The 57,671-nt window shown below is 69.4% G+C and carries 47 protein-coding genes and 1 pseudogene (1 of these 48 running past the window's edge); 15 read left to right on the forward strand and 33 right to left on the reverse strand.

Annotated elements, in window-relative coordinates:
- Together ASG60_RS23875 and pgeF are read right to left on the reverse strand one after the other, a co-directional pair.
- A pseudogene (locus ASG60_RS23875) lies at positions 1–167 on the reverse strand (porin family protein); the annotation flags it as partial.
- A 262-nt stretch (positions 168–429) separates the two neighbouring features.
- The gene (gene pgeF / locus ASG60_RS19185; protein ID WP_056387222.1) at positions 430–1,197 is read right to left on the reverse strand and encodes a peptidoglycan editing factor PgeF; all 768 of its coding nucleotides are present in this window, start codon (positions 1,195–1,197) and stop codon (positions 430–432) included.
- A gap of 182 nt (positions 1,198–1,379) precedes the next feature.
- On the opposite strand from pgeF, the gene ASG60_RS19190 reads away from it, so the two are divergent.
- From ASG60_RS19190 to ASG60_RS19200, 3 genes are all read left to right on the forward strand, one after another.
- A complete protein-coding gene (locus ASG60_RS19190; protein WP_082531840.1) occupies positions 1,380–1,955 on the forward strand; it encodes a hypothetical protein in 576 nt (191 codons plus the stop codon).
- 419 nt (positions 1,956–2,374) lie between these two features.
- Positions 2,375–3,466, forward strand: coding sequence for an aromatic ring-hydroxylating dioxygenase subunit alpha (locus ASG60_RS19195; RefSeq protein WP_056267601.1), 1,092 nt, complete (start codon positions 2,375–2,377; stop codon positions 3,464–3,466).
- A gap of 50 nt (positions 3,467–3,516) precedes the next feature.
- A complete protein-coding gene (locus ASG60_RS19200) occupies positions 3,517–4,590 on the forward strand; it encodes an MBL fold metallo-hydrolase (protein WP_056387224.1) in 1,074 nt (357 codons plus the stop codon).
- 108 nt (positions 4,591–4,698) lie between these two features.
- Here the strand turns inward: ASG60_RS19200 and hslU are convergent, their stop codons facing one another.
- The 7 genes from hslU to ASG60_RS22965 all read right to left on the reverse strand — a co-directional run bounded on the left by hslU (position 4,699) and on the right by ASG60_RS22965 (position 11,954).
- Positions 4,699–6,012 (reverse strand): ATP-dependent protease ATPase subunit HslU, encoded by a 1,314-nt coding sequence (hslU, locus tag ASG60_RS19205; RefSeq protein ID WP_056387226.1) that lies wholly within the window; start codon positions 6,010–6,012, stop codon positions 4,699–4,701.
- The gene (locus ASG60_RS19210; RefSeq protein WP_244476719.1) at positions 6,012–7,133 is read right to left on the reverse strand and encodes a hypothetical protein; all 1,122 of its coding nucleotides are present in this window, start codon (positions 7,131–7,133) and stop codon (positions 6,012–6,014) included. The genes hslU and ASG60_RS19210 overlap by 1 nt, the downstream gene beginning before the upstream one ends.
- A gap of 91 nt (positions 7,134–7,224) precedes the next feature.
- Positions 7,225–8,895: a methyl-accepting chemotaxis protein gene (locus ASG60_RS19215; protein ID WP_056387228.1), complete on the reverse strand. Its 1,671-nt coding sequence runs from the start codon at positions 8,893–8,895 to the stop codon at positions 7,225–7,227.
- Positions 8,896–8,984: 89 nt separating this feature from the next.
- On the reverse strand, positions 8,985–9,512 hold the full coding sequence (hslV, locus tag ASG60_RS19220; protein WP_056175741.1) for an ATP-dependent protease subunit HslV: 528 nt from the start codon (positions 9,510–9,512) through the stop codon (positions 8,985–8,987).
- Positions 9,513–9,632: 120 nt separating this feature from the next.
- Complete coding sequence (locus tag ASG60_RS19225; protein ID WP_056175746.1) at positions 9,633–10,655, reverse strand: HD domain-containing phosphohydrolase; 1,023 nt, start codon at positions 10,653–10,655, stop codon at positions 9,633–9,635.
- Between the two features lie 172 nt (positions 10,656–10,827).
- On the reverse strand, positions 10,828–11,442 hold the full coding sequence (locus tag ASG60_RS22260) for a TadE/TadG family type IV pilus assembly protein (protein ID WP_056175749.1): 615 nt from the start codon (positions 11,440–11,442) through the stop codon (positions 10,828–10,830).
- A complete protein-coding gene (locus ASG60_RS22965; RefSeq protein ID WP_056175753.1) occupies positions 11,436–11,954 on the reverse strand; it encodes a TadE/TadG family type IV pilus assembly protein in 519 nt (172 codons plus the stop codon). The genes ASG60_RS22260 and ASG60_RS22965 overlap by 7 nt, the downstream gene beginning before the upstream one ends.
- Before the next feature lie 367 nt (positions 11,955–12,321).
- Between ASG60_RS22965 and ASG60_RS19240 the strand changes: the two genes are divergently transcribed.
- Both ASG60_RS19240 and ASG60_RS19245 read left to right on the forward strand, forming a co-directional pair.
- Positions 12,322–13,779, forward strand: coding sequence for a TadE/TadG family type IV pilus assembly protein (locus ASG60_RS19240; RefSeq protein WP_056175756.1), 1,458 nt, complete (start codon positions 12,322–12,324; stop codon positions 13,777–13,779).
- Positions 13,776–16,505 carry an ATP-binding protein gene (locus ASG60_RS19245; protein ID WP_244476720.1) on the forward strand — a complete coding sequence of 910 codons (2,730 nt, stop codon included), beginning with the start codon at positions 13,776–13,778 and terminating at the stop codon, positions 16,503–16,505. The genes ASG60_RS19240 and ASG60_RS19245 overlap by 4 nt, the downstream gene beginning before the upstream one ends.
- 12 nt (positions 16,506–16,517) lie before the next feature.
- Here ASG60_RS19245 and ASG60_RS19250 read toward each other — a convergent pair whose 3' ends face one another.
- The 6 genes from ASG60_RS19250 to ASG60_RS19275 form a co-directional block, all read right to left on the reverse strand.
- A complete protein-coding gene (locus tag ASG60_RS19250) occupies positions 16,518–19,169 on the reverse strand; it encodes an ATP-binding protein (protein ID WP_056387230.1) in 2,652 nt (883 codons plus the stop codon).
- 295 nt (positions 19,170–19,464) lie between these two features.
- Positions 19,465–20,586 (reverse strand): AAA family ATPase, encoded by a 1,122-nt coding sequence (locus ASG60_RS19255; protein ID WP_056267622.1) that lies wholly within the window; start codon positions 20,584–20,586, stop codon positions 19,465–19,467.
- Entirely contained in the window at positions 20,583–21,509 is a 927-nt protein-coding gene (hemF, locus tag ASG60_RS19260) for an oxygen-dependent coproporphyrinogen oxidase (RefSeq protein WP_056387231.1), read from the reverse strand. Before hemF ends, ASG60_RS19255 begins: the two co-directional genes overlap by 4 nt.
- A 55-nt stretch (positions 21,510–21,564) precedes the next feature.
- The gene (locus ASG60_RS19265) at positions 21,565–21,837 is read right to left on the reverse strand and encodes a YiaA/YiaB family inner membrane protein (protein ID WP_056175765.1); all 273 of its coding nucleotides are present in this window, start codon (positions 21,835–21,837) and stop codon (positions 21,565–21,567) included.
- Between the two features lie 48 nt (positions 21,838–21,885).
- Complete coding sequence (locus tag ASG60_RS19270) at positions 21,886–22,563, reverse strand: PspA/IM30 family protein (RefSeq protein ID WP_056387233.1); 678 nt, start codon at positions 22,561–22,563, stop codon at positions 21,886–21,888.
- Between the two features lie 87 nt (positions 22,564–22,650).
- Entirely contained in the window at positions 22,651–23,130 is a 480-nt protein-coding gene (locus tag ASG60_RS19275) for a tRNA (cytidine(34)-2'-O)-methyltransferase (RefSeq protein WP_056267630.1), read from the reverse strand.
- Between the two features lie 154 nt (positions 23,131–23,284).
- On the opposite strand from ASG60_RS19275, the gene ASG60_RS19280 reads away from it, so the two are divergent.
- Entirely contained in the window at positions 23,285–25,150 is a 1,866-nt protein-coding gene (locus tag ASG60_RS19280; protein ID WP_056387236.1) for an ABC transporter ATP-binding protein, read from the forward strand.
- Here the strand turns inward: ASG60_RS19280 and ASG60_RS19285 are convergent.
- The gene (locus tag ASG60_RS19285) at positions 25,129–26,355 is read right to left on the reverse strand and encodes a GGDEF domain-containing protein (protein ID WP_347379661.1); all 1,227 of its coding nucleotides are present in this window, start codon (positions 26,353–26,355) and stop codon (positions 25,129–25,131) included. The genes ASG60_RS19280 and ASG60_RS19285 overlap by 22 nt on opposite strands.
- 375 nt (positions 26,356–26,730) lie before the next feature.
- Here ASG60_RS19285 and ASG60_RS19290 point away from each other — a divergent pair, with 375 nt between their 5' ends.
- The 5 genes from ASG60_RS19290 (at position 26,731) to ASG60_RS19310 (ending at position 34,534) form a co-directional block, all read left to right on the forward strand.
- Positions 26,731–28,206 carry a SulP family inorganic anion transporter gene (locus ASG60_RS19290; protein ID WP_056387238.1) on the forward strand — a complete coding sequence of 492 codons (1,476 nt, stop codon included), beginning with the start codon at positions 26,731–26,733 and terminating at the stop codon, positions 28,204–28,206.
- 89 nt (positions 28,207–28,295) lie between these two features.
- Complete coding sequence (gene edd / locus ASG60_RS19295) at positions 28,296–30,119, forward strand: phosphogluconate dehydratase (protein ID WP_056304389.1); 1,824 nt, start codon at positions 28,296–28,298, stop codon at positions 30,117–30,119.
- A 167-nt stretch (positions 30,120–30,286) separates the two neighbouring features.
- Positions 30,287–30,904: a bifunctional 4-hydroxy-2-oxoglutarate aldolase/2-dehydro-3-deoxy-phosphogluconate aldolase gene (gene eda, locus ASG60_RS19300; RefSeq protein WP_056267642.1), complete on the forward strand. Its 618-nt coding sequence runs from the start codon at positions 30,287–30,289 to the stop codon at positions 30,902–30,904.
- Between the two features lie 773 nt (positions 30,905–31,677).
- Complete coding sequence (locus ASG60_RS19305; protein ID WP_056387240.1) at positions 31,678–33,324, forward strand: porin; 1,647 nt, start codon at positions 31,678–31,680, stop codon at positions 33,322–33,324.
- 280 nt (positions 33,325–33,604) lie between these two features.
- Positions 33,605–34,534, forward strand: a complete 930-nt coding sequence (locus ASG60_RS19310; RefSeq protein ID WP_056387242.1) for an amino acid ABC transporter substrate-binding protein — start codon at positions 33,605–33,607, stop codon at positions 34,532–34,534.
- A 61-nt stretch (positions 34,535–34,595) separates the two neighbouring features.
- Here ASG60_RS19310 and ASG60_RS19315 read toward each other — a convergent pair whose 3' ends face one another.
- On the reverse strand, positions 34,596–35,408 hold the full coding sequence (locus tag ASG60_RS19315; RefSeq protein WP_244474357.1) for an urease accessory protein UreD: 813 nt from the start codon (positions 35,406–35,408) through the stop codon (positions 34,596–34,598).
- Between the two features lie 59 nt (positions 35,409–35,467).
- Positions 35,468–36,313: a 3-mercaptopyruvate sulfurtransferase gene (gene sseA, locus ASG60_RS19320; protein ID WP_056387412.1), complete on the reverse strand. Its 846-nt coding sequence runs from the start codon at positions 36,311–36,313 to the stop codon at positions 35,468–35,470.
- A gap of 246 nt (positions 36,314–36,559) precedes the next feature.
- On the opposite strand from sseA, the gene ASG60_RS19325 reads away from it, so the two are divergent.
- A complete protein-coding gene (locus tag ASG60_RS19325) occupies positions 36,560–36,808 on the forward strand; it encodes a hypothetical protein (RefSeq protein ID WP_056304386.1) in 249 nt (82 codons plus the stop codon).
- A gap of 6 nt (positions 36,809–36,814) precedes the next feature.
- Positions 36,815–37,177 carry a hypothetical protein gene (locus ASG60_RS19330; RefSeq protein ID WP_056267652.1) on the forward strand — a complete coding sequence of 121 codons (363 nt, stop codon included), beginning with the start codon at positions 36,815–36,817 and terminating at the stop codon, positions 37,175–37,177.
- Here ASG60_RS19330 and ASG60_RS19335 read toward each other — a convergent pair.
- Positions 37,158–38,354, reverse strand: coding sequence for a GNAT family N-acetyltransferase (locus tag ASG60_RS19335; protein ID WP_244476721.1), 1,197 nt, complete (start codon positions 38,352–38,354; stop codon positions 37,158–37,160). The two genes, ASG60_RS19330 and ASG60_RS19335, sit on opposite strands and share 20 nt — an antisense overlap.
- Positions 38,355–38,380: 26 nt before the next feature.
- Positions 38,381–39,793, reverse strand: coding sequence for an oligosaccharide flippase family protein (locus tag ASG60_RS19340; protein WP_056387250.1), 1,413 nt, complete (start codon positions 39,791–39,793; stop codon positions 38,381–38,383).
- A 252-nt stretch (positions 39,794–40,045) separates the two neighbouring features.
- Between ASG60_RS19340 and mntR the strand changes: the two genes are divergently transcribed.
- Positions 40,046–40,498, forward strand: a complete 453-nt coding sequence (gene mntR / locus ASG60_RS19345; RefSeq protein ID WP_056267662.1) for a manganese-binding transcriptional regulator MntR — start codon at positions 40,046–40,048, stop codon at positions 40,496–40,498.
- Between the two features lie 6 nt (positions 40,499–40,504).
- Here mntR and ASG60_RS19350 read toward each other — a convergent pair whose 3' ends face one another.
- From ASG60_RS19350 to ASG60_RS19375, 6 genes are all read right to left on the reverse strand, one after another.
- Entirely contained in the window at positions 40,505–41,782 is a 1,278-nt protein-coding gene (locus ASG60_RS19350) for a type III PLP-dependent enzyme (RefSeq protein ID WP_056387252.1), read from the reverse strand.
- Complete coding sequence (locus ASG60_RS19355; RefSeq protein ID WP_056175816.1) at positions 41,775–43,271, reverse strand: AMP-binding protein; 1,497 nt, start codon at positions 43,269–43,271, stop codon at positions 41,775–41,777. The genes ASG60_RS19350 and ASG60_RS19355 overlap by 8 nt, the downstream gene beginning before the upstream one ends.
- 4 nt (positions 43,272–43,275) lie before the next feature.
- Positions 43,276–43,554 carry an acyl carrier protein gene (locus ASG60_RS19360; RefSeq protein ID WP_244473877.1) on the reverse strand — a complete coding sequence of 93 codons (279 nt, stop codon included), beginning with the start codon at positions 43,552–43,554 and terminating at the stop codon, positions 43,276–43,278.
- Between the two features lie 96 nt (positions 43,555–43,650).
- A complete protein-coding gene (locus ASG60_RS19365) occupies positions 43,651–44,568 on the reverse strand; it encodes a transglutaminase family protein (RefSeq protein WP_056362713.1) in 918 nt (305 codons plus the stop codon).
- Entirely contained in the window at positions 44,565–47,084 is a 2,520-nt protein-coding gene (locus ASG60_RS19370; RefSeq protein WP_056387255.1) for a circularly permuted type 2 ATP-grasp protein, read from the reverse strand. The genes ASG60_RS19365 and ASG60_RS19370 overlap by 4 nt, the downstream gene beginning before the upstream one ends.
- Positions 47,081–50,350: a transglutaminase family protein gene (locus ASG60_RS19375; protein ID WP_056387257.1), complete on the reverse strand. Its 3,270-nt coding sequence runs from the start codon at positions 50,348–50,350 to the stop codon at positions 47,081–47,083. The genes ASG60_RS19370 and ASG60_RS19375 overlap by 4 nt, the downstream gene beginning before the upstream one ends.
- Positions 50,351–50,701: 351 nt before the next feature.
- Between ASG60_RS19375 and ASG60_RS19380 the strand changes: the two genes are divergently transcribed.
- Positions 50,702–51,862: a putative zinc-binding peptidase gene (locus tag ASG60_RS19380; RefSeq protein WP_056175832.1), complete on the forward strand. Its 1,161-nt coding sequence runs from the start codon at positions 50,702–50,704 to the stop codon at positions 51,860–51,862.
- Positions 51,863–51,880: 18 nt separating this feature from the next.
- Here ASG60_RS19380 and ASG60_RS19385 read toward each other — a convergent pair whose 3' ends face one another.
- From ASG60_RS19385 to ASG60_RS19410, 7 genes are all read right to left on the reverse strand, one after another.
- On the reverse strand, positions 51,881–53,503 hold the full coding sequence (locus tag ASG60_RS19385; RefSeq protein ID WP_056387258.1) for an ABC-F family ATP-binding cassette domain-containing protein: 1,623 nt from the start codon (positions 53,501–53,503) through the stop codon (positions 51,881–51,883).
- A gap of 72 nt (positions 53,504–53,575) precedes the next feature.
- Positions 53,576–53,986, reverse strand: coding sequence for an acyl-CoA thioesterase (locus ASG60_RS19390; RefSeq protein WP_056175838.1), 411 nt, complete (start codon positions 53,984–53,986; stop codon positions 53,576–53,578).
- Between the two features lie 75 nt (positions 53,987–54,061).
- Positions 54,062–54,190: a hypothetical protein gene (locus ASG60_RS23820; RefSeq protein WP_274533805.1), complete on the reverse strand. Its 129-nt coding sequence runs from the start codon at positions 54,188–54,190 to the stop codon at positions 54,062–54,064.
- Between the two features lie 193 nt (positions 54,191–54,383).
- Positions 54,384–54,659, reverse strand: coding sequence for a hypothetical protein (locus ASG60_RS19395; RefSeq protein WP_056387414.1), 276 nt, complete (start codon positions 54,657–54,659; stop codon positions 54,384–54,386).
- A gap of 150 nt (positions 54,660–54,809) precedes the next feature.
- The gene (locus ASG60_RS19400; protein ID WP_056176194.1) at positions 54,810–54,995 is read right to left on the reverse strand and encodes a DUF1508 domain-containing protein; all 186 of its coding nucleotides are present in this window, start codon (positions 54,993–54,995) and stop codon (positions 54,810–54,812) included.
- Positions 54,996–55,137: 142 nt separating this feature from the next.
- Positions 55,138–56,640, reverse strand: coding sequence for a DEAD/DEAH box helicase (locus ASG60_RS19405; protein WP_056362704.1), 1,503 nt, complete (start codon positions 56,638–56,640; stop codon positions 55,138–55,140).
- Between the two features lie 276 nt (positions 56,641–56,916).
- Positions 56,917–57,671 carry the 3' portion of a LysR substrate-binding domain-containing protein gene (locus ASG60_RS19410; RefSeq protein ID WP_056304578.1) on the reverse strand. The gene runs 139 nt beyond the window's last position, so 755 of the gene's 894 nt are visible here — the last part of the coding sequence; its start codon lies beyond the right edge, outside the window; its stop codon occupies positions 56,917–56,919.

Here is a 57,671-nt window from a genome sequence, read left to right on the forward strand (position 1 = left end):
TCGAAGCCGTAACCGGCGTTGAAACCGGCGTAGAAGCCCGTCCAGGTGAACACCGGCACCGGCACGAACACCGGCGGAGCCGCACGGCGCGGAAGGTCGGCGGCGAAAGAAGAACCGGCGATCAGGATGCCGGCGAGCGCGGTGGCGCCGCGAAGAATGGATTTCATAGTATGGTCCTCTACCAATTCGCCCCGCCGCTCCTTTTGGAGGCATCCGGTGCAGTTCCCCGTCTTTAGTCCAGTCGACCGGAAGAAGCTGTGGCTTTGCGAACACGTCGCTTGCCGGGAAGGCGGCCCCATTGTGGCAGTGCCCGCCTCGATCTTCTGGCAACTCGCCGGGCTAACGCGCGCCAATGGCCAAGGTTCAGCCCTCGACGCGATTCGTTGCATCAAAAGTTCTGCCAGATTGTCGCACCTCGCCCCAAGGTGATCAGACGAGGGTGATGGCCGAGATCAGCCGGCCGTAATCGGCCTCGTGGCGGTGGGTCGCGCGGCGGAAGCTGTAGAAGCGCTCCGCGTCGGCATAGGTGCAGAGCCCGAGACTGGAGGCCTGGACGATGCCGGCCTCGGCCAGGCGGGCGGCGATGAACCCCGGCAGATCGAACTGCGCGTGGTCGGGCCGTTCTCCGGCACCCAGGAACGCTTCGCATCCGGGGGCTTCGACCCGGAAGCGCGCGATGAAGTCGGGGCCGACCTCGTAGGCGGCCTGCGCGATCGTCGGCCCGAGCACGGCGACGATGCCGGACCGGCGCGCGCCCAACCCTTCCATACCCTGGACCGTCGCCTCGATCACGCCCGTGAGAGCGCCTTTCCAGCCGGCATGGGCGGCGCCGACGACGCCATTCTCCGCGTCGGCGAACAGGATCGGTCCGCAATCGGCCGTGGCGATTCCGAGCGCGAGGCCGCGCACCCGCGTCACCATGGCGTCGGCCTGCGGCCGCACCGCGTGGGGAATGGGGGCCTCCACCACCACGGCCTTCGCGGAATGAACCTGATACAGGCTGGCGAGGTTCTCCGGTGCCACGCCGAGGGCCGTACACATCCGGCACCGGTTCTCGGTGACACGCGCCGGATCGTCGGCCGAGCCGAGGCCGCCGTTGAGGGAGGCGTAGAGCCCGTCCGAGACGCCGCCCTCCCGGGTGAAGAAGGCGTGGCGCAGGCCCGGCAGGGCCCGCAATTCTGGGGCTTCGAGGAACATGGTCGTTGGCTCCGGCGACGGGGAGGCCTCGATACCCTGTTCCGGACAGCGCGACGACCATCCCGGCATTCGCCGGGTGCCACCCCAAACATCCGAGCAGCCCGTAACGGTTCGCGCGCCGAATTTCACACTTCGTTAAGCATATTTTGATCGGATGCTCGCGAAAGCCGAGGACACATCCGATGTCGGAACCCGCCCGCCAATTCCCGCCCAACGATCAGCCGGGTCGTCCCCAGCCGGGTCCGCTCCGGGATTGGCTCGCCGCGATGAAGGCGGTGACGGCCACCCACGCGGCGCAGGCCTCGCGCCCCGCCGGCATGCCGCAGCCCGTCGAAGAGGTGGCCGAGCCGCAGGCCGAGACCCCGGCCTGGACCCCCCGCGTCGTCGCACCGAGCGCGGCGACGCCGGCGCCCCTCGTCGATTCCGAAACCGATCTCTCGGACCTGATGGCCGAGAACCTGATGCTGAAGGCCAAGCTGAAGGTCGAGTTTGAGCGCTACGACAGCCTCCAGGCAGTCCTGGCGGACGAGCTGCGGGGCCTGCGTGGCCATGTCGAATCCGAAATGCAGGCCCTCGACGAGGTCCGCGCCGAGCGCGATCAGCTCAAGGCCCTCACGGCCGCCGCCGCCAGCGAAATGCGCGAAATGCGCACCAAGATCAACGCCAACGCCGAGGAGCTCGCTCAGGCCCGCTCGGAGCGGGATCTCTGGATGGCCCGGGCCGAGACCCTGGCCCAGCCCTTGTTCCAGCGTCGCTGAACCGACATCCAAGGCAAAGCCGCAGGCTCGTCTTCAGGCAGGCCGCAGGCGCGCCAGACAGGCCGAAGGCCCGCCCCTTTCGGGGCGGGCCTTCCATTGCCGGACCACTCGTTGTCCGGCCGATCCCTTGTTCTTCCCGCCGAGGCGCTAGTAGGCAGCGCCGGAGGCGACGGTCCAGGTCAGGGTGGCCGGGGAGAGCGGCTGATGACAATGAGACACTGGATCACCTCCTTTCGTTCGTTGCGACTGAGGGCAAGGTAGGGGTCGGATCGGGGTTTGAAAAGGGCCCCGGTTGCGCCCTTCCGCCGCTCCCCTCCAGACCCGGGCGGGCCGAGGTGGACTTGAAGTCGACTGGCCACGGCGAGGCCCCAAGTCTAAGACGCTGGCACCCGCCCGGGAGGGCGTGCCCGGAACCCGCCATGTCCGCCAGCCCCAGCCCGCGCGCTCCGGCGCCCGACGAGGCCGCCCTCGATCCCGATGCCATGCGCCAGCCGCTCGGCGACGCGTGGTACTGCGTCGCCCGCTCCGACGGTCTGAAGCCCGGCAGCCTCAAGGCGGTGGAACTCAACGGCGAGCAGATCGTCCTCGGCCGCGACACCGCCGGAGCCGCCTTCGCACTCCGGGATCGCTGCCCCCACCGCGGCATGGCCCTGTCGAAGGGCCGCTTCGACGGCGGCGCCCTGACCTGCCCGTTCCACGGCTGGCGCTTCGGCACCGACGGGCGCTGCCGCGACGTGCCGACCCTGTCCTCCTCCGACGCCGCCGATTTTTCGAAGATCGCGGTGCAGCGCTTCCCCGTCCGCGAGAGCGCGGGCTTCGCCTGGGTCAATTCGTATCTTGGGAGCCCGTCCGGCACCGACGTGCCGGCCCTGCCCGAACTCGGGTTCGAGGCCGCCGGCCGTGTCGTCATCGAACTCGTGGTCGAGGCCTCGTTCGATCTCACCACCTTGAGTCTCGTCGATCCCGGCCACGTCGCGTTCGTGCACGATTCCTGGTGGTTCCGCCCGTCGAAGGAACTGCGCGAGAAGGTGAAGACCTTCACGCCGACGCCGCACGGCTTCACCATGACGAGCCACGCCACCACCACGAGTTCGCCGGTCTATCGGCTGCTCGGCGGCGCCCCGGCGGTGGAGATCGAGTTCCGCCTGCCCGGCGTGCGGCTGGAGCGGATCGTGGCGGGGGCCAAGCGCGTGGCGAACTACACCTTCGCCACGCCGCTCACCCACAACCGCACCCTGCTGACCAACGCCCTGTACTGGAACATGCCGGCGCTGAACCTGCTGAAGCCCGTGGCCCGCCCGCTGATGCGCCAGTTCCTGACCCAGGACCAGCAGGTGCTCCAGCACGCCCAAGCCGGCCTCGACCGGAAGCCCACCATGGTGCTGTTCGGCCAGGGCGATCTGCCCTCGCAATGGTACTTCCGCCTGAAGCGCGAGGCCCTCGCCGCCGCCCGCGAGGGCCGGCCGTTCCGCAATCCCCTAGCGACGCAGGAACTGCGCTGGCGCTCTTGAACCGCAGCGTGGCCGCTTGAACGGCCGCGTGCACCAGCCATCTCGGGTGGATGAAGCGCAACGATCTGATTACGGCCCTCAGCGCCGCCACGGTGATGACCCTCGGGGGCGTCGGCTATGCGGCGCACAAGCGCACGCGCAACCCGTATTACCGGGGGCCGAAGAGCGATCATTTCGACGGCCTGCGCTTCCACGGGCCGGACCAGCCCGCCGACAAGGATCTCTCGGACATCGCCCGCTGGCGCCGCCGGCGCGGCATCGACAGTCCGGTGCGGGCCCTGTGGCCGAAGCACCATCCGAGCCCGTTCCGAGACCGGCCGCCCGAGCGGTTCGCGGGACTGCGCGTCACCCTCATCGGGCACGCAAGCTACCTGTTCCAGGTGGCGGGGCGCAACATCCTGGTCGACCCGGTCTACGCGAACCGGGCCAGCCCGGTGCGGTTCGCGGGCCCCAAGCGCGTCAACCCGCCCGGCATCGCCTATGCCGATCTCCCGCCCATCGACGTGGTCCTGATCACCCACAACCACTACGACCACCTCGACGGCCCCACCGTCGCGCGCCTGTGGCAGGCGCATCAGCCGCTCATCCTGGCGCCGCTGGGCAACGACGCGATCCTGCGGGCCTACGACGACACCATGCATGTGGAGACCCGCGACTGGGGCGAAGCGACCGACCTCGGCGGCGGCCTCACGGTGCATGTCACGCCGGCCAATCATTGGTCGGCGCGCGGGCTCAACGACAAGCGCATGGCTTTGTGGTGCTCGTTCGTGCTGACGACGCCGGTGGGCGTGCACTACCATTCGGGCGACACCGGATTTCGCGGCGGGGCGATCTTCGCCGAGGCCCGCACCCGGTTCGGGCCGCCGCGCCTCGCCACCCTGCCCATCGGCGCCTACGAGCCGCGCTGGTTCATGCGCGACCAGCACATGGACCCCACCGAGGCGGTGGCGGCCGGCCTGCTCCTCGGCGCCGACCAGATGATCGGCCACCATTGGGGCAGCTTCCAGCTCACCGACGAGGGGATCGAGCAACCCGTCGAGGCCCTGGCGGTGGCGTGCGCCGAGAACGGGATCGCGCCGGAGCGCTTCCGGGCGTTCCGGCCGGGCGAGGTCTGGCAGGGCTGACGCCCTGCCACCTTACAGGACGAACCGGCTGACGCCCTGCCGCCTCACAGGACGAACCGGCTGACGCCCTGCCGCCTCACAGGATGAACCGGCTGACGCCCTACCGCCTCACAGGATAAACCGGCTCAGGTCCGCGTTCGCCGCCAGGCTCTCGACCCGCGCGCGGACGTAGGCGGCGTCGATGGGCACGGTCTCGCCGGACCGGTCGGTGGCGGTGAACGAGATCTCGTCGATGACGCGCTCCAGCACCGTCTGGAGGCGGCGGGCGCCGATGTTCTCCACCGAGTTGTTCACGTCCACCGCGACCTTGGCCAGGGCATCCACCGCGTCGTCGCTGAATTCGAGGGTCACGCCCTCGGTCTGCATCAGCGCCACGGTCTGCTTCAGCAGGCTCGCCTCCGTGGTGGTGAGGATCTGCTTGAAATCCTCCACCGTGAGGGGCTGCAGCTCGACGCGGATCGGCAGGCGCCCTTGCAATTCCGGCAGGAGGTCGGACGGCTTCGAGACGTGGAAGGCGCCGCTGGCGATGAACAGGATGTGGTCGGTCTTCACCGGCCCGTGCTTCGTCGCCACCGTGGTCCCCTCGATCAACGGCAGCAGATCGCGCTGCACGCCCTCGCGGGACACGTCGGCGGACGAGCGACCCTCCTTGGCGCAGATCTTGTCGATCTCGTCGAGGAAGACGATGCCGTTGTCCTCGACCTCGCGGATCGCCTCCTGGGTGAGGGATTCGGTGTCGACGAGCTTGTCGGATTCCTCGGCGAGCAGGGGCGCGTAGGCCTCCTTCACGGTCATCCGCCGGGGCTTGCCCTTCTGGCCGCCGAGCGCCTTTCCGAGCATGTCGCCGAGGTTGACCGCGCCCATGGACGCACCCGGCATGCCCGGGATCTCGAACATCGGCAGGCCGCCGGACGGGTTGCCGCTGAGTTCGATCTCGACCTCCTTGTCGTCGAGTTCGCTCGCCCGCAGCTTCTTGCGGAAGCTGTCGCGGGTGGCCTGACCGGAGGTAGGGCCGACCAGAGCATCAAGGATGCGGGCCTCGGCCGCCGCCTCGGCCTTGGCCTTCACGGCGCGGCGCTTCTCCTCGCGCTTCAGGCCGATGCCGACCTCGACGAGGTCGCGCACGATCTGCTCCACGTCGCGGCCGACATAGCCGACCTCGGTGAACTTCGTGGCCTCGATCTTGAGGAACGGCGCGCCGGCCAGGCGCGCGAGGCGGCGGGCGATCTCGGTCTTGCCGCAGCCGGTGGGGCCGATCATCAGGATGTTCTTCGGCGCGACCTCTTCGCGAAGCGGGCCGGTCAGTTGCTGGCGGCGCCAGCGGTTGCGCAGCGCGATGGCGACGGCGCGCTTGGCGTCGGCCTGGCCGACGATGAAGCGATCGAGTTCCGAAACGATCTCGCGGGGGGAGAAACTGGTCATCACGCTCCGATCGGGTGCGGCAGCCGGGCTGCCCAGGGGCGGGGGAGGGCGCGCAGGATTCGGGCCCGCAGGGGATGCCAGCCGGCGCTCAGAAGAAGGATGAAGGTGCCGAGGGCGAGGAGCGCCAAGGGCAGAACGTTGCCCGTGATTCCGATCTCACGCAGGAGGGCGTCGAACGAAAGGCCGGCATAGACCAGGCTCGACACGAGAATCGCCCGCCGGTCCGTCACAAGGGCAACGCAGGCTAACCCGAGGACGATGGCGAGAATTGGAAAGGCCAAGCCGATCTGCGAGGTGTTCCCATTCGCGACAGCGCTGAGTACCGGATGGACGATCATCGGGGCCGCAAGGAGGTGGAGCCAAAAGGCGATGTCGGTCCGGCGCGTCAACCGCCGGGGATCCGACAGGTCGAAACGCATCGCGAGCGCGAAGGTCCCGAGGCCCGCGGCACTCAGCAGCCAGGGCAGCCGGTCGTAGGCGAAGAACGGATCGACGGCGGCGACGAGACCAAGGAGCAGGCCGATCAGGGCCGCCGTTCCCGCCGCGATGGTGATGGGCACCTTGAAGCGCCAGTAATGCAGCCCCACGAGAAGCAGCGTGACGAGGCCGGCACCAATCAACGGCCGCGCTTCCGGATGACCGCGAAACACGAGATCGAACAACGTCGTCCCCCGTGAGGCCTCCGTATCCGGATCGACCAGTGTGAAGCCGGCGGCGTTATAGGTCGCCAGTGCGAAGACCACGAGTAGGACGATGCTCGGCAAGGCCATGCGTCTGCGTCGCGTGAAGAACTCCGCGAGCACCCAGGCCTCGATGGCGACTAGACCGTAACCGCCGACCGGCCCCAGCCGATCTATCCCGAGATAACCGGTGGTGCCGAAGAACAGTACGAGGCCAAGGGTCACAAAGATATCGGCGAACCCCGTGACGAAGCGCAGGCGCTCGTCGTCGCGGGGCTCGTCCTGGGCGGCGACGTCCTCGCGCGCCAATCGGTCGAGGGCCAAGGCCTGATCGTCGGTGATGATCCCGCGTGCCACCCCGGCGCGCAGGAGCACCGCATGATTCGGCAGCGGGCCGTCGCCCGGGAGGGCGAGGGCGGAGGCGGTCGGGGGCTGTTCCACGCTGCCGACTTAAGCGCGCCGGGGCTGCCTTACCAGGGTGCGGCCGGGCTCACGCCGCCCGGACGCGGGCTCACGCCGCCCGGACGCGGGGTCAGGCCGCCCGGATGGTGCCGACGAAGCCCGTGACCTCGCCGTCGAGGGTGGTGGTCTGGCGCGCGAGTTCGGCCGCCGCGCCGAGGACCCGGGCCGCGCCCGTGCCGACTTCGGCCGCGGCGGCGCGCACCTGCCCCATGGTCCGGGTCACCTCCTGGGTGCCGTGGGCGGCGTCGGAGATGCTGCGGGCGATGGCCTGGGTGGCGGTCTGCTGCTCCTCGACGGCGGCGGCCACCCCCTGGGCGATGCCGTGGACGCTGCCGATGGTGGTCCCGATCTCCGCGATGGCCTCGACGGTCTCGCGGGTCGCGGCCTGGATCGTGGCGATCTGGGCGGTGATCTCCTGTGTCGCCTGGGCGGTCTGGGACGCCAGGTCCTTCACCTCGGCGGCGACCACGGCGAAGCCGCGCCCGGCCTCGCCGGCACGGGCCGCCTCGATGGTGGCGTTGAGGGCGAGAAGATTGGTCTGGCCGGCGATGTTCGAGATCAGGGCGACGACATCGCCGATGCGGGCGGCGCTGCCGGCGAGCACGTCGACCCGCGCATGGGTGCGCCGGGCGCTCTCCACGGCGCCGGCGGCGGCGGCCGAGGTGTGCGCCACCTGCTGGCCGATGGCGTCGGCGGTGGCGGCGAGTTCCTCGGTCGCCGCCGCCACCGCCTGGACGTTGAGGGCGGTGGCATTGGCCGCCTGCATGACGGCGCTCGACTGGGCGTCGGCGTGCTCGGCGTTGCGGGCCATCGTCCGGGCGGTCTCCTCCAGGGCGGCGGCCGCCCCCGACAGGGTGCCGACGAGGCCGCCGACGCTGCCCTGGAACCGATCGGCGAGGTCGACCCGATCGGCCCGGCGCCGCGCGCTCGCATCCGTGGAGGCCCGGTCCCCATCGATCCGCAGGGTCTCGGCCTGCCGCATGGCGGTGGCGAACACCGCCATGCTGCGCTGGATGTCGCCGATCTCGTCGCGGCGCGGCGTCATGGCGGCGAGCTGGTGATCGCCTTCGGACAGGCGCCGGATCGCGGCGGCGACGCCCACCAGGGGGCGGGCGATCTGACTGTTGCCGACGCCGACGCCGATGAGCAGGCAGGCGAGGGGCCCCCCGATCGCGAGGGCGACGAGGAGCACGATGCGCTGATCGTAGAGGCTGTCGGTGGCGCGCTCGATGGTGGTGAGGCGGGACAGGCTGTCGGCCACCAGGGCGTCGATGCTGTCCTGGTAGGCCTGCCGATTGGCGCGGTTCGCTTCCGTGAAGCCCTGGTCGGCGGCGGCCTTCGGCGAGACCTCGGTGCCGAGGCGCGCGGTCTCGAGGCGCAGCGGCGTGAAGGCGGCGGCCCCTTCGGCCACCTTGGCGAACAGCGCCTCCTCGGCCGGCGTGAGGCGGGCCGGCCAGGCCGCCAGGACCGCGTTCATGTCCGTGAGGTTCTGGCGCAGGCGCGCGGCGTATTTCACCGCATCGGCGGTGTCCTTGGCGGCGTAGATCCCGCGGGACTCGAGGGCGATGGTGGTGACGTGGCGGTTGAGCCGGGCGGCGTCGAGGGCGCGCTGGGTCGCGAGACGCCCCTGCTCGATGGCGGTGTCGAACGCCCGCAGGGTGAAGACCCCGACGCCCGCCACGAGAAGCGTCACCGCGCTGCAGGCGATGACGAACGCCAGAATCTTCGCCCTGATCCGCATGATCTACGACTCCCCAGAACAGCTTTTGGCGTCAGTTTGGGGGGAATCTCGGAAAGGTTCGTTAATCGTACGAGACTTCGCTCAGTCCATCATGCATCCAAAGCCTCGATGACGAGACTGTGATTCGTATAGACGCAGATTTCGGCCGCGATCCCCATCGCCCGCCGGACGATGGTTTCTGCGTCGTGCTGTCCATCTTCGAGGGCGCGGGCGGCGGCAAGGGCGTAGTTGCCACCCGAACCGATGGCCATGACGCCGTGCTCCGGCTCGAGGACATCGCCGGACCCCGAGAGCAGCAGGCTGACCTCGCGGTCGGCGACCAGCATCATGGCTTCGAGGCGGCGCAGGTAGCGGTCCGTGCGCCAATCCTTGGTGAGCTCGACGCAGGCGCGGGTGAGCTGGCCCGGATACTGTTCGAGCTTGGCTTCCAGCCGTTCGAACAGCGTGAAGGCGTCGGCCGTGGCGCCGGCGAAGCCGCCGATCACCGCGCCCTTGGCCAGCCGCCGCACCTTGCGGGCGTTGCCCTTCACGATGGTCTGGCCGAGGCTGACCTGACCGTCGCCGCCGATGACGACGCGCCCGCCCTTGCGCACCATCAGGATCGTCGTCGCGTGCATCTGCGGCGGGCCGCCGGATTCGTGTGCCGAGCTCGTCCCGTATGCCAAGTGGTCTCTCCCGTGTGCGTGTCCGGCCGGGAGATAGGTCGTCGGGCCGCCGGGCGCCAACCGGGGACGGGATCAGGCCGGCGTCCCACCCTTCGGCAGCATCCGGGCGAAGGCCGCGACGCAGGCGGGGTCGAAATGCGAGCCCGCGTTGGCCAGGATGTGGTTGAGGGCTTCCCGCTCGCTCCAGGCCTTCTTGTAGGGCCGGTCGGAGGTGAGGGCGTCGAACACGTCGGCCACGGCGACGATGCGGCCCGACAGGGGAATCGCCTCGCCGGCGAGGCCCGCCGGGTAGCCGCTGCCGTCCCAGCGCTCGTGGTGGGTGGCGGCGATCTCGGCGGCGCGCTGCATGAGGAGGGACGACGAACCCTCGAGGATGCGACGGCCGCGCTCGGCGTGGCGCTCCATCTCGGTGCGCTCTTCGGGCGTCAGGGGGCCGGGTTTCAGCAGGATGGTGTCCGGCACGCTGATCTTGCCGACGTCGTGCATGGTCGAGGCGAGGCTGAGCTGCTCGACCTCGGCGTCGGGCAGGTCGAGGCCGCGGGCGATGAGGGCGACGAGCCCGGCCACCCGCGCGACGTGGTTGCCGGTCTCGTTGTCGCGATGCTCGGCGGCCTTCATCAGCATCAGCACGATCTCGCGCTCGCGGGCGGCGATGAGGGCGGTGGCCGCCTTGACCTCGCGGTCGAGCCAGGCGGCGCGCTCCCGTTCTCCGATGCGGGCGCGGTTGAGGGCGAGCAGGTTCGACACCCGCGCGCGGATCTCGATGGGGTCGAAGGGCTTGGCCAGGAAATCCGTGGCGCCGGCCTCCAGGGCCTCCCGGCGCAGGCTGCGCTGGTCGAGGCTCGTCACCATCACCACCGGAACGTGCTCGAAGCCCGGCACGGCGCGGGCGGCGCGGATGAACGCGACGCCGTTCATGCCCGGCATGTCGTAATCCGAGATCGCCAGCCCGATGGCGTCGGCATTGGCGGCGACGAAGGCCAGGGCGTCCGCCGGCCGCGTGAAGTCGCGCACGGTGCAGTCCGGAATCGTCCGGATGGCCTCGGCCATCAGCATGTTGTTCAGGGGGGCGTCGTCGAGGACGAGAACGAACATCGCGTGGCCTTGAGATCCCGGACCGCCATCGTACGCCCGGGGGCCGAGCCCCCGCCGTGCCGTGCGGCCGCGCTCGTTTTCTGGACTATCGGCGCCGTCTTGGCTGCCCGTCGCATGCCACAGGGTGAATGAAATCTTCCGGCCGGCGCCATTTCGCTTCACCGGACGGGCCTCAGGGCGGGCAGGGCAGCCCACCCGGCAGCACGATCTCGGGACTTTCGCTGGCGTAGCGCCGGCCGTAGCGCACGGGCCACAGGGTCTTGCGCACGAGGTCGAGGCCCGACACCGCGTCCCGGAACACGCCCGGCCCCGAGACGGGCCGGTAGGTGCTGGTGATCTCGACGAGGATGAGCCGGGTGCCGGCGGGCTGGGTCGCCTCGGCGTCGCTCACCGGCGCCGGGGCCTCGGGCGCGCGCAGGGGCGAACCGGACGCCGCCGCGCTCGAGCACACCCGCAGGGGCCCGGGCTCGGTGCCGCCGGGGACGCCGACGGCGCTGATGGTGATGCGGACCCCGTCGGCGGCGTAGGGCGCGAGAACGATGGCGGCCGCCCGGAAGATGTCCTCGACCTCCGCCGAGGTCGGACGGGTGCGCTGGGACAGGGTATCGCCGATGGTGCGGGACAGGATGTCGAGCTTGCGCGCGTGGCGCAGGACGTTGGTGATCTCGACGGTGCCGAAGTAGAGCAGCAGCAGGACCGGGATCAGGAGGGCGAACTCGACGATGGCCACGCCGTCGCGTTGCCCGGCGAGGCGACGCGCTGCGCTCCGTGCGGCCCGGCTCAGCATCCGCTCGCGACGGGGGAATTGCCTTCGAGCTGGATCACCGCCGCCGCATTGATGAGGCGGCTGCCGTCTCGGAACTGGCCCGGGGCGATCCCGAAGGGCTGGAACGTGTGCTGGGCCAGCGCCGCCTGGACCACGACGACGCTGCCCTTCAGCAGGCACCCGTGCTGGGTCCCGAAGCCCGGCCGCCAATCCTTCGTGGCGGCATCGACCGGAGAGGCGCGGTCGACGCTGGCGAAGCTGTCGTAGGCAGCGACATCGACCTTGAGGGCGTCGCATTTCACGAAGGGCGCGACCTGCCGGCACAGCTCCGTGCGGACCCCGTCGAGGGGCGAGCCGCCCGAGCCGTCGGCGCGGACGTAGAATTGCCGCATCGCGCTGTCGAGGCCGTTGTCGAGGGACGCCGTGATCCAGTGCACGAGGGCGTTCTCGAGGACGAACAGAATGACCACGAAGAGCGGGACGATCACCACGGCGAACTCGACGGCCGCGGCCCCGCCGGTGTCCCGGCGCAACCGCCCGGCCAGACCCCGGACTCGCCGATGCGCCCCGACGGGACGTGTCTCGCCCGCGTGCCCGGCCTCCGTTGCATCCGGAGCCGCGCAGCTTCGTGTTCGGCGGTGAGCGGCGGGCGGAAACACGGGCGTGAGGGGAACCTGCGCGCGGCGCGACGGCGACACGCTCGCAACGGGATCGCATGGCGGCGGTTAATTCACCGTTCGCGCCAGCATCGATCCGCCGACGATAACGTGTTCGTTATCCGATAACCTTAAAATTTATCAGGTTGGATGTTCGAAGTTGTCTCGTCTCGGCGGCGCAACTTCGCGAGGTTTATTCAATCTCAACCGGTCCGTGCCCATTCCTAGGCATGGGAGCTGAAAGATGAGCCGGTCGTTCGCCGAATTCGCCAGGGACAAGCGCGGCGGCATCGTGTTGATCTTCGCGCTGCTGCTTCCCGTCGTGACGGGGATGAGCGCCGCGGCCGTGGAATACGGGTCCCTGGTCAAGCGCCGGTCCGAGCTCCAGCGCGCGGCCGACAGCGGCGCCATCGCGGGCGTCAACCAGTTCAAGCTCGCCAACACCGACGATGCCAGCGCGGTCCGCACCGCCATCGCCATGGCCCGCGCCCAGGCCGGGAACCAGCGTCCCGTCGCGGCGGCGGCGGAGGTGGTGGGTACGCATTCCGGCGTGCGCGTCACCCTCTCGGAGACCATCGTCCTCACCCTCGGCCGGCTCCTGAACCTGCCGAGCCTGGACGTCCGGGTCCAGTCGACAGCCAAGCTCGCCGGCACCACCCGCCTGTGCCTCCTCGCCCTGGACGGCCTGTCCATGGGCGCGTTCCACCTCGAGAGTGCCGCGCGGATCACCGCCTCGGATTGCTCGCTCTACTCGAACTCGATCAATCCCGCCGGCATCCAGGGCGAGAACGCCGCTGTGGCGCAGGCCATCTCGATCTGCTCGGCCGGCGGCTATGCCGGTCGGGCGAACTTCTCACCCCAGCCCGCCACGGGCTGTCCGGTCATGCGCGACCCCCTCGCGCACCTCCCGGCTCCGAGGATCGAGCCGTGCCTCGACCTCGGGAGCCTGCTCAACCCGAAGAAGTACGTCGAGGACCCCGACAATCCGGCCTACGGCAAGAACATCGTCACCACCGTGGCGACCCTGAATCCGGGAACCTATTGCGGCGGCCTCCACATCACCAAGGGCGCGACGGTGACGCTCCGGCCGGGGGTCTACGTGATGAAGGACGGGCCCCTGGTGGTCGACAAGAAGAGCTCCCTGGAGGGGGTCAACGTCGGCTTCTACTTCACCGGCCCGCGGGCGGGCCTGCTGTTCGACGAGAAGAGCGTCATCAGCCTTACCGCGCCCAAGGAAGAGCCCATGCGCGGATTGCTGTTCTTCGAGGAGCGGAACCTCGTCGCCGAGGCCGTGTCCAGCTCCCTCGTCGGCTCCCTCCTCGGGGGCGTCGGCGGCGTCGTCAACGGCGTCGGCAGTCTCGCCACGGGTGTGGTCGGCCTCGTGGTGGAACTCCCGCCGCCGCTGGGCGGCAAGGGCAAGCCGAAGCCGCCGCCCGGCGGGCCGCTGCCGTTGCGCGAATACCGCATTATCAGCGACGAGGCGCGGACCCTGCTCGGCACAATCTACCTGCCTTCGGGTCGGCTCATCATCGATTCGAAGAGGCCGGTGGCCGATCAATCCGCCTACACGGTGATCATCGCCCGGCTCATCAACCTGTACGACGGCCCCAACCTCGTCCTCAACGCCCGGTACGGCGCCACCGACGTTCCGGTGCCCCGGGGCGTCGGCCCGAGTTCGGCCAACACGGAGCTCTCCCAGTGACCGCGCCGGCCGCGACCGCGCGCCCTCGGCGCCTGCCCGTGTTCCGCTCCCTCGCGGGGCGGCTGGCGCTGGCGGTGTTCGCGTCCGTCGCCCTCGCCCTCGCGGCGGCGGCGGCGTTCAACCTGTGGCAAGAGGTCCATCGCTACGCCGAGGCCAAGCGCGACGCCCTCTCGACCATCGCGCAGGTCTTCGCCGCGTCGAGCGCCCGGGCCGTCTCCGAAGGCGATTCCGCGGAGGCGACGCGCACGCTCAGCGCCATCGCCCGCCGGCCCGACCTCGTCTACGCGGGCATCGAGCGCCCGGACGGCTCGACCCTGGCGGACCAGGGGCTCGCCATCCGCCTCGACAGCGACGTCGACCTCGATGCCGGCGGCTCGCCCCTGTGGCTGCTCGGCAGCCGGACCGCGCAGGTGCGCGTCGCGATCCTGCATGCCGGCCTCACCGTCGGAACCCTCGTGCTCGTCGCCGACACCACCGACCTGATCGACCGGCTCCTCGCGATCCTGAAGGCGTCGGCTCTGGCCTCGGCCCTGGCGCTGGCCCTCGGCCTCGCCGTCTCGTACGGCCTGCACCGCTCCATCACACAGCCCATCGCCGAACTCGCCGCCACCATGGACCGGGTCCGCGCGGCCGAGGATTACGGCGAGGTCGCCCGCATCGTGCGCGACGACGAGGTCGGCGTGCTGGCTCGCACCTTCAACACCCTGCTGGGCACCGTGCGCGAGCGCGGCGACCGCCTCGCCCGCCACATGGAGCGCCTGGAAAGCGACATCGCCGCGCGCACGGCCGACCTGCACGAGGCCAAGGAGGCGGCCGAAGCCGCCAACGGCGCGAAATCGTCCTTCCTCGCCACCATGAGCCACGAGATCCGCACGCCCCTGAACGGCATGCTGGTGATGGCGGAACTGCTCGCCGCCGCCGACCTGCCCGACCGGCAGAAGCGCTACGCCGAGGTCATCGCCCGTTCGGGCCAGAATCTGCTGGCCATCATCAACGACATCCTCGATTTCGCGAAGGTCGAGGCCGGCAAGATCGACCTCGAGCGCATCGCACTCGCGCCCGCCGAGATCGTCGATACGGTGGTGTCGCTGTTCGCCGAGAAGGCCCGCGAAGCGAATCTCGATCTCGCGGCCTTCATCGCGCCCGACGTGCCCCGTCAGATCGTCGGCGATCCCGTGCGCCTGGGGCAGATCCTCTCGAACTTCGTCAACAACGCCCTGAAATTCACGCCGCAAGGCCACGTGCTGGTGCGCCTCGAACGGGCCGGCCCGGACCGCCTGCGCCTCAGCGTGCGCGACACCGGGATCGGCATTCCCGCGTCGAAGGTCGGCACCATCTTCTCGGCCTTCTCGCAGGCCGACCAATCCACCACACGCCGCTTCGGCGGCACCGGCCTCGGCCTCTCCATCGCCCACCGCCTCGCGCTGGCCATGGGCGGCACCATGGGGGTCGACAGCGTCCTGGGCGAGGGCTCGACCTTCTGGGCCGAACTCCCCCTGGAGGCCGTGGACGATGCGGTCAGGGCAGATCGGCGCGCCGACGGCGTCCCGGAATTCGTCGTCGTGGCGCATGCGGGCGCCGCCAGCGTCGCGAGCCTGTGCGAGCGCCTGGTCGCGGCCGGCTTCGTGCCGGTCGCCGCCGATGCGCCGCAGGCCGCGACCGCCCACTGGATCGCCGATGCGGCCGATCTCGTCGCCCTCGGTCGCCGTCCGTCGGCGACGGGCCGGGTGCTCGCCATCGCCCGCATGGGCGATCCGGCCGCCGGCACGGTGCTGGGGGCGGGCTTCGCCGACGACCTCCTGCGCTGGCCCGTGGTCCAGGACGAATGGGACCGGGCCCTCGGCGCCCTGGCCAGCGGCGCCCCCTTCGCCGCAGCGGCGCGGACCGCGCTCGCCGGTGCCGCCCTGGCGCAGTTCCCCGGCGCGCGGGTGCTGGTGGCCGACGACAGCGCCGTCAACCGCGAGGTCGCCTGCGCGGCCCTGGCACGCTGCGGCATCACGCGGATCGTCACGGTGGTCGACGGGCGCGAGGCCGTGGAGGCGTGCCGCGCGCAGGCGTTCGATCTCGTCCTCATGGACGGCAGCATGCCGGTGCTCGACGGCTACGACGCCGCCCGCGCGATCCGGGCCGAAGAGGCTTCGTCCGGCCGGCGCATCCCCATCGTGGCGCTCACCGCCCACGTGATCGGCGCGGCGGCCGAGGCCTGGCGCGACGCCGGCATGGACGGCACGCTGACCAAACCCTTCACCCTGGCGGCGCTCGCCGCGATGCTGTCGCGCGTTCTCGATCCCGAGGCGATGAGTTCCGATGCAATCGCGCCCGATGACCCCGGTGCCGAGCCCGATGGCCTCCTCGACGACGAGGTGGTGAACGGCCTCGTCGAAATGGCACTATCCGCCGGCAGCGGGTTCGCCGAGCGCATCGTCGCCCTCTACGCCGAGCACGCCCCCGTCGCCCTGGTGGAGATCGCGGCGGCTTGCGCGGCGGGCGACGCGCCCGCGCTCGCCAGTGCGGCCCACAGCCTCAAGTCCATGAGTCTGAACATCGGCGGCCGGGCCCTGGCGGCACGCCTCGCCGTCCTGGAGGAGGACGCCCGCTCGGGCGGTGTCCCGCCCGACGCCGAGACCCTGGCGGCCATCGAAATCCTGACCACCGACACCCTGGCGGCGATCACCGAGCGGATGCGGGTGCCGGAGGCGTCGGGACCGGATTCCGTCGCTGCGTGAAGCGCATCGGCGTCAGTTGCGGCGCTCGACACCCGCATGGACCGACGCGTGGCTTGGCGGCTGTGCCGCCACCCGCAAGGCATGCCTCGCCGATCTCCGGGCCAGACCACGGGCTTCGTCCAACAGGTCCTGGAAGACCGCCGATCCTTCGCTGGCGATCCGTTGCTCGCTGCAGAGCTCCACGGCATGGCAGGCATTCGAGAGCGCGAGGAAACCCAGCGTGCCGGCGGACGACACACAGGTATGCGCTTCGAAGCGCAGCTGATCCCGGTCCGCCGCGGTCTCCCCGGCCGTGGTGAAGCGCGCGTCCAGTTCCTCGGCGAGCATCCCCAGGGCGTCGTGGACGGGCCCACGGCCGATCACGCCGATCATGGCGTCGTAGGCGCTTCGGTCGAGCAGGTTCAAATCCTCGCCGCTCCGATCGACGCCCGTGGCAAGCGGGTCGGATTGGGTCGTCCGGGCCGGCGCCCGCGACAGCCACCGATCGATGATGCGATAGAGGTCCGCCCGGGCGAAGGGCTTACCCACGTGATCGTCCATGCCGGCCGCCCGGAACATCCGGATCTGGTCCGGCAGCACGTTGGCGGTCATCGCCAGGATGGGGATCGTGGCCGCTTCGGCCCCGAGCGCACGGATGTGCCGGGTCGCCGTCATGCCATCCATACCCGGCATCTGCACGTCCATCAGGATCAGATCGTAGCACCCTTCGGCCACGGCGCGGATGGCGGAGGCTCCGTCCGCAACGATCTCGACGGCATGGCCCGCGACCTCGAGGACCGCCCGGGCGAGGTCCTGGTTGATCCGGTTGTCCTCCACGAGGAGGATCCGCCCGGGCCGCTGCGCGATGGGGGGGCAACTGGCGCGCGGCGCCGACGGTTCGCCGGTCCCGAGCGGCAGTGTCAGGGCGAACCAGAACCTTGCACCCATGCCCTCCTCGGAGCGGACGCCGATCTCGCCGCCCATGAGGTCGACCAGCTGCTTGCAGATGGCAAGGCCGAGGCCGCTCCCACCGAAGTTCCGCTCGATGGAGCCGTCGATCTGCGAGAAGCGCTGAAACAGTCGATCCTGCTTCGCGCGGGCGATGCCGATGCCCGTATCCTCCACGCTGAAGCGCAGGCGCTCGCCGGTTTCCCCTGTACCCTCGTACTGGGCATTGAGTGTCACGGAGCCGTGCGCCGTGAACTTGATCGCATTGTTCAGGAGGTTCAGCAGGACCTGCCGGAGACGCGCCTGGTCTCCGTTCAGGCTTGGGGGCAAAGCGGAGTCGATCATCGCCCTGACATCCAGGCCCTTCTGGTCCGCGGAGCCTCGAACGATGCTGAGGCAGTTGTCGATCAGCACCCGTGGATCGAAAGCCTGCCGGTCCAGCACGACGGCTCCGGCCTCGACCTTCGAGAAGTCCAGGATGTCGTTGACGATCGTCAGCAACGCCGACCCGGAGGTGCGTACGAGTTCGGCCTGGTGCCGGAGGTCCGGGGGAAGCCGATCCGAGGCGATCATCACGTCGGTGAAGCCGATGATCGCATTCAGGGGCGTCCGGATCTCATGGCTCATGGAGGCCAGGAACTCGGTCTTGGCGAGGCTCGCCCGCTCGGCCTCCCGCTTGGCCGTTTCGGCATCATGCGTCCGGGCGGCGACCCGCTCGCTCAGGGTGGCGTTCAATCCGCGCAGCTCCGTCTCGCTCGCCCGAAGCGCCCGCTCGGCGGCATCGCGCGCGGTGTCGTCCCGAAGCGTCATGACGGCGCCGATCTGCCGTCCGTCACGGGTCAGCAGCGGCCGGGCGCTGCCGATGCCCAGCACTTCGGTGTCGTCCGGCCGCCGGACCCGCCAGCGGGCATCCAGGACCGTCTCGCCCCGGACGGCACGTGCCAGGGGCAGGTTCTGCGAATCGTAGGGCGCACCGTCCTCGGTGAAGACGCGGTAGGCGTCGCTGTACTGATCGGGCGTCACGTCGAGATGGACCGTCCCGAGAATCCTGCCCGCTGCTTCGTTGACGAGGGTGATGCGGCCGTTGCCGTCGGTGACGATGACCCCCTCGACGAGTTGGCCCAGGATGGCATCGTGGGTCGAGTCCAGGGCTTCACGGTAGCGCGCCTCGCTCTCGGCCGCCGCCTGCTCGGCGTTCCTGCGGGCGGCGACATCGAGGGCACGTTGCTCGGCGGCGGCTTCTCCGGCCCGCAAGGCGCCGCGGAGGCGCAGGTGAGCCACGACGACGCGCGCTAGATCCTCGAGTTGGCGTGCCTCCGCATCGGTGAGGGCCCGAGCCTTCGTGCCGATCAGGCACAGGGTGCCGACCCGGACTCCCGGTCGCAGGATCAGTGGGGCGCCCGCGTAGAAACGGATATGCGGCGCGCCCGTGACAAGGGGATTCGAGGCGAATCGAGGGTCGTTCTCCGCGTCTTCGACCACCATGACCGCGTCCGAGAGGATGGCATGACTGCAGAAGGACACCGCGCGCGACGTGCCTTCCAGGGCCAGACCGCACTTGGCCTTGAACCACTGCTCGTGTTCATCGACGAGGGTGACGAGGCAGATCGGAACGCCGAACAGTGCCTGAGCCGTCCGGCAGACGGCATCGAAATGCGGCTCCGGCGGCGTCCCGACGAGGGCGAGTGCACGAAGATCGGCCAGACGGTCGGCTTCGTTCGGCGTGGTTGCAGTCATGGACGGCCATCAACCCAAGGTGATTATTTCGCACAACCATTCGGCATCGGCGATCGGAAGTACAGGAACGTAAATGTGTTCTGCGATACAGCTCGATCATGTGTTGAGTTCCGCGGAGCGTCGGCGTCGATCCGGACGCAAGCGGTCCATGAATTCATTGGTTTATATCCGGTCGTGGCGAGGATTTGATGAGCTGGCCGCTCGTCTTCGGACAGACTTTGGTCGGGCAACAATCCCGCATGTCCGCAACCTTCGCGATTGGCTTCACGAGGCGTTCTTGCCGCGTCGCGCGGTCCTACATCACCACCGTGATCGCCTGCGCCGCCCGGGTCAGGCCGGTGTAGAGCCAGCGCGCCCTGTGCTCGCGGAACGCGAAGGATTCGTCGAACAGGACCACGCTGTCCCATTGCGAGCCCTGCGCTTTATGGACGGTGAGCGCGTAGCCGTAGGTGAACTCGTCGGTCTCACGGCGGAGGAAGGCCGGGATCTCCTCCTCGGAGCCGGACATCACCGCGCGCAGCACCTTGATGTCCACGGGGCGGCGGCGGAGCGCCGGATCGTCGTCCGGCACCACGTCGAGGCGGATCGTGTCGGGGCGCTGGGCCGCGCGCTGGGCCTGCACCGTCCAGGTCGAGCCGTTGAGCAGGCCCTTGGTGCGGTCGTTCCGGAGACAGACGAGCTTCTCGCCCACCGCCGGCATCGGGTCGGTGTGGCCGGCGATCTCGCGCAGGCGATTGTTGTAGAGCCGCCGGGTCTTGTTCATGCCGACGAGCACTTGGTCGGCCGCGATCACTTCGTTGGGGTCGAGGCTGCGCCGGGAGACCACGCGGCTGCGGCCGTACTCGCCGAGGGTGAGGCGGCCGCCCTCGCGGATCGTCATCGCCATGCGGACGATGGGGTCGTCGGCGGCCTGGCGATGGACCTCCGTGAGCATCACGTCGGGCTCGGCCTCGGTGAAGAAGCCGCCGCCGCGCACGGGCGGCAGCTGCGCCGGATCGCCCAGCACCAGCACGGGCTTGTCGAAGGACAGGAGGTCGTTGCCGAGGTCGGAATCCACCATGGAGCACTCGTCGATGATGACGAGTTCGGCCTTGGCGATGGGCCCGGTGCGGTTGAGGGTGAAGGCGGGGCCGCCGTCCTCCGTCTCCTTGGTGCGGTAGATCAGGCTGTGGATCGTCGCCGCGTCGTGGCAGCCCTTCGACCGCATCACCGAGGCCGCCTTGCCCGTGAAGGCGCCGAACACCACGGTACCGTCGACGTCGTCGGCGATGCGGCGGGCCAGCGTGGTCTTGCCGGTGCCCGCATAGCCGAACAGGCGGAACACCTGGGCGCCCCCGCCCTTGCGCCAGTCGGCGATGGCTTTCAGCGCCGCATCCTGCTGCGGCGCGAACCGGGTCGGCAGCGCGGTCTCGCTCACGGCCAGCGCACGGTCGGCGGCAGGGACGACAGGATCGACGCGACGTTGCCGCCGGTCTTGAGGCCGAAGATGGTGCCGCGGTCGTGCAGCAGGTTGAACTCGACGTAGCGCCCGCGCCGGACCTGCTGCTCCAGCCGGTCCGCCTCCGTCCAGGGCGTGCCCATGTTGGCGCGCATGATCGCCGGATAGGCCTCGAGGAAGGCCCCGCCCACGTCGCGGGTGTAGGCGAGATCCGCCGCCGGATCGCCGGTCCAATGATAATCGTAGAAGATCCCGCCGATGCCGCGCGGCTCCTTGCGGTGCGGCAGATAGAAGTACTCCTCGCACCACGCCTTGTAGCGGGCGTAGTCGGCGGCCGGCGCATGGGCGTCGCAGGCCGCCTTCATGGCGGCGTGGAAGGTGAGCGTGTCGGGGTCGTCCTGGTTGCGCCGGCGGTCGAGGACCGGCGTCAGGTCGGCGCCGCCGCCGAACCACGTCCGCGTGGTGGCCACGAACCGGGTGTTCATGTGGACCGTGGGCGCGTTCGGGTTCCACGGATGGGCGATGAGCGAGATGCCGGTGGCGAAGAAGCGCGGATCCTCCGCGGCCCCCGGCATCTGCGCCCGGAACTCCGGCGCGAACTCGCCGTGCACCGCCGAGACGTGGACGCCGGCCTTCTCGAACACCCGCCCCTTGAGGATCGCCATGGTGCCGCCGCCGCCGGGCTTGCCGGTGTGATCCGTGCGCTCCCAGGGCGTCTTCTCGAATCGTCCGGCCTCGGCCGGCGCGTCCTCGTGGAACGGCCCCGTCGCCTCGTTCTCCAGGGTCTCCAGGGCGGCGACGATGCGGTCGCGCAGGGTGGTGAACCACGCCGTCGCCTCGCCCTTGAGGGCCGTCAGCGCGGCTTCGGGCAGGGGCGTGAAGGGCGTGTCGGGGCGCGTCATGGCCCCGATGTCCCATATCGATCCCGGCGGTTCAATCCTCGCCGTCGCCTCGCCCTCAATCCTTGCCGACCGACATCAGCAGACGCTCGGTCTTGGCGTCCTCGATGCGGTTGACCATGCGGCGGCCCTCGTGGACGTCGCGGACCGTCTTGGTGGCGGTGATGCACGACTGGACCAGCATGATCACCCCCATGGCGAAGTAGCCCTTCATCCAGATGTCGATGGGCATGAACAGGATGCCGAGCGCCACCATCAGGGCGGCGCCGAGGAACGACGCGTAGGTGAAGGCGACCCAGGCGCCGGAATGCTGCGTGGTTTCGTTGGTCATGGGATCGGTCCTTTTTGAAGGGGGTATTTCGCAGGGCAAGTGCGTGAATCAGGCTTGGGCGGTCGCGCGCTGGCGTAGGCGTTCGAGCACCGCACTTCCCGTCGGACGCGTCGCTTTCCCAAACCCTTCGCGCTCCAAACGCTCGGCGATGTCGGCGCCGGGCTCGGCTTCGGCCAGGGCCGCTTCGGTGTCCGCGGCATGCGCCTGGAGGCTGCGCAGGCGGGCCAGGGTCGCCTCGGCTTCCCGCAGGGTGGCGCGGTCCTCCGGTGCGGCGGCGACGCCGAGGCGGCGGGCGGATTCGGCCGCCGCCGCGATGCGCCGGCCCCGCTCCAGTTCCGCCTGCCGGCGGGTGGCGTCGCTCACCACGGCGCGGATGCGGGTGAGTTCGCGGGCGAACCGCGTCCGCGCGGTGCGGATGGCCTCGGCTTCGGATTCGAGTTCGGCGATGGCGTCGGCGGCGTCCCGGGCGAGGTCCTCGCGGCCGGCGTCGAGGGCGGCGACGGCCCGGTCTTCGAGGTCCCTGGCGCGGCTCTCCACCTCGGCGAGGCGGCGGGCCTCGGACGTGTCGCCGGCCACCGCCGTCGCCAGGGCCATGCGGCTGCGCTCCAGGGAGACGCGGGTCTCGCGGATCTGCTGGTCGAGGATCAGCAGGGCGTTGCGGTCGATGAGGTCTTCCCGGGCCTGGGCGGCGGCGCCACGGGCGAGGGTTCGAAACAGGTTGAACATGGGGCGGTCTCCCGAGCGACGGGCGCTGCCGTCGAGGAGGAGATTGCCACGGATTGAACGGTGTTCAAGTGCGTTTATGCACGGCGTTCAAATAGGCGCTTGCGCGCCGCCCGGGAAACCGTCCGTCTGGCGCAGGCCCTCGCCGAGGATCATGGCGGCGCAGACGGCGACGTTGAGGGAGCGCAATCCGGGCCGGATCGGCACCACCACCCGGGCATCGGCGGCCGCATGGACGGAATCCGGCACCCCGGCGGATTCCCGGCCCATGAGCAGGCAATCGTCCGAGCCGTAGGCGAAGTCGCCGTACGGCAGGGCGCCCTGCGTCGTCGCCAGGACGAGGCGCAGGCCGGCTTGCCGGCGCCACCCGTCGAACGCGGTCCACGAGCGGTGGCGCGTGATCGTCACGTGGTCGAGGTAGTCCAGCCCCGAGCGGCGCAGGTGCCGGTCCGACACGTCGAACCCGGCCGGCTCGATGATCTCGACGGCGATCCCGAGGCAGGCCGCGAGGCGCAGCAGGGTGCCGGTGTTCTGCGGAATATCTGGCTGGTAGAGGGCGAGGCGGAGCATGGGCGACGTCGCAGTTGGGGAAGGGGTGGCTGGCGTATCGGATGGAAGCACCAAGTAAGGCAGGCGGATTCTCGTGCGGCATCGCCTCCGGTTGGCAGGGGCCCTACGCTGCCTAGCTATAAGGGCGCTGCCGCAACCGCATATCGGACATCTCATGTTTCTCGACTGGCTCGAGCGCCGCATCGAACCGTTCGCGCCGTTCGATGACGGGCGCATGCCGCCCAAGACCGTGCTGGGCTTCGCCGGCTTCTACCTGAAGCCCGTGCGGGCGGCGCTCCTCGCCTTGTTCCTGGTGGCGATCGTCGCCGGCACCGTCGAGGCGTCGCTCTACCTGCTCATGGGCTGGTTCATCGACCTCCTCAACACCGCCGATCGGGCGACGTTCTGGGCCGATCACGGCACCAAGATCCTCCTCGCCGCCGGGTTGGTGCTGGTGGTGCGGCCGATCACGATCTGGCTGCACGAGATCCTGTCGAACCAGCTCATCGTGCCCCAGGTGACGAACCAGATCCGCTGGCGCACGCATCTCTACACGCTCGGCCACTCGCTTTCCTATTTCCAGGCGGATTTCGCCGGGCGGCTCGCCAACCGCGTCGTGCAGGTCGGGCCGGCGGTGCGCGAACTCGCCGTCGTGTTCATCGACACGCTCCTGTACGTGGCGATCTACGCCGTGACGGCGGTGGGCCTGTTCGGGTCCATCTCCCTGTGGCTCGCCCTGCCGGTGGTCCTGTGGGTGCTGGCCTACGGCTTCCTCACCCGCTGGTTCGTGCCCCGCGCCCGCACCCGGTCGCTGGTCACGGCCGACACCCGCTCGGCCCTCATCGGGCGCATCGTCGACAGCTACACCAACATCCTCACCGTGAAGCTGTTCGCCCGCGACCGCGAGGAGCGCGCGGCGGTGCGCGACGCCGTCGACATTCACACACGCGCCTACCTGCACCAGTTCCGCCTCGTCAGCTCCACCACCACGGTGCTGGGCGTCCTCAACAGCGCCCTCATCGTCTCCACGGCGGGCGTCTGTCTCGTCTTGTGGCAGCGTGGCGGCATGACCACGGGCGAAGCGGCGGCCGGGCTCGCCCTGGTGCTGCGCCTCATGGCCATGTCGGGCTGGGTGATGCAGACCGTGCGCGGCATCTTCGAGAATGTCGGGGTGATCCAGGAGAGCATGCAGACCATCGCGCGTCCGCACGCCATCACCGACCGGCCCGAGGCCGCCACCCTGCGGGTCACCGGCGGCGACATCCGCTTCGAGGACGTGAGTTTTCACTATGGGCGCGATGATTCCAGCATCATCGAGCGTCTGAACCTCCACATCCGGGCGGGTGAGAAGGTGGGGCTCGTCGGCGTGAGCGGCGCGGGCAAGACCACCATCACGGCGCTGCTGCTGCGCCTGCACGACCTGGAGAGCGGCCGCATTCTGGTCGACGGTCAGGACATCGCCGAGGTCACGCAAGGGTCCCTGCGCAGCGCCATCGCCATGGTGACCCAGGACACCTCGCTCCTGCACCGCTCGATCCGGGACAACATCGCCTACGGACGCCCCGACGCCACCCTGGCGGAGGTCGAGCGGGCGGCGCGTCTGGCGGAGGCCGATACCTTCATCCGCGCCCTCGTCGATCACAAGGGCCGCACCGGCTACGACGCCCAGGTCGGCGAGCGCGGGGTCAAGCTGTCCGGCGGCCAGCGCCAGCGCATCGCCATCGCGCGGGTGATCCTCAAGGATGCGCCGATCCTGATCCTCGACGAGGCGACCTCGGCCCTCGACAGCCAAGTCGAGGCGGCGATCCAGGACAGCCTCGACACCCTGATGCAGGGCAAGACCGTGCTGGCCATCGCCCACCGCCTCTCGACCATCGCGGCGCTGGACCGTCTCCTCGTCATCGATGCCGGGCGCATCGTCGAGGAGGGGACCCATGCGGCCCTCATCCGCTCGGGCGGTCTCTACGCCCGTCTGTGGCAGCGCCAGTCCGGCGGCTTCCTCGGCGAGGCGGCGGCGCCCTACGAGAACGCGGCCGAATAGGCGCCGGACCCGGTATCGGAGTACGCGCCAGAGATCCCGTCTCGCGGTCCGGCATCGCGGTTGGCGGCGTCAGGCAGGACGGGTCGGGCCTCGACGCGGTTCCGGCCCCGGCTCTTGGCGTCGTAGAGCGCGAGATCGGCAACCTTGAGCAGACCGGAGGGCCGAACGCCGCAGGCCCGCGTCGCACCATGTGCGGCGGTGATCCCGACACTGACGGTGACCGTCCGGTCGCGGCCGTTCTTGCGATAGCGGAAGCCGATGGTCTCCACGGCCGCTCGCAGGCGCTCGCCGAAATCGAGGGCGTCTTCCGGAGTGCAGGCGGGAACGAAGGCCATGAACTCCTCGCCGCCGTAGCGGGCGAGGAGGCCCCCCGCCGCCCGCGTCGGCCCGTCGAGGGCGGCCGCGATGGCGGCGAGACAGCGGTCGCCTTCGGGGTGGCCCGCCGTGTCGTTCAGGTCCTTGAAGCGGTCGATGTCGATGGCGACCACGCAGCACCAATCCTCGGCCCCGTCCCACGCCGCAGCCAGGGTCGCGTCGAAGACGCGCCGGTTGGCGAGGCCCGTGAGGGCGTCGATCTCCGACAGGACCTTGAGGCGGGCATTGGCCTGCGTCAGTTCGGCGGCCTGCGCTTCCACGGAGAGCCGCAGGAGGAACGCCTGCTTCTCCTGCCGCTCCCGCGAGAAACTCACCTTGATCGGAACCAGGATCAGGCTCGCCACGAGGAGCGGCAGGCCGTTCCCGGCGAGGTCACCCTCGTGCAGGGCCACCACCCAGCCGAGGTAGAGCGCGAACGAGAGGCCGCAGAACACGAGGCTGTGCCGGAACGACAGGGCGGCGATGAGGCCGACCACGAGGGGCACGATCACCGCGAGGACCATGTAGACGTCGGCATGCCCGTCCGGCACCGTCCGGGCGCCGTTGAGGACGATGGCCATGTCGAGCAGGCTCGTCACCGTCGCCGCCACGGTTCGGCGCAGGGGTGAGGGGCGGTCGTTCAGGGACAGGATCGCCAGGCAGGCGACCGGCGTGAACACCCCGAGGGTGAGGAAGGCCGGAACGGCGAACGCGTCCGGTCCGAACACCTCGTAGTCGAGCTTCAGCGACAGGATGTTGAACAGGATGAAGACGAGGAGCCAGGAGCGGATGTAGGTGCCCGAGCCCGCATCGTCCCCGGCCCGAAACCGCGCTTCGAGGTCGGGCGGCAACGAAAGTCTGTACCAGGGACGAAACCGGTTCGCATCGATTTCGCTCTGTAACATCGGGGCGACACGTCTCTTCCGGCAGTACGACTCGGTTTAATTTCGTACATTTCGCTTGCAGGACCGTAAACGCCGCGCGGCCTTGCATCACGCGATGGTTTTCGGCCGTTCTTTCCCTTCGCGAGAGGCGCGTGTTATGGGGCGGACATGCTGAAGGACCGCGCAAGACTCTACTGCCGTCTCGGGCCGCCATAGGGCGTCCGCACCGGACCGCGTTTCCGCGCGGATGCCCGCATGGGCGCCGCGCCTCCTCCTGGCATCCCCCGACGCCGCAGCCCCGAACGGGCCGGCCCGCGCACGGGGCGAACGGACTGATCTTCCATGACCCGACGCAACCTGCGGAGCGAGTGGGCTCCCGATGTCACGCGCGAACTCCTGGCCGGGACGGTGGTGGCCCTCGCGCTCATTCCCGAGGCCATCGCGTTCTCCCTCATCGCCGGGGTCGACCCCAAGGTCGGCCTCTACGCCTCGTTCTGCATCGCCGTGGTCTCGGCCTTCGCGGGCGGGCGCCCGGCCATGATCTCGGCCGCCACCGGCGCCATGGCGCTCGTGATGGTGACCCTCGTGAAGGAGCACGGCCTCGGCTACCTCTTCGCCGCCACCATCCTGACGGGATTCCTGCAGATCGGCGCAGGGGCGCTGAAGCTCGGCAACCTCATGCGGTTCGTCTCGCGCTCCGTCGTCACCGGCTTCGTCAATGCGCTCGCGATCCTCATCTTCCTCGCGCAGATGCCGGAACTCTTAGGCCAGGGCGCGACGGTCTACGCCATGACGGCCGCCGGCCTCGCCCTGATCTACGGCCTGCCGTACCTCACGAGGGCCGTGCCCTCGCCGCTGGTGACCATCGTGCTGCTCACGATCGTCGCCGTCGCGTTCGGCCTGCCGATCCACCGCGTCGGCGACATGGGGGCCCTGCCGACGGAACTGCCGTTCTTCGCCCTGCCGCAGGTGCCGTTCACGTGGGAGACCCTGCGGATCGTCCTGCCCTACGCGCTCACCCTCACCATGGTGGGCCTGCTCGAGAGCCTGATGACGGCCGCCATCCTCGACGAGATGACCGACACCGGTTCGAACAAGAACCGCGAATGCGCCGGCCAGGGTCTCGCCAACATCACCGCCGGGTGCTTCGGCGGCATGGCCGGATGCGCCATGATCGGCCAGTCGGTGATCAACGTCTCGTCGGGCGGGCGCGGCCGGCTCTCGACCATGTGGGCGGGCGCGTTCCTGCTGTTCCTCATCGTGGTGCTCGGGCCCTACGTCGCCCAGATCCCCATGGCGGCTTTGGTCGCCGTGATGATCATGGTGTCGATCAACACCTTCCAATGGGGCTCCGTCCGCACCCTGCTCACCCACCCCAAGAGTTCGAGCGTCGTGATGCTCGGCACCGTCGCGGTGGTGGTGGCGACCCACGACCTCGCCCGGGGCGTGCTGTTCGGCGTGGTGCTCAGCGGCCTGTTCTTCGCCCACAAGGTGACGCGGTTCTTCGCCGTCGCCTCGGAGCGCACCGGCGGCACGCGCACCTATCGGGTGACGGGGCAGATCTTCTTCGCCACGGGGCAAGCCTTCCACGACGCCTTCGACTTTCGCGAGGACGGCCTCGAGCGCCTGGTTATCGACCTCACGGCGGCCCATTTCTGGGACATCACCGGCGTCAACGCCCTCGACCGGGTGGTGCTGAAGTTCCGCCACCACGGCGTAACCGTCGAGATCGTCGGCATGAACGCCGCGACCGCCACCCTGGTCGAGCGTCTCGCCACCCACGACAAGCCCGGCGCGACCCTTGCCTCAGGGCACTGACCGGACGCCCCGGTAGCCACGGCGGTGCCGCCGTGGTCTGAAGGCGTTCCAGACTTCGCGCCAGACTTCGCACCACGCGAGGACCAGACATGACCGAGCTTCACCCCGAGATCGCCGCCGTCACCGCGCGGGTGACCGAGCGCTCCAGGCCGACGCGAACGGCGTATCTCGATCTCGTCGCCCGCGAGCGGGACCACGGCGTCCACCGGCCGATGCTCAATTGCGGCAACCTCGCCCACGGCTTCGCGGCCTCCGGCGAGGACAAGCCGGCGATCCGCGCCGGCCGCACCATGAATATGGCCATCGTCACGGCCTACAACGACATGCTCTCGGCCCATCAGCCCTACGGCCGCTACCCCGAGCAGATGAAGATCTTCGCCCGCGAGGTCGGCGCGACGGCGCAGGTGGCGGGCGGCGTGCCGGCCATGTGCGACGGGGTCACCCAAGGCCAGCGCGGCATGGAGCTGTCCTTGTTCTCGCGCGACACCATCGCGCTCTCCACCGCCATCGCGCTCAGCCACGGCATGTTCGATTCCGCCGCCCTGCTCGGCATCTGCGACAAGATCGTGCCGGGCCTCATCATCGGGGCCCTGCGCTTCGGCCACCTGCCGATGATCCTGATCCCGGCGGGACCCATGCCGTCCGGAATCGCCAACAAGGAGAAGCAGCGCGTCCGCCAGCTCTACGCCGAGGGCAAGGTCGGGCGCGACGAACTGCTCGAATCCGAATCCGCTTCCTATCACGGGGCCGGCACCTGCACCTTCTACGGCACGGCGAATTCCAACCAGATGATGATGGACGTGATGGGCCTGCACATGCCCGGCGCCTCGTTCATCAATCCGGGCACGAAGCTGCGCCAGGCCGTGACCCGGGCCGCCGTGCACCGCCTCTCCGAGATCGGCGCCACGGGCAACGATTACCGGCCGCTCGGCCACTGCATTGACGAGAAGGCCATCGTCAACGCCGTGGTGGGGCTGCTCGCCACCGGCGGCTCGACGAACCACGCCATCCACCTGCCCGCTATGGCGCGGGCCGCCGGCATCGTCCTCGACTGGGAGGATTTCGACCGGCTCTCGGCGGTGGTGCCCCAGGTTGCCAAGGTCTATCCCAACGGCTCGGGCGACGTGAACCACTTCCACGCCGCCGGCGGCATGAGCTACGTCATCGCCAGCCTGATCGACGCCGGGCTGCTGCACGACGACATCCTGACGGTGGCGGGCACGCGCCTGCGCGATCATGCCCGCGACCCCAAGCTCGTCGACGACGCGCTGGTGTTCGAGGACGCGCCGGAAAAATCCCACGACGAGAGCATCCTGCGCGGCCCCGCCGACCCGTTCCAGACGGATGGCGGCATGCGCCTCGTGAAGGGCAATCTCGGCCGGGCGACGTTCAAGACCAGCGCCGTCGAGCCGTCGCGCTGGACCATCGAGGCGCCCGCCCGCGTCTTCGACGACCAGGACGACGTCCTGGCGGCGTTCAAGGCCGGCGAACTCGAATGCGACGTCGTGGTGGTGGTGCGATTCCAGGGGCCGCGCGCCAACGGGATGCCCGAACTCCACAAGCTCACGCCCCAGCTCGGCGTGCTGCAGGACCGGGGGTTTCGCGTGGCTCTCGTCACCGACGGGCGCATGTCGGGGGCGTCCGGCAAGGTCCCGGCGGCGATCCATCTCAGCCCCGAAGCCCTCGGCGGCGGCCCCCTTGCGAAGATCCGCGACGGCGACAGGGTCCGCCTCAGCGCGGAGGACGGCAGCCTCGAAGTCCTCGTCGATCCCGCCGAATGGGATCGTCGCGATGACGCCGCGGCCCCCGCGCCCGCCTTCGGCACCGGCCGCGAGTTGTTCGCTTTCCTGCGCCACGGCGCCGACGGCGCCGAGCAGGGCGCCTCCGCCATGCTGGCCGCCGCCGGATTGTAGGATGGCCTTTCCGGCCCATCGGTTCGCCGCGTGTCTCCGCGAGGGAGAGGCAAGGCGGGGGCTTCCTCTCCTTCCGGGAGAGGGAGCCCGTTGCGACCGCTCGATCCCAGGCGAGCGCACGCGTTTGGTATGATAGCCTCCGCTTCCCGAACCCCGAGGATCGCCCCATGACCAGCATCGACGCGCTGATGCGCTCCGTTCCCGTCATCCCCGTGCTGGTGGTCGAGGACGTGGCCCATGCCGAGCCCATCGCCCGGGCGCTGGTGGCCGGCGGCCTCACCGCCCTGGAGGTGACCCTGCGCACCCCCGCCGCCCTGGAGGTGATCCGCATCATGTCCGGGGTCGAGGGCGCCGTCGTCGGCGCCGGCACCGTGCTCAACCCGCGCGATCTCGACGCCGCCCTGCAGGCGGGCGCCCGGTTCGTCGTCAGCCCGGGCCTCACCGAGTCCCTCACCCGCGCGGCCATCGACCGGGGCGTGCCCTACCTGCCGGGCATCGCCAATTCGGCCGACATCATGCGCGGCCTCGATCACGGCCTCGATCGGTTCAAGTTCTTCCCGGCCGAGGCCGCCGGCGGCATCAAGGCCCTCAAGGCTCTGGCCGGGCCGTTCCACGCCGTCCGCTTCTGCCCGACCGGCGGCATCACCGAGGCCACCGCGCCCGACTGGCTCGCCCTGAAGCCGGTGCTGTGCGTGGGCGGCTCCTGGGTGGTGCCCGCGGGCTTGCCCGAGGAAGCGGTGATCCGCCGCTCGGCCGAGGCCGCCGCTCGCCTGCGCGCCGCCTGAGGGGGACCGAGCAGTCCCACCCGGCCCATCGGCGCCATGGAACCGCTCGGGGCATGGCCTCGACAGCGCGGGGTCGGGCCTCGGGCCGGGGACCGTCGGTGTTGCGTCACCCGGGACGCCCGGGGGACGAAGCCGCTTGGCCGCCTTCGGATCTCAGGACCCCGATCCCCCGGCGTCGCCCGATTCGCACGGGCTTACCCGGAGCTGGGAGGCCGGGCCCCGCGTCATCCACAGGGGGTGTGGACGCCGCCGGGCCGTGATGGCCGATCCACCGGGATCGCCCGACGGGATCGCTTGGTATGCCAAGCGTCGGCTCCGACTCGGCATCCATCTTGAAAATAATCCCGTGCCTGCCTCAGAAAACGCCATTCAAATCAACGGAAGAATGATTTCAGGCCTTTTTCAATCTAGAAGCGGAATCATAATTCAAGGTTGAGCCGTTATAGGGCAGTTTGTTCTCCCTGGTCCAGGTCTAGGCGCGCGTCGCAGCGGCCCGGAAACCGCCTGTGCGTCATACGCTTAGCCGCCTGTGCAACGTTGCATGGCCGCAACACGGCAGCGGAACCGCTGTGCTGATCACGTTTTCGAGTTGCCCGGCGGAACCGGCTCGCACAGAGTGACTGGGCACTGGGGGCATCGCCAGCGCAACACTTCTGCAAACCAGCGAACATCGCTCGGCTGTTGAAAAATAAGGACGACACGGGTCGTGGTCCGCCGGATCACCATGCCCGAAATCGTTCATCCCTCGGGTCTCGAAGCTTTTGGAGATATCAATGAAGCTCTTGAAGAGCTCGCTTCTTGCCTCTGCTGCTGGTTTTGCAGCCGTCGCTGGAGCACACGCAGCCGACCTTCCGGTCAAGAAGGCTGCCCCCATCGAATACGTTCGCGTCTGCTCCGCCTACGGCGCCGGCTTCTTCTACATCCCCGGCACCGAGACCTGCATCCGTCTCTCCGGCCGCGCCCGCCTCGAAATCGGCTACCAGCAGCAGGACAGCCGCTCGGGCAGCAACGGTGACACCACCGGCTACCGTGGCCTCGCCCGCATCAACGTCGACGCCCGCACCCAGACCGCCTACGGCACCCTGCGCGCCTTCACCCGCCTCGAATTCGCCTCTCGCACCGGTTCGACCCAGGGCCTGCGCTCGGGCACCCAGGAGCGCATCGGCAACGCCTTCGGCGCCAGCGGTCAGGATCAGTTCGGCCGCGTCCAGCAGTTCGTGAGCACCGAGAAGGCCTTCATCCAGTTCGCCGGCCTCACCGCCGGTCGCGCCTCCTCGTTCTTCGACTTCTACGCCCACGACTTCGAGATCAGCTCCGCCACCGGCGGTTCGGACCTCGCCTCCACCAACCTGCTCGCCTACACCACCAAGCTCGGCACCGGCGGCTTCTCCGCCACGGTCTCGCTGGAAGACCCGAGCTTCCGCCGCAACACCATCTACTCGCAGGAAGCCACCACCTCGCCTGCGCCGCAGCGCGTCCTGATCAGCACCGATGCCTTCGGTCGCCCGGTCTTCGGCGCCGTCGACGTGTCCCAGCGCAACCGCGTGCCGGACTTCGTCGGTGTCCTGCGCTACGACGCCGCCTGGGGTTCGGCCCAGCTCTCGGCCGCCGCCAAGGAGCTCAACACCGCCAACTTCATCCAGGGCTACGCCGCGGGCGCTCCCCCGGCCGGCGTGCCGATCGCCAACTTCGCCGGCTTCACCGCCCGTCCCGCCTCCGAGTTCGGCTGGGCCGTGCAGGGCGGCGTGAAGATCAACATGCCGTTCATCGCCCCCGGCGACACCTTCTACCTCCAGGGCGCCTACGGCGAGGGCGCGACCCTCTACACCGGCTACTCCTCGTACAACGGGTCCTACGCCTCCCGCGTCAGCACCATCGCGGGCGCCGCCTTCGACCCCTACATGTCGGATGCGACCCTCAACCCGCTCACGGGTAAGATCGAGCTCTCGACCTCGTTCACCGTCGTCGGTTCGTTCCTGCATTACTGGTCGCCCGAGTGGCGTTCGGCGATCTTCGCCAGCTACGGCGAGCTGAGCTTCGCCCGCGGCGCCCGCTTCAACAACGCCCTGGCCTACGCCACCGCCACCGGCGCCCCCGGCGCCAGCGCCGCCACCGTCAATGCCCTCGCCGGCTCGCAGTTCACCGGCATCATCGGCACGCCGTCCTACAACGTCAGCCCCGTGCTGCGTGACACCTACCAGGTCGTCGCCGGCGCCAGCCTGATCTGGTCGCCCGTCAAGGATCTCGATATCGGCGTCGAGGGCCTCTACACCAAGGTCGGCGTCCAGAGCGGCCGTGTGGTCGATCAGACCCGCTCCAACGGTGCCGTCAACGCGATCAACCTCGCCAACGGCAACGTCAAGACGGTCACGGCCGACGACACCTACCAGATGCGCATGCGCATCCAGCGCGACTTCTAAGCCGCTTTCGACCGGTCGGTGTCGCTGCGACATCCGACCGGTCGGGACCACCACACCTTCGAGAACACGAACTGGCCCGGCTGCGAAGCCGGGCCTTTTTGCGTCTCGGCCTGGCCCAGTCCGGCACGCGAGTTGCGAGTTACAGGTTGCGCCGAACAGTGCGCATTCCTCGAGATCCGTGGAAATCACCGATTGCGTCGGCGGTGGCCGTCGCTAACCTGCTATAAGTGCCTTCAGCGATGGACGTCGTGCCAATCGCCCCCCGGGAGTCAGCCTGACAATGCGTTCGCGCCATTCAAGATCCGCCGTCACGGCGGCTTTCGTTGCTTTTGCGGTCTCGGCCACGGCCGCGGGTTCTGCCCAGGCCGACGATCTGACCGGCACCTTGAAAAAGATCAAGGAAACCAACGGGATCACCATCGGCTACCGCGATGCATCGGTGCCGTTCTCCTACCTCGACAACGATCAGAAGCCCGTCGGATACGCGTTCGAGATCTGCAAGAAGGTCGCCGATGCGGTGAAGGTCAAGCTCGGCCTGCCGAAGCTCGAGGTGAAGTACAACCCGGTCACTTCGGCGACGCGTATCCCCCTCATCGCCAACGGCACCATCGATCTCGAGTGCGGTTCGACGACGAACAACCCCGACCGCCAGAAGCAGGCGACCTTCACCAACACCCACTTCCTCACGGCCACCCGCTTCGTGTCGAAGAAGACCGCCAAGCTCGACAAGATCGACGATCTCAAGGGCAAGACCGTGGTCTCGACCTCGGGCACGACCAACATCCGTCAGATCAACGAGATCAACACGGCCCGCAACCTCGGCCTGACCATCCTGCCGGCCAAGGACCATGCCGAGGCCTTCCTCATGGTCGAGACCGGCCGCGCCGTTGCCTTCGTGATGGACGACGTGCTGCTCGCCTCGCTCGCCGCCAGCTCTAAGGAGCCGGGCGCCTACAGCATCTCCAGCGAGGCCCTGTCGAAGCCCGAGCCCTACGGCATCATGCTGCGCAAGGACGATGCCCCGTTCAAGGCGGTCGTCGACGAAGCCACGGCCAAGCTCTACAAGAGCCCCGAGGGCAAGGCGCTGTACGACACTTGGTTCACCAAGGCGATCCCGCCGCGGGGCATCAACCTGAACCTGCCCATGAGCGAGGCCATGGTGAAGGCGTTCGCCAACCCGAGCGACAGCCCCGATCCGGCCGCCTACTGATTCGAACCGCCTGATCCGGTTCGTGAGAGGGGCTCCGGCGATGCTGGGGCCCCTTTTTGCATCAGGCCTGCCACACCCGGGGGAGGGGGCCGCCGCGGTAACCGACGAGGATGTGCTGGGCCAGCGCCCGCAGGGCCGCCGGGTCGCTCCCGAGGAACCGCACCACGAGGTTCCCGTTCCAGGCGCTCGCCGCCGCCTCGACGCCATCCCGCGCGCCCGCTCCGTCGAGCAGCGCCCGTATGGCGTCCAGGCGGCCTTCGGCCCCGGGCGCCACGTGAACCAGAGTCGCCATCGCCCGGGCGTCGTCCCCGATGGCCGCCCGTTCCAGGGCGTCCGCGATCGCGCCCTCGAGGCGCACCGAATCGGCGTAGACGAGGCGCCCGTCGCGCCGGATCCGCCAGTGATCGTGGAAGCGGCCCTCGCGGATCCGCTCGCCGCGCGCCACCCGCCCGAACGTCACCGCCTCGAACGCGAGCAGGCCCGCATCGCCATCGAGATCGGCGACGAGGCTGCGCTCCAGACTGGCTCCGTCGAACAGGATCGTCTCCTGCGGCAGGAAGGCGAGGTGGCCGCCGGCACCCACCGCGACCCGCGTCTCGATGATCGTCCTCGGCCCGTCGGAGCGATAGATCTTCTCCGCCGCCGTGGTGGTGAGCACGAGCTCCGCCCCCGGCCCGACGGCGACGGACACGGCGAAACGGTCGCCGCAGGCGATGCCGCCGGCGCTGTTCAGCAGCACCGCCTCGCACGGCCCCGCCGGCCCGCGCGGCAGGCGCACGCGCAAGGGGCCGGCTTCGGCGATGTCGAGGATTCGCGTGTCGGAACCGAGCCGTCCGACGCGCAGGTGCACGCGCCCGTCCGAGCGCTGGCGCATGGGCGGCGTGGAACGGTCGCCGGCCGTCACAACAGGGCGTGCGCCGGCGCGCCGACACCTCATGCGCCGGTGGCGACGGGGCGCTCCGGGTCCGAACCCCATTCCGACCACGACCCGTCGTAGAGGGCCCGTGCCGGCCGTCCGAGGCTCTCCAGGGCGAGCGAGACGATGGCGGCCGTGACGCCGGATCCGCAGGTGGTGATCACCGGCTTGCCCGGATCGACGCCGTTCTCGGCGAACACCACCCTCAGGGCGTCGGGCTCCTTCAGCCGGCCCCCCGCTTGCAGCGCCGAATAATGGACGTTCCGGGCGCCCGGCATATGGCCCGGACGGACCCCGGGCCGGGGCTCCGCTTCCTCGCCGCGAAAGCGCGGCCCGGACCGCGCGTCGACGACCTGGGCCGATCCGGATTCGAGAGCGCGCGCAACGTCTTGCGCATCCGCCACGGCCCCGTTGTCGAGGCGGGCCGTGAAGGGCCGGGGCTCGCGCGCCCGCCCTTCGCCGTCCTCGACGGGCCCACCCGCCGCGACCCAGGCCGGAAATCCACCCTCCAGAATCGCGGCGTCGCGCGCGCCGAACACCTGCAGCATCCACCGCACCCGGGGTGCCGAGAACAACCCCAAGCCGTCATAGACCACGATCTGCGCGCCATCGCCGATGCCGAGCGCCCCCATCCGTGCGGCGAACACCTCCGGCCGCGGCAGCATGTGCGGCAGGCCGGACGTCCCGTCGCTCATGGCATCGATGTCGAAGCGCACGGCGCCGGGGATGTGCCCGGCCCGGTACTCGGCCGCCGCGTCGCGCCCCTGCGCCGGCAGGTACCATGAGCCGTCGAGGACCACGATGTCGGGGGCCGCGATCCGGGCCTTGAGCCATTCGGCGGTCACGAAAGGCGTCGTCGCCATCTTGTCTGAATCCATGCAGTCTCGGGGATGGGCACACTCAACCATATCCCGGCGCGACATGCATCCATCGCCGGAATTCGGGCGCCCGGGCGATCGACATCCCGCGGAACGATGCCGAGCTTTACGCGCGAAGCCGCCCGCCATGGTTTCACGGGCGAAGCCGCCCGCCATGGTTTCACGCGCGACGCCGCCCGCGATGCCCTATGTCATCCGTCGCCCCCTTCGGAAAGCCGGAGCGTTCCACCTTTGACCCCACGCGAGACCTTCCACATCGAGATCTTAAGCCCGGAACCGGTGGCGGACGGCGAGGACCCCGTGCGCCAGCGGGTCTCCGTCCGCGTCGGCAGTCTGGAAAGTGCCACGGAGCGTGCCTTGAGCCTGTTCGCCCGCGCCCGCGCGCCGCAGCGCGGCGGCGGACCCGCCGAAGCCGTACGGGTCATCGACGGGGCCGGGACCGAGGTGTTTCGCCGAAGCCGCTTCGACGAGCCGGGCTGAGGAGTGATGCGACGCCTGTCCCGTCTTCTCCTGATCCCGGCCCTGGTTCTGGCCTTCTGCGCCCTGTTCGTGCGGAGCTACAGCCTGCCGCCGGCGCCCGACCGGCGCGGCGGCACGGTCGTCGTTCTCGACTGGCCGAACCGGCCGTTCTTCGGAAGTCCCCGCGGCGATTGCCTTGGGCAGCCCGCGTCCGATCTCCCCATCGCCTGCCTCATCGCTTCCGTCGCCCGTTCGCGGGAGGCCGTGGTGCTGGCGTCCCTGCCGTTCTGCGTCACCTGCCACGACCTGTCGCAGCGCATCGCCGCTTTCGGCCGCGATCCCGCTTCCGTCTCGGCGGCGCAGGCACGGATCAGTCGCTTCGGCTGGTAGGGGGCGCCGAACGTCTCCACGGCCACACGCTTGCGAGGACCGAAGCCGGGCTTCGGCGAGCGAGGGAACGGCTCAGCCAGGCACGCAAGGCTTCGAGCCGCCGGGCAAGTCCGAACAGCGGGTCGCCCCCCGGCGTCGCAACAAGCACGTGCGCGAGGGGCATCCGTCCCGCCCAGAACGTCTCGGCGAGGCGGAAATCCGGTGGTGCGCAGGAATCGGCCCCGGTGAGACCGGCATCCGCGATGACGCTCAGGGTCATGCGATGGACGAGTTGTGCGCCGGGGGAGTCGCGGGCCTCCGCTTCCGCGAACGAGATCTTCAGGCACCACGCCGTACCTCCGGTGACGTAGGTCACCGCGCTGGCCAGCGTCGTGTCCCCGCGTCGTAGCCGGTCGATCCGGGCCGTGCCGCGCGCCCCGAAGGCTTCCACGGATGCGTGCAGGAACGCGACCTGCTCCGGAGAATCGCCGAGGGCGGTCCCGGCGCGGCCCTTCCAACCCCTTCCTTCGAGGGCGACGTAGTCGTCCAGGGCCGCGCCGAGGTTCGCCGGATCACGCACCGTTTCGAACGTCATGGGCCCGAGGCGTTCGGCCGATTGCCGGAGGCGCCGGCGGCGTCGCGCGGACAGGTGGTCGAGCGCGGCGGCGCGCTCGGGCTCCGTCCGGCCGGAGAGCTCGAGGACGGCGCGGGCATGGGGCCAGAAATCGGCACGCGGCAAACCGTATGCGCGGCACGCCCCCGACAGCAGTTCCGCGAAGGGGCCGCGTGTGGGCACATAGGTCAGCATCAGGCGCCGGCCGGCGAGGTGACCGGCCGCACGCAGAAGAGCATCGAGGGCGTGGGCCGGCCTGTCCGGATCGAGGAGGGGAACACCGAAAACACCGAACCCGTGCATCCAGCCCATGGCGAGCCGCAGGGGAAAGCCCCAGCGTCGCCATCCGCGTCGGCACGGCCACACGGCAATGAGGCGGAGGCCTGGCTCTTCCGGCGGGCGATCTCCCACCAGCAGCACCTCTACGCCGGCCCCGAAGGCCTCCCGGGCGGAGAGGGCGAAATCGGCGTCGTAGAACAGGTTCTCGATGAAGGGACGCCGGCTCAGGGTCCGCCAGGCCGCGATCCACGGCGCCGTCGGATCGAGGGGGCGCAACGCGGCGACCCAGTCATCGGCCCGATGCAAGGGCGGGGTGTCCCTGCGACCGGCCATCAGGTGCCGCGTCTGCGTCGGATCAGGGTCGCGACTCCGAGGATGTCGAAGCGCCACGCCATGGCGCCGGCCCCGAAGAGCAGGATCACGAGTTCGAGGACGACGGCCGGTACCGTCCGCCCGGCGCCCGAAGCCTCGATCCACCCGATGGCGAGCCTGCAGGCGAGGGCGGTCGCTGCGATGATGGAAACGTCGCGCCAGGGCACCGGCATCCGGATGCCGCTCGGGTCGCCGACGATGAAGACGAGGCACGCCAAGGCCTGTCCGACGACGACGGCGATGGCGGCGCCGGTGATCCCATACGGTGGGATCAGCACGGCCGAGAGGCCCGTGATGGTGATCAGGAGTGTGACGGACGCGACGGCGTCGAGGCGGCTCGACGCGGAAAAGTAGATCACCTGCCCGAAATAGTACGAGCGCAGCATCAGGAGGACGCTGGCGGCCACGAGGAGGGGGGCCACGCCGAGGGCGGCGGCGCGATAATCCGGCCCGAGGAGAATGGCGACCACGAGATCGTCGAAGGCGAGGAAGAAGACGCCCCCGAAAGCCGCGATGAGCGTCATGAGCCGCGCGGCGCCCTCCAGAACCGGGCGGGCGGCCTCCATGCCGCCGCTGCGCGCCTCCCGTTTGGCGATGGAGACGAGGGCGAGGGCGATGCTGTCGCCGAACACGACGAAGCTCTGTCGGAGAAAATCGGAGAACGCACCGTAAGCGCCGAGTTCGGCGACACCGACGCTCTGGCCGATGATGAGGCGGTCGATGGTTTGAGCCAGGGCCGCGGCGGCGAAGGACAGGACCAGGGGCCATCCATAACTCAGCAGGCGGCGCGCTTCTGCCCAGCTCCCGCGCCCGCCTAGGAGCGGTCCGATGGCGAACAGCGGGGACAAGGCGGCCAGGATGTTGGCGAGTGCCGTCGCGAGCAGAAGATCGACGGCGTGCCCGGTCCAGAGGAGGACGCCGCTTCCGAGCACGAGAACCAGGATTGCACGCAGGACGATGGCGGCGGCCACGGCACCGACCTCGAGACGGGTACGGGCGATCTCGCAGGCCCCCTCGAACACCATCATGCCGAGGACGGCCGCCACGATGGCGGCGGCCGCGGCGGGCGCGACGATTCCGAGCCAGGCTCCGAGGGCGGCCGCCAGGGCGGCGAGGGCGATCATCGCCCCGAGCAGGCGCACGACGGTACCGACCTGATCCGGCGCGCGTGCCTCTTCGTAGAGAGCGAAGAACGAGAACTTCGGCCACTGGCAGGTGGCGCCGTAGAGGACCAAGGCCCATGACAGCATCAGAAGGTAGCCGCCATAAGCCTCCACCGGTGCGAGCCGGGTGAAGACCGCCAGGGACGCCATGTTGAGGGCCGCTCCAACTCCGCGCGAGCCGACATAGGTGAGGGTGTGGCGGGCGATCATCGACGATCCACGGATCGGGCGGGCGTTGCTGGACGTCGATGGCGTCCCGTCGCTTCCACCGTTCTGTTCCACCCGTCGTCGACGCGGGCTTACCCGCTGGAGCCGCATCGAGCCCTAGCACGCCGGTGTTGCCGAGGTGTCAACGCAGTCGGACGGTGCCGATGGGGGGTCCCTTTCGCGCGCCGCCTTCGCTACACAGCGGAGATCGGACGCCCATCCGGCGCATCCACGGGAAGGGAGACGGCCGGTCACATGCAGGATTCGTCGCGATCCGATCCCGCCACCGCGCTCGTCGATCCCGACGTGCATGTGGAGAGCTTTCGCCAGGCCCGCGAAGCGCGGCGCTTGGAGCTGGTGGAGGATTACGTCGAACTCATCGCCGACCTCATCGGTGACGGCGGCGAGGCGCGCCAGGTCGACATCGCCGCGCGCCTCGGCGTGGCCCAGCCGACCGTCGCGAAGATGCTCAAGCGATTGGTGGAAGACGGCCTCGTCCAGCAGCGGCCGTATCGTGGCGTCTTCCTCACCACGGCCGGGCAGGCGCTTGCGGTGCAGAGCCGGGAGCGCCACCGCATCGTCGAGAAATTCCTGTGCGTCCTCGGCGTCAGCGCCGAGACGGCCCGGCGCGATGCCGAAGGCATCGAGCACCATGTCAGCGCCGAGACCCTGGAAGCCTTCCGGCGCTTCTCGGAGGGCAAGGTCTGAGGGGCGTCACCGCCCGATCGGCACCGCCCGTCCGCCATCGACGAGGATTTCCGCCGGCAGGGGGTGGCTGAGAAAGCCGGTCGGGCTCGCGGTCAGGCCGTAGGCACCCGATTGCAGCACGGCGACGAGGTCCCCGGCGGCGAGATCGGGCAGGAGCGCATTGCGCGCCAGCATGTCGAGGGGCGTGCAGAGGGGGCCGACCACGGTGCAGGGCGTGCGCACGCCACCCTGCGGTTCGACGACCGCGGCGACCGGATAGTCGCGTTTGACGATCTGCCCGAGATTGCCCGACGCAGCCAAATGATGATGCATGCCTCCGTCGGTGATGGCGAAGCGTTGCCCGCGCGAGACCTTCACGGCGCGGACCTCCGCCACGTAGATCCCGGCCGCTCCGACGAGATAGCGTCCCGGTTCGAGGACGATGCGCGCGGTCGCGAGGCCGGAAGTGGCGGCCACCATCGCGCGCAGGTTCGGGATGCCGGCGCCGACGGCGTCGAGGTCGAGGGCTGTATCGCCCGCGAAGTACGGGATACCGAGGCCGCCGCCGAGATCGACGGTCTCGAGGGGGCGCTCGATCCGAGCGGCGACCCGGGCGGCCAGCCGCAGGCCGTAGGCCCATTGGCCGAGGAGGGTCGCGGCGGAAAGCCCCTGCGTCCCGGCGAACAGGTGCAGGCCGACCAGGCGGAGGTCGGGTTCGGCCTCGACCCGATCGACGACGGCGTCCAGTTCCTCCTCGTCGAAGCCGAAGGGCGACGGCTTGCCGCCCATGCGCATGGCCCCACCCTGCGCGTCCGGCCCGGGATTGACCCGGATCGCCACGGCGGTCCTGCATCCGTGCCGGGCGGAGGCCGCCGCGACGCGCTCCATCTCTTCGATATTCTCGAGATGGATCTCGCCGATGCCGCCGGCGACGACCCGATCGATATCGGCCTCGCTCTTTCCCGGTCCGGCAAACAGGACCCGCTCGGATCGCACGCCGGCGGCCAGGGCCGCCTCGTATTCCGCACCCGATGCGATCTCGGCACCCGCTCCCGCCTCGGCGAACACGCGGATGACGGCCGGGCGCGGATTGGCTTTGACGGAATAATCGACCTCGGCGAAGCCCGCGACGGCCTGCGACAGGGCACGGTAGGCCCGTCGCATGAGATCGGCATCGTAGACGAAGAGCGGCGTGCCGTGGGCCCGTGCGAGGGCGGCGAGATCGAGTCCACCGACCTGAATCACCCCATCGTGCCTCGGGAAATCGGCGGCGATCAGGTGTTGGGCGAGACCGTCGTCAGACATCCCGGCGTTCCGCCGCGAGGCGCTTGTAGTCGATCTTGCCATTGGGCGTGACGGCCAGGGACGTCACCGTTTCGATGGTGCGGGGGACCATGTGGGGGGCCACGGTTTCCCGCAGGGCGCGGAGGGCCGCCTCGGGGTCCGGACCGCCCTCGGCGGGGATACCGATGGCATGGATGCGTTGCCCGAGACTCGGATCGGGCAGCCCGATGACCGCCACGGCACGGAAGCCGCCCGTCGCCATCAGCGCCGCCTCGAGCTCGGTCGGGCTGACGCGAAAGCCCGAGGTCTTGATCATCGCATCGTCGCGGCCGACGAAGGTGAAGTAGCCGTCCGTGTCCTCGACGACGATGTCGCCCGAGCGGCACACGGGTGGTCCGCCCGGAACGACGGGATCGGGCACCAGCACGCGCGCGGTGTCCTCGGGCCTGTTCCAGTAGCCGAGGGACACGGTCGGGCCGCGATGCATGAGGATTCCGGGCTCGCCCGGCGCGGTGCGGCGTCCGTCGGCGGTGACGGCGAAGATCTCGGTCTCCGGGATGGCGCGACCCATGGAGCCCGGGCGGGCTTCGAGCTCCGCGGGCGGGAGCCAGGTCGACCGGAAGGCTTCCGTCAGCCCGTACATCAGCACGATGTCCGTGTGGGGCAGTGCCCGGCGGAGGCGTGCGACGGTGTCCAGGGGCACCGCCCCCCCGGAATTGGTGACGTAGCGCAGGCTCGCCAGATCCGCCGTGGCGAGGCGCGGCGCGGCGCGGGTCAGGAGGGTCCACAGGGTCGGCACCCCGGCGAGACCGGTGATCCCGTGTGTTTCGATGGCGCGCACCACTTCGTCGCCGAACCGGGCGTCGAGGAGCACGAGGCAGGCGCCCTGCTCGACGGCCGTGAGGAGCTGGTTCAGGCCGTAATCGAAGGCGAGGGGCAGCACCGACAGGATGCGTTCGTCCGGCGTGAGGCCGAGGTAGGTCCGCACGATGCGGGTTCCGGCGAGGAGGTTGGCGTGCGAGAGCATGACGCCCTTCGGCAGGCCGGTGGAGCCGGAGGTGTAGAGGATGGCGGCGAGATCCGGGGGCGGGGCCGGCCCGTCGCGCTCCGGCAGGATCAGGAGGACGCCGCCGGGCATCGATGCCTCGGCCTCGACCGCGAGACCGTCTCCGAGGGCGGCGCGCAAGACCGCTTCGGTCAGAAGGGCGCGTGCGCCGCAATCCTCGACGATGTGGCGGATCTGGGCCGCGCGCAGGCTCGGATGGATCGGCACGAAGGCGGCGCCGGCTTGCGCGATGGCGAACAGGGCCGCGCATTCGCCGGTGGATTTCGGCAACAGAACCGCGATCCGATCGCCGGGGCGGACACCGGCTTCGATCAGCCGGGCCGCCAAAGCGGCGACGCGGTCACGCAAGCCTGCGTAGGTCAGACGCTCCGCGCCGGCCACGAGGGCCGTGCGGTCCCCGGCCGGCCGGTCCAGCAAATGGTGAACGCGGGTCGGCCCTTCCATCGCCTCAGGCTCGATCCCGCTTGGCCGCGGCATAGGCCGCGAGGGCATCGATGCTCTCGAAATGGGCGAGGGCGAACGCGTCCTCCTCGATCTCGAACCCGAAGCGTTCGCCGAGGTCCATCATCAAATCGAGGACGCCGATGGAATCCAACGCGTCGCTCGTCACCAACGACGTCCGGCCCGTGATGGCGTCGGGAGCGAGACCGGGATTGCGCCCGAGGATGAACGCGCGGATGGCCTCGCGCGCTTCGCTCACCGTCTCCACGCTGTGTCTCTCGACCAAGGCTCGCACTCCACCGGACGCCCTTGCGGGGACGTGACGCGATTAAGCCATGCGAGGTGCGCGTGTCCATGCGGTGGGTGCGTTCGCGAGCGAACGTCAGACGGAGTCCACTGCTTCCGCACTCGCCGTTTCGGGCATCGGCTCGCCATCCGGCACCACGTCGACCTCGACCTTGAGCTTCTGCGAGCCGGATGACGAGACGATGCCGTCGATGGGCGAGACGTCCGTGTAGTCGCGTCCGCGCGCCACGACGATGTGGTCGTCGCACATGCCGATTCCGTTGGTGGGATCGAGGCCGATCCAGCCCTCTCCGCACCAGACCGAGACCCAGGCGTGGCTGGCATCGGCGCCGCGCAGGCGGGGGCGCCCGACGGGGGGAATGGTGCGCAGGTAGCCGCTGACATAGGCCGCTGGCAGTCCGAGACCGCGCAGGCCCGCGATCATGATGTGGGCGAAGTCCTGGCAGACCCCGGCCCGAAGGGCGAACGATTCGGCGAGCGGGGTCCGGACGGAGGTCGCCTTGGCGTCGAACCGGAAATCCTTTCGGATGCGCTGCATCAGGTCGAAGGCGCCGCCATATGCGCTACGCCCGGGCGGAAAGCTCGTCCGCGCATATTCGGTCACCTCGGGGGCGAGGGGCACGCGAATGCTGGGGAAGAGAAAGTGCACCGGTGCGTCCGGCGCGAGTGACCGCCGATCCAACGCGCCGTCGCGGACCCGCTCCCAGGACGGCCCGGATTCGGGCGCGGGTGCGGGGGCGCGCGTGACGTCGACCCGCGAAAGCGACTCGACCCGTAGCTCCGTATGCGGGGTGTCGATGGTGACCGCCACCACGTCGAGGCCGAAATAGTCGCGCCGGACCACCCGCTGGCGCGGCTCGGGGGTGATGGTGAGGGTGCTGCCCAGCACCGTCTGGCCCTCGCCGTCCGTCGGGCGCAGGCGCAGGCCGCAGCGGGCATAGCGGACGGGCCGGGCGTAGCGGTAGGTCGTGAGATGGCGCAGCGTGTAGATCACCCGAGCCCCACGAGCTTCTCCGGCCGCAGGGCGTGCGGACCATTGGGGAAATAGCGGGTCGCGATGGCGTCGGCCAAGCGCTCGAATTCGTTCTCCAGGCGCGCCAGGGTCGCACCGTCGAACTCGGCCGCTTCGCCCGTGGCGAATTCGGCACCGATCCTGGCGGCGAGGCGCTGATGCGGCTCGGGCAGTCCATCGACGCGGAGCGTCGGCAGATCCGACAGGTGCCGCTCGATGGCGACGATCTGGAAGGCGACGGAGCGTGGATTGAACGGATCGAGCAGTACCATGTCGCGCACGGGGTCGAGGGCGGCCCCCTGCATGTAGCGTGCGCCGAAGGCGATATGCGAATCGCAGAGCGAGAGCATCACGCCGAGATCCTCGGCGGTGGCCGCATCTCCGGCGAACTGGGTCGCGAAGGCGCAGGTGTTGATCACCCGCTCGATGCGCCGCCCGAGATCGACGAAGTGCCAGCCCGCCGTGCGGTTCATGTTCTCCTGCGCCAGACCCGCGAGCGCGGCGATGAGACCGAGGCCCCGCTCGGCCAAACCGACGAGTTCGGCCTCGGAATAGGCACGGGCGTCGCCGATATCGAGGAGGTCCTTGAGATCGGCCAGAACCCGCCAGGCTTCGCCCGAGAGCCGTTCGCGCAGGATCGCCGCGTTGGCGCGTGCCGAGAGGCTGTGGCACAGGGCCGAACCGAAATTGTCGCGCTCGCTCAGGGCCTCGCGCGCCAAGGTGGCTGTGGGGAGATCGGGGGCCGAAATCGCCCCCCAATCGTCGAGAAGGGCTCGGATCCGCAACGAGGTCGGAGACCGTGCATCACCGACGATATCGGCGCTGACGGCGGCGCCGACGCTGCCGAGATGCGCGACCACGAGACGGATCACCGCCTCCGCCCGCTCGACGTAGCGCCCGAACCAGAACAGGTTGTCGGCGGCCCGCGACGGTAGGTGTCCGGCGATTCGACGCACCTTCTGGGTCGCGGGCTGAATCGTCGGGACCGACTCGACGGGGCCGTCGGAGAGGATCCAGACGTCGGCCGCCTTGATGCCGGCGCGCATCTCGATGGGGTCGAGGTCGGCACGCTCCGAGATGCGGCAGAAGCCGCCGGGCATCACCCGCCAACCCTCCGGCGTCATCGCGGCGAACACCCGCAAGGCGAAGGGGCGGGGCACGAGGTGCAGGGAGCCGCCGGTGCGATCCCAACCGGGCGTCGTCGCGAGGGGCGCCCGCTCCTGGGCGACGTAGTCGAACGGTCGGTCGCGTAAGGCCGACACGACCCGTTCGCGGTCCGCCCCGAAGGCGAGGGGGGCCATGATCGCGTCGCGGGCCATGCCCTTGGGGGGCGTCGCCACCGGCCGGAGCGTCAGGGCGTCGAGGTTCTGGCGCACATGGGCAAGGCTGTCCGGATCCCCGCACCACCAGGTGCGCGGGCCGGACAATCGAAGGTCGGTGTTCATCATCTGCCGGGCGATGCCGGGCAGATAGGCGGCGAGGGCACCGGACTCGAGGATGCCGGAGCCCGGCATGTTGCCGACGACGAGGCTTCCATTGCGCAGGGCCTCGATCAGGCCCGGGACCCCGAGGCGGGACGACGGGTTCAGTTCGAGGGGGTCGACGTAGTCGGAATCGATGCGGCGCCATAGGGCATCGGCCCGCTTCAGGCCCGAGACCGTGCGGACATGGAGCGCGCCGTCCTGCATCACGAGGTCGTCGCCCTCGACCAGGAGCAGGCCGAGATAGCGCGCGAGCACCGCCTGCTCGACATAGGTCGAACTGAACGGGCCCGACGTGAGCAGGCAGATGCGCGGGTCGCTGCGCTGGGAACCCAGGGCAAGTCCCTGCCGGAGGGCCTGAAAGAACGGCGCCAGACGCTCGACGTGGAGATCGGTGTAGAGATCCGGGAAGGCGCGGGTGAGCACCATCCGGTTCTCCAGGGCGTAGCCCGGTCCGGACGGCGATTGGGTCCTGTCGGCCAGCACCTGCCAGCGCCCGTCGGGTCCCCGGGTGACGTCGGCGGCATAGAGCTTGAGGAAGCGACCGCCCGGCGGCGCGATGCCCGCGAGGGGACGCATGAATTCCGGACTGCCCGCGACGACCGCGGCCGGGAGGAGACCGCCGGCGACGAGGCGGTTGGGGCCGTAGATGTCGGCGAGGATCGCTTCCATCAGCTCCGCCCGCTCGACGATGCCTGCGCTCAAGTCCTGCCAGTCGGCCGCCTCCACCACGAACGGGAGGGAGCCGAGCGGCCAAGCGTGATCGCGCTTGTCGCCGTAGATCCGGTAGGAGATCCCGGTGTCACGGATGTGGCGTACCGCCGAGACGAACCGGGCGGCGATATCCACCTCGGTGAGGTTGCCGAGGTGGTCGAGGACGCGCGTCCAGGCCGCGCGCGGCTTGCCCGAGGCGTCCATGAATGCATCGGGTACGCCGGAAAGCGGCCGGTAGCCGGAGGTCCAGCGTGCCAGCCGTTCCGCCCGCCCGGAGACCTCCGCCTCGGCCGCAGCGTTCATCGCGAAGCCGGGCTCCGCAGGTCGAGGGTCATCGGGAATTCCCGATTGGTCTCCTCCACGGGCATTTCGACCTTGCCGGGGGTGTGGCCGTGGGCCTGGAAGCGGGCAAGGCGCCGTCCCTCCGCCTCGTAGGTGTTGACCGGGAAGGTCTCGTAGTTGCGCCCGCCCGGATGGCTGACGTGGTAGCGGCAGCCGCCGAGCGACCGGCCGCTCCAGGCATCGAGAATGTCGATGGTGAGCGGCGCGTGCGCGGGGATCGTCGGGTGCAGGGAGGAGGCCGGCTGCCACGCCTTGAAGCGCAGGCCCGCCACCGCCTCGCCGGCCGTGCCCGTGCCGGTCATCGGCAGGCGACGTCCGTTGCAGGCGATCACGTGCCGGCCGGGCACGAAGCCCTCGACCTTGACCTGCAGCCGCTCCACGGACGAATCGACGTAGCGCACGGTTCCCCCGATGGCGCCTTCCTCACCCAGCACGTGCCAGGGCTCGAGGGCCTGGCGCAGTTCCAGCTTCACGCCGCCATGCTCCACGGTCCCGAACACGGGAAAGCGGAACTCGCGCTGCGCCACGAACGCGGCTGGATCGAAATCGTAGCCGGCGCCCCGGAGATCCTCCAGCACGTCGAGGAAGTCGGCCCACAGGAAGTGGGGCAGCATGAAGCGATCGTGCAGACCCGTGCCCCAGCGGACACAACCGCCCTCCTGCGGCTCGCGCCACAGCCAAGCCACGATGGCGCGCAGCAGGAGTTGCTGGGCCAGACTCATGCGGGGGTCCGGCGGCATCTCGAACGAGCGGAATTCGAGAAGCCCGAGCCGTCCCGTCGGGCCGTCGGGCGAGTAGAGCTTGTCGATGCAGATCTCGGAGCGGTGGGTGTTGCCCGTCACGTCCACGAGGATATTGCGGAAGATGCGATCGACCAGCCAGCGCGGGATGTTGGGCTCGTCGGGTTTCGGCACCTGCGCCATGGCGATCTCGAGCTCGTAGAGCCCGTCGTGGCGCGCCTCGTCCATGCGTGGAGCCTGGCTCGTCGGGCCGATGTAGAGTCCGGCGAACAGGTACGACATGGCCGGATGGCGTTGCCAGTACAGCACCAGGCTCTTCAGGAGGTCGGGCCGGCGCAGGAATGGTGAATCCGTCGGCGTGGCGCCGCCGAGCACGACGTGATTGCCGCCGCCGGTGCCGGTGTGGCGACCGTCGGTCATGAATTTCTGCGCGCCGAGGCGGATCTGGCGTGCGTCCTCGTAGAGGTCCGTGGTGATCGTCACGGCATCGCGCCAGGACGGAGCAGGATGGACGTTGACCTCGATGACGCCGGGGTCCGGGGTGACCTTGATGACGTTCATGCGCGGATCGAACGGCGGCTCGTAGCCCTCGATGTGCAAGGTCTGCTTGAGTTCGGCCGCCGCGTCCTCGAGATGGCCGAGGAGTTCGAGATACTCGTCCACCCGTTCCAGGGGCGGCATGAATACGTGAATGACGCCGTTGCGCGGCTCCACGGCGAAGGCCGTGCGCACCGCGACGCCGGTCATGCCCGACCCGTTGATGGTCTCGGCGCCCGGATGGCCTTCCGGCAGGGCGTCGCGTGCCTCCAGGGGGTCCTGGGGCTGGTAGTAGGGATAGCTCTGCGGCGGCACGTAGGGCAGCGACGAGAGCGGCAAGCGGTAGCCGACGGGGGAATCGCCCGGCGTGAGGAAGGCGTGACCGCGCCGGAACTCCCAGGGCTCCGAGACCCAGATGCGGTCCGCAGCACCCTCCCGGCCTGTCGGAAGGCTCGCTAGCGGCAACGCGTATCCGGCGGGAGCGCCGAGCCCGCGCTCGAACACCCTCGCCATGCGAGCGTTGGTCTCGGGATTCGGAAATCTCGGTTCCGAGGTGGTGACGTTGACGGGAAGCTCATCGCGCTTCTCCGTCCAGTAGACCGGATCCTCGAAGGCGGGAAAGACATAGGGACCGAGCCCGATGCGCTTGGCGACCCCGTCGATCAGGGCCTTGGCTTGGGTCGCGTTGGCGTCGCGCGGTCCATCCTCGGCGGCAATCAGACTGTCGTCCTTCCACACCGGCACGCCGTCGCGGCGCCAGTACAGGGCGAAGGCCCAGCGCGGCAGGCTCTCGCCCGGATACCACTTGCCCTGGCCGTAATGGAGCATGCCGCCGGGTGCGAAGCGCGTGCGCAGGCGCCGGATGAGCTTGTCGGCCAAGCCGCGTTTCGTCGGTCCCACGGCGGCGGCGTTCCACTCCGCCGATTCGAAATCGTCGATGGACACGAAAGTCGGCTCGCCGCCCATGGTCAGGCGCACGTCCTGCTCGGCCAGATCCACGTCGATGCGGTCGCCGAGCGCGTCCATGGCCGCCCAGATCTCGTCGGAAAACGGCTTGGTGATCCGCGGGGCCTCGGCGACCCGCGTCACCGTCATCTCGAAGCCGAACGCGACCTCGGCCGGCTCGGCGAGCCCCGAGATGGGCGCGGCCGAATTGTAGTGCGGGGTCGCGGCGAGCGGGATGTGGCCCTCGCCGCAGAGAAGGCCGGACGTGGCGTCGAGGCCGATCCAGCCGGCGCCCGGGAGATAGACCTCGGCCCAGGCATGCAGGTCGGTGAAATCGGTGGAGGTCCCGACGGGGCCGTCGACCGCGGTGGTGTCGGGGATGAGCTGGATCAGGTAGCCGGAGACGAAACGGGCGGCCATCCCGAGGCGGCGCAGGATCTGCACCATCAGCCACGCGGAATCGCGGCACGAACCGCTCTTCAGGGTCAGGGTCTCGGCGGCGCTCTGCACGCCCGGCTCCATGCGGACGCCGTAGGTGATCTCGCCCGCCACCTGGGCGTTGAGGGCCACGAGGAACAGGACCGTGTTCGGTTCGGCCGGAAGGCGGGTCAGGAATTCGTCGACCTCCGGCGCCATGGCCTCGTCGAGCACGAGGTAGGGCTTCAGCTCCGCCGTGAGATCGTCGGCGTAGGTGAAGCCGCGCGCCTGGGCATACTCCTCCACGAAGAAGTCGAACGGGTTGATCACCGACATGTCGGCGGTGAGATCGACCTCGATCTTCAGCTCGGTGGTTTTCTCGGGGAAGATGAGGCGCGCGAGCCAGTTTCCGTTCGGGTCCTGCTGCCAGTTGATGAAGTGGTTCTCGGGCAGGATTTTGAGGGAGTAGGCCGGTACGGCGGTGCGCGTGTGCGGCGCGGGCCGCAGGCGGATCACCTGTGGACCGAGCGCGATCGGCCGGTCGTAGGTGTAGTGCGTGACGTGGTGCAGGGCGGCTTTGATCGACACGGGGACTCCCGCAGTACCAGGGCGTGGGGCCGGAGGGGCGTGGACACGCCCGATCCGGCTGCGGAGAACCGGGCCACCGCCCTGCGGTGCTCCCGGGGGATGCTGTCTTCAAGCCATACGCCAACGGTCGCGCTTGTGCGATGGGCTTGCCGACGATGTGCCGTCGTGCCGTGGGGCACAGACCTCGCATCGAAGCGAGTCCGTAAGCAAGTTCCGTGCATGATCCGCTGGCGGCCCGGTCTGGGAACATAGTCGGACGCCACCGCTTAGCTCACCGCGTCGGGGGGCGGGTCGTTCCCGGTGGGCACGTGGTGCTTGAGGGTGGTAAGGGACGGGCATCGGAACGGCATCATGAAGATCTTCCAGTGCCAGGCCTGCGATCAGCCCGTCAGCTTCGAAAGCACGGCTTGCGAGAGCTGCCAGCGCCGCCTCGGCTATGTGGGTGAAGTGCATGAGATGTCGGCACTGGAGCCCGTCGGCGAGATCTGGCACGCCTATGCCAACCCGACCCGCAAGTACCGCTTCTGCGCCAATGCGGAGCACGGCGCCTGCAACTGGCTCGTGCCCGACGACATGCCGGAGCGGTACTGTACCGCATGTCGTCACAACCGTGTGGTGCCGGACCTCGGCATCACCTGGAACCTCACGCGCTGGCGCCAGATCGAGGCGGCCAAGCATCGGCTGTTCTACTCCCTGCTCCGCCTGAACCTGCCGCTGATGAACCGGACGGAGAATCCCACCACGGGGCTCGCCTTCGATTTCCTGGTCGACCCGTCGGAGAGCTACCGCATCGGGCCGCCCGTCCTCACGGGGCACCACAGCGGCATCATCACCCTGAACATCGCCGAGGCCGACGACGTCGAGCGTGAGCGGCGGCGGATGCTGTTCGGCGAGTACTATCGCACCCTGCTGGGGCACTTCCGGCACGAGATCGGGCATTACTTCTGGAACGTGCTGGTGCGGTTCGACCAGAGTTTGTGGACGTTCCGGTCGCTGTTCGGCGACGAGCGGGACAATTATGGCCGTGCACTGCAGCGGCACTACCGGGAAGGCGCACCGCCGGACTGGGAGGAATCCCACGTCAGCGCCTACGCCACCAGCCATCCGTGGGAGGATTTCGCCGAGACCTGGGCACAGTATCTCCACATCGTCGACACGGTGGAGACGGCCGGCACCTTCGAACTCCACGTGCGGCCGCGCCTGCGCAACGGGCCGGCGGACCCCGTCGTGATCGACTACGATCCCTACCAGATTCCGGATTTCAGCCGCCTGGTCGAAGCGTGGCTGCCGCTCACCTACGCGGTGAACTCCTTGAGCCGCAGCATGGGGCAGCCGGCGCTCTACCCGTTCAAGCTGACGCCGGCGGTGATCGCCAAGCTGTCCTTCGTCCACGAGCGCATCGTCACCATGCGTTGCATGGGCCATGGCATGGACAGCGAGGAGGCCGGATCGGAAATCCTGAAGGCGGTCATCACCGGTCTTCGCAAGCGCGTCGCTGCACCGAACGTCTGATGTCCGGCGCTGTCGGTCTCAGCTCCGCAGGCCGGGCGCTTCCTGGCCGGTGCGGGCGACGTACTCCGTGTAACCGCCGCCATACTGGTGGATTCCCTCGGGGGTCACTTCGAGCACCCGGTTCGACAGGGCGGCCAGGAAGTGGCGGTCATGGCTCACGAACAGCATGGTGCCCTCGTAGGCCGAGAGCGCCGCGATGAGCATCTCCTTCGTACCCATGTCGAGGTGGTTGGTCGGTTCGTCGAGGACGAGGAAGTTCGGGGGATCGAACAGCATCAGGGCCATGACGAGACGGGCCTTCTCTCCGCCCGACAGCACGCGGCAGCGCTTCTCGACATCGTCGCCGGAGAAGCCGAAGCACCCGGCGAGGGCGCGCAGGGACCCTTGCGCGGCCTGTGGGAACGCATCTTCCAGGGACTGGAACACCGTGCGCTCGCCGTCGAGCAGATCCATGGCGTGCTGGGCGAAGTAGCCGAGCTTGACGCTGCCGCCGACGGAGACGGTGCCGTCATCGGCCTGGGTCGAGCCGGTGACGAGCTTCAGGAGCGTCGACTTGCCGGCGCCGTTGATGCCCATGACGCACCAGCGCTCCTTGCGCCGGATGGAGAAATCGAACCCCTCGTAGATCCGGCGGCTGCCGTAGCTCTTGTGGACGTTCTTGAGCATCACGACGTCTTCGCCCGAACGCGGCGGAGCTTGGAACTCGAAGGCGACGGATTGCCGGCGCTTCGGGGGCTCGACGCGCTCGATCTTGTCGAGCTTCTTCACTCGGCTCTGCACCTGCGCCGCGTGCGAGGCGCGCGCCTTGAAGCGCTCGATGAACTTGATTTCCTTGGCCAGCATCGCCTGCTGCCGCTCGAACTGGGCCTGCTGGTGCGTCTCGTTGAGCGCCCGCTGCTGCTCGTAGAACACGTAGTCGCCGGAATAGGTGGTGAGCGTGCCGCCGTCGATCTCGATCACCTTGGTGACGATGCGGTTCATGAACTCGCGATCGTGCGAGGTCATCAAGAGAGCGCCCTCGTAGTTCTTGAGAAAGGCCTCCAACCAGATCAGGCTCTCGATGTCGAGGTGGTTGGAGGGCTCGTCCAGCAGCATCACGTCGGGGTTCATGAGGAGGATGCGGGCGAGAGCCACGCGCATCTTCCACCCGCCCGACAGCTTGCCGACGTCGCCGTCCATCATACCTTGTGAGAAGCTCAGGCCCGCCAGCACCTCGTAGGCCCGGCCTTCGAGGGCGTAGCCGTCGAGTTCCTCGAAGCGTGCCTGGACCTCGCCGTAGCGCTCGATGAGCGCCTCCATCTCGTCCACGCGGTCGGGGTCGGCGAGCCCCGCCTCAAGGGCCTTCAATTCGGTGCCGACGACGCTGACGGGGCCGGCGCCATCCATCACCGCCGAGACCACGGAGCACCCGGACATCTCGCCCACATCCTGGCTGAAATACCCGATGGTGATGCCCTTGTCGGTGGCGACCTGACCCTCGTCGGGCTCCTCCTCGCCGGTGATCATCCGGAACAGGGTGGTCTTGCCGGCGCCGTTGGGGCCGACGAGCCCGACCTTCTCGCCCTTCTGAAGGGCGGCGGACGCTTCGATGAAAACGATCTGCCGGCCGTTCTGCTTGCCGATTTTTTCGAGGCGGATCATGCGCGCACGGGACCTTGTCTGGGGTCTCGCGCCTTTACGGCATGGCGCGTCCGAGCGGAAGGGAAGGCAGCCTCAATCGTCTGCCCGTGCGGGCAGATCGACGGCCCGCGGCCGGCCGGCATCGTCGATGGCCACGAAGGTGAAGGTCGCCTCCGTGACCTTCTCTCGGACCTGGGTGCGGAAGCGCCTGGCCCAGGCCTCGACCTCGATCTTCATCGACGTGCGCCCGACGTGCCCGACGCGGGTGTAGACGCAGAGGACGTCGCCGACACGAACCGGCCGAATGAAGGTCATGGCGTCCACCGCCACGGTGACGACGCGTCCCTGGGCCCTGTCGACGCCCGCGATGCCGCCGGCCTGATCCATCTGCGACATCACCCATCCGCCGAAGATGTCGCCGTTGGCGTTGGTGTCCGCCGGCATCGCGCTGGTTCGAACCGTGAGATCGCCGCGTGGACCTCCACCTTCCTCTTCGACCGTCATACCAATCCGCCTTCGCGTTTCATCCCGCCCGATCCTACGCAGATTTCCTGCCGTCGGGGGGCGGCGTCGCCACCTTCACGGTAGCAGTCCCGTGAGTTTGAGACCGCCCGCGAGGATCACTGCGCCGACCGACATCAGAAGCTCGAGGGGGATCGAATGCCAGAGGCCATGGGCTGGCACTTCGGTCGCGGTGAGTTCGGTCATGGTCTGCCTCCGAGAGCCCCGAGGATGAAGCTCGCATCGCCGCCAAGACCTATCGCACGATCATGCATGTTTCCTAATCTTATGATGCATTTTCATGCAAAAAGCCTGGTCACTCGAACAGAGTGCCAGGCTTTCGAGCAAAGCTATTCAGAGCGATGCTGCGGCGCCGACGAAAGCGCCACCGCGCCGGAGCTTAGTAGTAGAAGCGGCGCGGGCCGTAGAAGGGACGCGCGCCATAGAAGCGACGCGGGCCATAGAAGCGGCGACCGTAGTACGGACGACGGTAGAACGGGCGCGGACCGTAAAACCGGCGACGGTAGCCGTAGTACTGGACATTCTGGGCGACCGCGGGTGCGGCCTCGGTCTGCAAGGCGAGGGCAGGGCCGATGGGGGCGGCGGACGCGCCCTGCGGCGCCGTCGCGGCGAAGCCTAAGGCCAGCAACGCGGCCAGCACGAGTTTCCTGAGCACGTTCTCAAACTCCCTGAGATAAGTCGGCAGGACGTGAAGCGCCGACGGTTCCGGAATCGGACCCGGTCGCTTGAAACGCACGAAGCCCCGAAGTGTTGCCGGGCCGGATCTTTCCGGATGTCGGTTGAGTCAACGAAGCGTTCGGGTCGATCAAGCGATCTTCATGGTCATGTCGACGATGGACGCCGCCTGGCTGCCCTTCACGAGGGCGATGCCGTGCTCGCAATCTTCCCGGCGCCCATAACCTTCGGCGGAGTCGGCCACGACGTTGCCGTTCGTGGCGCGCAGGCGCCAACGCCAGTCGCCGGTCGCATCCCGATAGAGTTCGAACCGCATGGCACCCTCACGCTTCACGATCACGCCATGAGATGGCGTCGCGCGATTTCGCGGCAAGTGGTCCTTCCCCAAACGAAAACACCGCCCCGGAGACCCGGGGCGGTGTCGTCATGACGGACCGCAAGGCTCAGCGCGGAGAGACTCAGCGCGGGAAACGGTCGAGCCAGCCGATGGTGCGGCCTTCGCCGGTGCCGGTGCCGGCACCCTGCGGGCGCGGCGTGCGCTGACGGGTGTCGCTGCGGGGCTCGGAGCGGTTCTCCGAACCGTGAACGGCCGGACGGCGCTCGCCGCGACCGTCCTGCGGGCGAGCCGCCCCATCCGGACGGGCGTTGCGACCGGGCGCGCCCTGGCCACCACGACCGCCTTCGCTGCGGCCCTGGCCCGGGCGTCCGCCACCGGGACGACCGCCGCCGGGACGCTGGCCCTGGCGCTGACCGGGACGCTGACCCTGGGGCGCCGGACGGCGCTCCTCGGCCTGAGCGGCATCCATGGCTTCCTGGCGCGACGGGGGCGTGAAGCCCTCGGGGAAGGCGCCGACGGGAATCTTCTGACGCGTGGTGCGCTCGATGTCCCGCAGGTAGGCCTTCTCCTCGTCGTTGCAGAACGAGATCGCGAGACCATTGGCGCCGGCACGGGCCGTGCGGCCGATGCGGTGGACGTAGCTCTCCGGCACGTTCGGCAGGTCGTAGTTGATGACGTGGCTCACGGCCTCGACGTCGATGCCGCGCGCGGCGATGTCGGTCGCGACCAGAACCCGGCACGAGCCGTCCTTGAAAGCGGCGAGCGCCCGCTCGCGCTGCGGCTGGGACTTATTGCCGTGGATGGCGGAGGCGTTGATCGAGACTTTCTCCAGGCCACGCACCACGCGGTCGGCGCCGTGCTTGGTCCGGGTGAAGACGAGGACGCGCTCGATCTTCGGATCCCGCAGGATGTGGTTAAGGAGGGCCTGCTTCGCACCCGTATGGGCGAAGATGACTTCCTGGGTGACGCGCTCGGCGGTGGTCGCCACGGGAGTAACGGCGACCTGGACCGGATCGCGAAGATACTGGTCGGCGAGGCCGGCGATGTTCTTCGGCATGGTGGCGGAGAAGAACAGGCTCTGACGCTCCTTCGGCAGCATCTTCACGATGCGCTTGAGGGCATGGATGAAGCCGAGGTCGAGCATCTGGTCGGCCTCGTCGAGGACGAGGATCTCGACGGCCTCGAGGGTCAGCGAGCGGCGCTCGATGAGGTCCATGAGGCGGCCCGGGGTGGCGACGAGGATGTCGACCCCGTTGGCCAGCGCCTTCTCCTGGCGGGAGATGGTGACGCCGCCGAACACCACGGTGTTGGTGAACGAAAGATGCCGGCCGTAATCCGAGAAGCTCTCGGCGATCTGGTTGGCGAGCTCGCGGGTGGGCGAGAGCACCAGCACGCGACAGCCGCGGCGGATGGCTTTCCGCGGGTTCTGAGCGAGGCGGTGCAGGATCGGCAACGCGAAGGCGGCCGTCTTGCCGGTACCGGTCTGGGCGATGCCGCAGAGGTCGCGACCTTCCATGGCGGGGCGGAGGGCCTGAGCCTGGATCGGGGTCGGCGTCTTGTAGCCGGCCTCCTCCAGCGCCCGCAGCACGGGCTGGGCGAGGCCGAAATCGGTGAACTGGGTCAAGTCTAATCTTTCAAGGCAGCGGGACCGTGGCGCACGCCATCCAACGATGGTCGGTACGCAGATCGATTTCGAATCGGTCCGTTGAGCTGGAGCCGCCCGCGTGCCGGGGCAGTCCGGGTGCATGCACGTTGAAGAGAGGGGCTCAGGTCGGTCGGAATTCGCGCGTAGCGACCCGTCGATCCGTCACGCAGCCCTCTCAAGCGGAACCATGACGGCCGCTGACGCTGCATCCGCGATATGCGTGTTCGCGGATGCGAAGTCAATCCTCGAATCCGCTCAGGCAGTTGGCGGTGCGCGCAGGTGGGCCACGAAGTCCCGCGCGAAGGCGGGTAGGGCGGAGAGCGTCCGCACGCAGATGGTCAGATCGCGCACCGCCCAAGGATCGAGGAGCGGCACGACCGCGATGGCCATGGTGCGGGCCGCGCGGGCGGCGGTGGTCTCCGGCACGATGCCGAGGCCGACGCCGCACTCGACGAGGCGGCACACGGCATCGAAGCTGCGCAACTGCACCCGCAACCGCATGGGCCGCCCCGTCCGCGCCGCCTTGTCGGTAAGAAAGCGGGTGAGGGCGCTCGTCCGGTCGAGGCCGACGAGGTCGTGCTCCAGCACGTCGGCGAACGCCACGGCCGGGTGGCCGCGCAAGGCATGGCCGCCGCCCGCCACGACGACGAAACGGTCCTGCCGGAACGGGTAGGTTTCGAGGGCGCCGGTGTCGACGGTGCCGGCCACGATGCCGAGGTCGGCGCCGCCCTCCGCCACGAGGCCGACGATCTCGTCCGACGTCCGCTCCTCGATGTCGACGCTGACCCCGGTCTGGCGGGCGAGGAAGGCGCTCAGCACCTCGGGCAGGAACTCGGTCAGGGCGTTGGTGTTCGACAGGACCCGGATCTGACCGACGGTGCCGCCGGAGAAGCCCGCGAGCTCGCCCTGCATCCGGTCTATCCCATCGAGGAGATCGCGCGCGTGGGCCAGGAGCGTGCGCCCGGCGGGCGTCGTGGTCACGCCTTGCCGGCCGCGTGTGAGGAGGGCGG

The organism is Methylobacterium sp. Leaf469, from assembly GCF_001424745.1.
In the GTDB taxonomy this organism is placed as follows: domain Bacteria; phylum Pseudomonadota; class Alphaproteobacteria; order Rhizobiales; family Beijerinckiaceae; genus Methylobacterium.

What these genes read in the sequence shown, in the direction of transcription:
- sseA (WP_056387412.1), bottom strand. Translation starts at nt 36,313, where the DNA reads ATGGCGACGACGCCTTTCGTGACCGCCGAATGGCTCAAGGCCCGGATC.
- ASG60_RS19290 (WP_056387238.1), top strand. Translation starts at nt 26,731, where the DNA reads ATGACCCGACGCAACCTGCGGAGCGAGTGGGCTCCCGATGTCACGCGC.
- ASG60_RS19270 (WP_056387233.1), bottom strand. Translation starts at nt 22,563, where the DNA reads ATGTTCAACCTGTTTCGAACCCTCGCCCGTGGCGCCGCCGCCCAGGCC.
- ASG60_RS23820 (WP_274533805.1), bottom strand. Translation starts at nt 54,190, where the DNA reads ATGACCGAACTCACCGCGACCGAAGTGCCAGCCCATGGCCTCTGGCAT.
- ASG60_RS19370 (WP_056387255.1), bottom strand. Translation starts at nt 47,084, where the DNA reads ATGAACGCTGCGGCCGAGGCGGAGGTCTCCGGGCGGGCGGAACGGCTG.
- ASG60_RS22260 (WP_056175749.1), bottom strand. Translation starts at nt 11,442, where the DNA reads ATGCTGAGCCGGGCCGCACGGAGCGCAGCGCGTCGCCTCGCCGGGCAA.
- ASG60_RS19390 (WP_056175838.1), bottom strand. Translation starts at nt 53,986, where the DNA reads ATGACGGTCGAAGAGGAAGGTGGAGGTCCACGCGGCGATCTCACGGTT.
- ASG60_RS19330 (WP_056267652.1), top strand. Translation starts at nt 36,815, where the DNA reads ATGCGACGCCTGTCCCGTCTTCTCCTGATCCCGGCCCTGGTTCTGGCC.
- ASG60_RS19240 (WP_056175756.1), top strand. Translation starts at nt 12,322, where the DNA reads ATGAGCCGGTCGTTCGCCGAATTCGCCAGGGACAAGCGCGGCGGCATC.
- ASG60_RS19315 (WP_244474357.1), bottom strand. Translation starts at nt 35,408, where the DNA reads ATGCGCCAGCGCTCGGACGGGCGCGTGCACCTGCGCGTCGGACGGCTC.
- hslV (WP_056175741.1), bottom strand. Translation starts at nt 9,512, where the DNA reads ATGCACGCGACGACGATCCTGATGGTGCGCAAGGGCGGGCGCGTCGTC.
- ASG60_RS19275 (WP_056267630.1), bottom strand. Translation starts at nt 23,130, where the DNA reads ATGCTCCGCCTCGCCCTCTACCAGCCAGATATTCCGCAGAACACCGGC.
- eda (WP_056267642.1), top strand. Translation starts at nt 30,287, where the DNA reads ATGACCAGCATCGACGCGCTGATGCGCTCCGTTCCCGTCATCCCCGTG.
- hslU (WP_056387226.1), bottom strand. Translation starts at nt 6,012, where the DNA reads ATGACCAGTTTCTCCCCCCGCGAGATCGTTTCGGAACTCGATCGCTTC.
- ASG60_RS19215 (WP_056387228.1), bottom strand. Translation starts at nt 8,895, where the DNA reads ATGCGGATCAGGGCGAAGATTCTGGCGTTCGTCATCGCCTGCAGCGCG.
- hemF (WP_056387231.1), bottom strand. Translation starts at nt 21,509, where the DNA reads ATGACGCGCCCCGACACGCCCTTCACGCCCCTGCCCGAAGCCGCGCTG.
- ASG60_RS19225 (WP_056175746.1), bottom strand. Translation starts at nt 10,655, where the DNA reads ATGTTCGTTCTCGTCCTCGACGACGCCCCCCTGAACAACATGCTGATG.
- ASG60_RS19350 (WP_056387252.1), bottom strand. Translation starts at nt 41,782, where the DNA reads ATGTCTGACGACGGTCTCGCCCAACACCTGATCGCCGCCGATTTCCCG.
- ASG60_RS19195 (WP_056267601.1), top strand. Translation starts at nt 2,375, where the DNA reads ATGTCCGCCAGCCCCAGCCCGCGCGCTCCGGCGCCCGACGAGGCCGCC.
- ASG60_RS19280 (WP_056387236.1), top strand. Translation starts at nt 23,285, where the DNA reads ATGTTTCTCGACTGGCTCGAGCGCCGCATCGAACCGTTCGCGCCGTTC.
- ASG60_RS19265 (WP_056175765.1), bottom strand. Translation starts at nt 21,837, where the DNA reads ATGACCAACGAAACCACGCAGCATTCCGGCGCCTGGGTCGCCTTCACC.
- ASG60_RS19385 (WP_056387258.1), bottom strand. Translation starts at nt 53,503, where the DNA reads ATGATCCGCCTCGAAAAAATCGGCAAGCAGAACGGCCGGCAGATCGTT.
- ASG60_RS19250 (WP_056387230.1), bottom strand. Translation starts at nt 19,169, where the DNA reads ATGACTGCAACCACGCCGAACGAAGCCGACCGTCTGGCCGATCTTCGT.
- ASG60_RS19305 (WP_056387240.1), top strand. Translation starts at nt 31,678, where the DNA reads ATGAAGCTCTTGAAGAGCTCGCTTCTTGCCTCTGCTGCTGGTTTTGCA.
- ASG60_RS19190 (WP_082531840.1), top strand. Translation starts at nt 1,380, where the DNA reads ATGTCGGAACCCGCCCGCCAATTCCCGCCCAACGATCAGCCGGGTCGT.
- mntR (WP_056267662.1), top strand. Translation starts at nt 40,046, where the DNA reads ATGCAGGATTCGTCGCGATCCGATCCCGCCACCGCGCTCGTCGATCCC.
- ASG60_RS19310 (WP_056387242.1), top strand. Translation starts at nt 33,605, where the DNA reads ATGCGTTCGCGCCATTCAAGATCCGCCGTCACGGCGGCTTTCGTTGCT.
- ASG60_RS19400 (WP_056176194.1), bottom strand. Translation starts at nt 54,995, where the DNA reads ATGCGGTTCGAACTCTATCGGGATGCGACCGGCGACTGGCGTTGGCGC.
- ASG60_RS19380 (WP_056175832.1), top strand. Translation starts at nt 50,702, where the DNA reads ATGAAGATCTTCCAGTGCCAGGCCTGCGATCAGCCCGTCAGCTTCGAA.
- edd (WP_056304389.1), top strand. Translation starts at nt 28,296, where the DNA reads ATGACCGAGCTTCACCCCGAGATCGCCGCCGTCACCGCGCGGGTGACC.
- ASG60_RS19340 (WP_056387250.1), bottom strand. Translation starts at nt 39,793, where the DNA reads ATGATCGCCCGCCACACCCTCACCTATGTCGGCTCGCGCGGAGTTGGA.
- pgeF (WP_056387222.1), bottom strand. Translation starts at nt 1,197, where the DNA reads ATGTTCCTCGAAGCCCCAGAATTGCGGGCCCTGCCGGGCCTGCGCCAC.
- ASG60_RS19355 (WP_056175816.1), bottom strand. Translation starts at nt 43,271, where the DNA reads ATGGAAGGGCCGACCCGCGTTCACCATTTGCTGGACCGGCCGGCCGGG.
- ASG60_RS19200 (WP_056387224.1), top strand. Translation starts at nt 3,517, where the DNA reads ATGAAGCGCAACGATCTGATTACGGCCCTCAGCGCCGCCACGGTGATG.